This window comes from Novosphingobium sp. (assembly GCF_036803765.1).
In the GTDB taxonomy this organism is placed as follows: Bacteria; Pseudomonadota; Alphaproteobacteria; order Sphingomonadales; family Sphingomonadaceae; genus Novosphingobium.
The window spans coordinates 16,720-58,293 of record NZ_DAIRTS010000024.1 but is presented as its reverse complement, the minus strand read 5'-3'; the positions used below and the strand labels follow the sequence as shown (position 1 = coordinate 58,293).

Genomic DNA, 41,574 nt, shown 5'->3' with positions numbered 1-41,574 from the left:
GCCGATCCGGCTGTGCATGGCCCACTGGTGGCAGCCGTAGTGCACCACATCGTAGGAGACATAGCCGATCATGAAGCCGAGGAAGGCCCAGGTACCCGCCGGGCCGATTGCCGCCACGAGCGCCAGCCAGATCACGCTTGCGATCGGGAGGCTGACCGAGGGCGGCATCAGGTTGCGCATGCCGTCGTTCGGATCGTCGTGGTGGTTGCCGTGCGCCAGGTAGACCAGCCAGCGGGCCGGGGCCCATTGCACCGTCCAGTGAAACAGGTAGCGATGCATCGCATATTCGAACAACGACCAGCCGACGAAGCCCGCAATAGCAAGGGCGATGGCATGGAGCGGCGAGGCGGTGTTCCAGCCCATCCACGCGATGAACGGCAGCATGCATGCCCACAACACGAAGAATGTGCGGGGCGCAATGACGGTCAACCGTTCCAACTGTTCATTGCGGAACAACCGGATGCGAGTCGGTCGAGCGGGGGGGCTTGGTCGGCTTCGATGCATCGCAGCCATTCTGGACAGGAGTGCCGAAAGCCTGTCAAGCTAGATTACCACCAACTTGGTGCATCGCAGCGTTTGTGGTTGCAGTGCAACACGTTCAGATCGTTGCATAACGTAACAGGATGACCGGATTTGACTTTTCAGCAAGGCTCGCAAACCGCAAATGCGAGCAGCCGTGAACCGGATTGGCCCAAAATCGTGATAACCGGTGCATCCGGCGGGTTGGGCCGAGCGCTTGCGTGGGAACTATCTGCCCCCGGCGTGACGCTGGTCTTGTGGGGGCGAGACCGTGCAAAACTGGATGCCGTGGCGCTGGAATGTCGTGCTGCGGGCGCTGTGGCGCATGTCACCGTAGCTGACTTCGCCGATCTCGAATCAGCCTTGGCGTTGATGGCGCAGGCGGACGATTCGCATCGCTTCGATGCGGCATTCTTCGCCTCGGGCATCGGCGATACGCGCAGGGCCGGGGATCGCGTCGAATATCCGGCACTGGTCCAGCAGGTCGCACAGGTCAACTTCGTGGCGCCGAGCGCCCTTGCGGCGATGCTCGGAGACCGGATGGCCGCGCGCGGTCGCGGCACGCTGGTCCTCGTCGGATCGGCGGCAGGCTTTCACGCGCTGCCGTTCGCGGCCGCCTATGCCGCATCCAAGGCCGGCCTTGCCCGCTTTGCCGATGCGCTGCGGCTGGCCTTGCGTAGGTACGGCATGCGCGTGACGCTGGTCTCTCCGGGCTTCATCGATACCGCGACGGGGCGGCAGGTGCCCGGCGGCAAGCCGCTGTTGATGACGCCCGAACAGGCTGCGCGCCGCATCGTCCTCGCGGCGCAGCGGGGTGTGGGCCACGCGATATTCCCTTGGCCCTTCGCGGTGCTGCGCCTGTTCGACCGCGCCTTGCCGCGGTTCTTGCGCGATCGGCTATTGACGGCGCTGGCGCCGCCCGGCTGAGCGGCTTCATCCCCGCGCTCTTGGTGCCAGGGCCGTCATGCCAGCGTCCTCATGATCGCCGCGTGGAGTTCGGCAGGCGTCAGGTCCACCCGGCCCGGTCCATTTGCGCCTGGCCCGGCAATCGGGCGCCCCTGCGCATCGAGCCGCAGCATGACATAAGGCGTGTGCCGGTCGCCGCCCGGTCGCGTCACGCCCGGAATGCTCGGCCGATGGTCGCCGAAGAATACCAGCAGCGACGGGCGGCCGAGCGCGGCCAGATCACGGCGCAGGCGCTCCAGCATGGCATCGGATCGGCGCACGAGGCGCACATAGCTGGCCTTGAGATCGCCCTTGGTCACCGCGTTGTCCGGCTCCTCCGCCGGCGCCCAGGGGCCATGGTTCTCGATCGTGACGGCATAGAGCAGCGTGCGCGCCGAAGCGCCGCTGGCGGCATCGATTGCGGTGTCATGGGCCAGCGCCGCGATGGTCTGCGCCATCGCATCGTCGGTGACGTAGCGTCCCTCGTGCGGCGCGGGCGGCGTGAAACGATCTTCGCCCACCAATTCGGCAAAGCCCGCCGCCGGCATGATCCGGTCGCGCCCGTAGAATCGCATGTCGTGCGGATGGAGGAACAGGCTGCGCCAGCCGGCGCCGGCCAGGCGCGAGCCTAGCCCGTAGCTGCCTTCGCCCAGCGCGCTGAGGAACGGATCGAACAGGCGGAAGCCGAGCGCCTCCTCGCTGCGGCCGAATACGACGCCGTATTCAGTGCGCATGGTATAGGCGCCGAAGCCGCTGACTGCGAGATTGCCCCACTGCCAGGCATCGTCGCGGGCCTGTGCAAGCGCGGGCAGGGCCAGAGTATCGTCGCCGAACAGTTCGACCGGATCGGCGAAGCTTTCGCACTGGATCACGACGGCCAGCGTGGGCGCATCCGCGTCGGCGGCACCGTCGCGCGCGACGGTGGCGGGCGGACAGGGTGCCGGATCGGCACTCGCGCGCCAGCGCAGCCAATAGAGCAGCAGCACCGGCAGCAGCCCCAGCCGTCTCACGTCCCCCGCAAGATCGGGGCGCGGCGCCAGGCGGGCGATGCCCGCGATACGCAAGCTGAGCCACAGCATGGCAAGCCCGACCCCTGCCCAGATCGCGCCGGCGGCGTGGCGCGCCGGCGAGGGATCGAACAGTGCGCCCAGAACGCCGAGCAGCACTAGCCCCGCCAGCGCGCCAAGCGCACGCTGCCAGGGACTGACCGCGGAGAGATAGAATTGCGGATGGCGGAACACCGCCCCGATCAGGGCCAGGTCGGTGAAGACCAGCGGTTCGCCCAGCATGGCGTGCTTGGCATTCGAGACGACCGCGAACAGGGCCAGCAGCGCGATCGTCAGCGCCGCCGCCACCCAGGGATTGCCGGCCAGCGCGAGCAGCGCGCCGTGGAGCGTGACGACCATGAGCGCCTGGAGCCACAGGCCCATGGCCTGGCGCATGCTGCGAGCAGTACGCGGGCGGACGAGGCCATCCATCAGCCAGGCAGTGCCCACGACAACCAACACGATCAGCACGTTACCTGTTCACCTTGCGTCGAAACCCACGAGGCCGCAGCCTCGCCTTTGCGCCCATACCTGCGGGGTGCGCTCATGTCATCCGGCGAGCGCTGTCCATTGGGCGCGGGCCGCTTGCGGCTTACCCGGTACACCGCTTGCCGGGACGGTCAGGAGCGGTTAACGCGCGGCCTCGATAGATTGCCGCTGCCCGGTTCGAACGGTCACGCCGGCGCCAAGACGACGGAGCGACTGTTGCCATTCCCCGAGCCGGCTGCGCCGACCCAGGCGGGTGTTTTGCCCGCCGAACCCCCAGCACAGCGCAGCGTCCTCCTGCTCCAGGGCCTGATGGGGCCGCTGTTTCGCCGGCTGGGGCAGGGGCTCATTGAGGCGGGCCACCGTGTCCACAAGGTCAATTTCAACGGCGGCGATCGCGCATTCTGGCGCCTGCCCGGCGGCATCGATTATCGCGGCTCGCTCGAGGAATGGCCCGCGGCGCTCGATGCCATGCTGGTGGAGCATGGCATCACCGACGTCGTCCTGTTCGGCGATTGCCGCGACCACCACCTCGCCGCCAAGCCGGTGATCCGTGCGCGCGGCATCCCGGTGCACGTGTTCGAGGAAGGGTATATCCGGCCCGACTGGGTCACGCTCGAACAGGGCGGGGTCAATGGCCACTCGCTGCTGCCCCGCGATCCGCAATGGTACCTCGATACTGCGGCAACGTTGCCCCCGGTTCCTGAACACCGCCAGGTGCCATCCTCGTTCCGGCGTCGTGCGCTGGAAGGGCTGCTCTACAATGCCGCCGACGTGTTCACGCGCTGGCATTATCCGCACTGGAACAATCACCGTCCCTGGCACCCGCTGGTCGAGGGCATGGGCTGGGCGCGCAAGCTGCGCCGTCGCAAGCAGCGCGAGGCCGACGCCGCCCAGCTGATGGCGCGGCTATCGGCGGCACCGGGCAGCTATTTCCTCTTCCCGCTGCAGCTCGATTCCGATGCGCAGATCCGCCTGCACTCGCCCTTCGCCGGCATTCTCCCGGCGCTGCAACTCATCGTCGCCTCGTTCGCCGCGCATGCCCCGGCGGACACGCGGCTGGTGGTCAAGGAGCACCCGCTCGACAACGGCGTGCGCGACTGGCGCCAGGAGACCGCCGACATGGCGGCACGCTATGGCGTGGCCGACCGCGTCGACTATCTCGGCTGGGGCGACATCGTCCCCGTCGCTCGCGATTCGCGCGGCATGGTGACCGTCAACAGCACCAGCGGCACACTGGGCCTCGCGGTCGGCATCCCGGTCATCGCGCTGGGCCATGCGGTCTACGATATTGCGGGCATCACCTGCCAGGACGGCCTCGACGCGTTCTGGGCCAACCCGACCCCGCCCGACCCGGCGACCTTCGCCGCCTTCCGCCGCGTGCTGATAGACCGTTGCCTCATCCCCGGCGGCTTCTTTTCGGAAGAGGCGCTGGGCAAGGTGGTGCGCCATGCCATCGCCCGGTTTGAAGGACGAAACATCGCGCCGGAGTAAGAGACGACCGGGTGCCCAAGGGCGATTGGACAGACTTCGCCCGGTCAGCCGAACGCTGCCAGCGTCTGAAGAGCGGAGTCCGTCCAATCGCCCTCGGGCGCCCGGACGGTGATCTTCCCGGTTGCCGCGTCCTCGAGCCAAGCGGCGATAGTGGCCGCTCGCTGTGTCGACGTGGCGTCAGCGGCAAAGTAACGGACTCCCAGATGCTCGTGCATCCGGAAGATCGGCAGATCGCGCGCGAGGACCGGCTTGTTGTGCCCAAGGGCTTCGATCAACGGCAAGCCGAAGCCTTCGGCATGCGACGCGATAATCACGCTGCTGGCGAAGCTGTAGATGCTTTCGAGTTCGGCGTCATCGACGTCCGGGAGCCAGATGAGCTTGGTGCCGAACTGCGCATGCTCGCGCAGCGATGTAATGAACGCCTCGTTCTTCCAGCCCGCCCGGCCAACGAGGACCAAACGAGCGTCCGAACCCTCAGACCAGAGGATGTCAAAGGCCTCCACCACGTCGGCATGGCCTTTGCGTGGTTCGAGCGTGCCGACCATGAGTGTGAACGGGGCGGTCAGATCGACGCGCGACGTCACCGGAGCGGAGTCGGGCGCAGATACCATCGATTGCCGGATATCGTAGCCCATCGGCAGCAATGCCGTCCGATACCCGCCGTCGAGGCCGAGATGCGCTGACAGCACGCGGGTCAGGTCTTCCTTGGTCTGGGTGGAGATACACAGGAAACCTTCGGCCAGGCCTGCAATGATCTCGATCCAGGCCTTGTAGCGGATCACCAGGTTGGTAGAAAACCATTCGGGGCGTTCCGCTGGCAGCAGGTCGCATACCAGGAACCACAGTTTTCCGCCGTCACGGCGAAAGCGGGCGAGGTCCCCGCGGTGGAACCGGACCGCGTCGAGCGAGAAATCGAGACCGAAGAAGATGTCACCCGGGCGGCCCTGCATGTCGGGCTTGCCGGCAGGATCGCACTGCCTGGGCCAGTCGATAACGCGATAGCCGCGCTTGCGCGTCGCGCTGACGAATCGCACGTCCCATTCATCGCCTGCCGCACTGGCAAGCGCGAGCGCGAGTGCGCGCACCACCCGCTGGATGCCGGTGCCGGCATCGTGACGGCTCAGCACGGCCAGATCGACATAGAGCCGTCTTCGTGGGTCGGCCGTGTTCGGCACGGCCGCCGGTACCTTGGCGTGCGCATCGCGTCGCTTTCGCGCCACACGCCAGCGACGCAGGCCCCTCCACGAGAGGGCCTGGTCGATACGGTAGGGCAGCAATTGGACAAACGGCCTCAAGGTAGGGCCTTCAGCTTTGCTCGTGGTGCAGGCATCGACTCGCCAGCCGTTACTGACGCAGCGCCGTGGCGGTGGTCGCCACAGGCAGGAACGTGGAATAGATCACATTCACGAACTTCTGGATATCCGCCAGCGGAGCATTCGAGACGAACAGGACATCCTTGTTGCGGATCGGGAAGCTTTGCGCAACGAAGAAGGTAGCCGGGTCCTTGAGGTTGACGCGATAGATCACGGGTACCTTGCCATCGGGCGTCATGCGGGCTGTGGCGCGCATTTCGGGATCGAGGGTGGCAGGATCCTCGAGGCGGAACACGAACACCCCGCGGGCGTCGGCGCGCGAATCCTGCAGGCCCGAAATGCGCCCGAGGGCCTGAGCGAGCGTAAGTCCCGTGGCTTCGAACGGGATCTCATCATTGCGGCCGATCGCCCCGAGCGCGGTGAAGCTGAACGGCTGGTAAAGCACGGTCATGACGTCGTCGGGCTGAAGATGCACGTTCTGCGCAGGATCGCGAATCACCGTGTCGAGGGGCAGCGATGCCACCTTGAGGCCGCGCGTGATCTGCACGGTCATCTTGTTGACCGGTTGGCGCACGCCGCCCGCCGAGGCCAGCACGTCGAGCACGCGCTCGCCGCGGGCGGTCAACGGAACGCGCGCGCTGCTGGCGACGTCACCCACAACGGTCACGTTTGCCGCGGCATTGCGGACGAGGCGCACGATTGCCTGGGGCTGGTTGGCCTTGCCCACCAGACGGGACGAGATCGTTTTGGCAATGTCCTGCGGCGTCATGCCGTCGGCGCGGATGCGCCCGACGAAGGGCACAGTGATGAGCCCGTCGCTGTCGACCATCTGTTCGGGCAGCGCTGTGCCGCGCGCGGTGGAACTCGACGATGTCAGCTGGCTCGTGGTGCCGGCGGCGCCGAACAGGGCGGCGGGCGGTGCTTCCCATATGGTGATGTCCAGCACGTCGCCCTTGCCGATGACCGACCCGATGGCGCGCCCGTCGCCCAGCGTTTCGGCGAACGAGGCCTGGCGGCTGTTGGCCAGAATGGCCCGTGTCACCGAATCGGTAACATCGATCACCTTGATGTCCGCACCCGCCACCGCGGTTTGCGGAGCGTCCTTGACGATCGCGCCGGCGGATGGGCCGGAACTGGGGACGGAGGCGCAGGCGGACAATGCGAGGGCAAGCGTTACCGGCGCCAGGCCACGGGCGAAAGAAGCGTTTTTCATCATGGGGAACAGCCGGTTATCCGTGGGGGCCCTCGTACGAGGGCGAATAATGGTGGTGTGCATATGGCCCATGCCGCCCCCATGATCAAGAAAAGCTGCGGCCGGACGGCTTGGTGTGCACCTGCGGCATAATTGTGGACGAGCGCAGCGGAGGCGGTTAAAGCGCCAACCCAGTAGAAAACCGGTCGTGATCTGCTTCATTTGGCCACGTGAAACAATGTGGAACAATAAGGTAGGTGACGTACCGCGTGACGATCGGACAATGATCATCGCGACGAAATCAGCAGATAAGGGCTAGATGCGAACCTTGATCAGCAAGAACCTGGGGAAAGCGCGTCCGCTCTTTCTTATCACCGTCGTTATTCCGACCACCCTTGCGGTGCTGTACTACGGACTGATTGCGTCCGACATATACATTTCCGAATCCCGGTTTGTCGTGCGCAGCCCTGACAAGCAATCCACGACTGGCCTTGGTATCCTGCTCAAGAGCACGGGTTTCGGTAACGCCGGCGATGAGATTTACGCCGCCGAAGCCTTCGTCAAGTCTCGCGATGCATTGGCTGCACTGAACAAGAATGACGCCTTCCTGAAAGCCTATACCGCGCCGTCGATTTCCATGTTCGACCGGTTTAACGGTTTTGGCTTTGGTGGCGGTTCTTTCGAAGAGCTTTACAAGTACTATCAGCAGAAGGTCGACGTCGAACAGGATTCGACCTCGTCGATCGTGACGATGAAGGTTCGCGCCTACAGCCGCGAGGATTCGCGCCGCTTCAACGAGCGATTGCTGGAGATGGCCGAAGCAACCGTCAACAACCTTAACGAGCGCGGCCGGCAGGACCTGATCCGCTTCTCGCAGCGCGAAGTCGACGAGGCCAAGGCCAAGTCACAGAACGCTGCGCTTGCGCTTTCGGCCTATCGCAATCAGGCGGGTGTGGTCGATCCCGAGAAGCAGGCCGGCGTCCAGTTGCAGATGGTGTCGAAGCTCCAGGACGAATTGATCGCCACGCAGACCCAGTTGCGCGAACTGCGCTCGGTCGCCCCGCAGAATCCGCAGATCGACGTTCTGGCCACACGCGCGCAGGGTCTGAGCCAGGCGATCGCCGAGCAGCAGGGCCAGGTCGCGGGCGGCAGCAAGTCGCTGTCTTCGCGGGCGGCGCAGTATCAGCGCCTGTCCCTCGAAAGCCAGTTCGCCGATCGCCAGTTGGCGAGCGCGATGACCTCGCTTGAGGAGGCCAAGAACGAGGCGCGGCGCAAGCAGGCCTATGTCGAACGGATCGTTGCGCCGAATGCGCCGGACGAGGCACTCGAGCCACGGCGTCTGCGCGGCATCCTGTCGACGTTCATCCTGGGCCTTGCTGCCTGGGCGATCATCAGCATGCTGCTGGCAGGCATGCTCGAGCATCGCGATTGATCGGGCAGTCGATGGAGAGCACCAGTCTCGCGCAGGTCGGGCGCAGCGCTCGGATCCAGGGCCGCGTGATCTTCGCGCTGCTGATGCGCGAGGTGCTCACGCGCTATGGCCGGCACAACATCGGCTTTCTGTGGCTCTTCGTGGAGCCGATGCTGTTCACCACCGGCGTGACGATCCTGTGGTCGATGGCAAAGGCCGTGCACGGCTCATCGCTTCCGATTGTCGCTTTTGCACTGACCGGCTACTCAAGCGTTCTGCTGTGGCGCAACATGCCCTCACGTTGCATCGGGGCGATCGAGCCTAACCTCGCCTTGATGTATCACCGCAATGTTCGCGTAATCGACATCTTCTTGGCGCGACTCCTGCTGGAGGCCGGCGGGGCAACCATTTCGTTCGTCGTGCTCAGCCTGTTCTACATCTACATCGGTTGGCTCGAGCCACCGGTGGACGTCTTGACCGTCGTCGAAGGGTGGCTTTTGCTGGCTTGGTTCGGCGCAGCGTTAGCGATGTTCCTCGGTGCGCTCGCCGAGCGAAGCGAATTGGTCGACCGACTTTGGCATCCGGCTGCCTACATCCTGTTTCCGCTTTCCGGGGCTGCTTTCATGGTCGATGCGCTGCCGGCAGGCGCACAGAAGGCAGCATTGTACATCCCCATGGTGAACGGGGTGGAGCTCGTTCGCGATGGTTACTTTGGCGGACAGATTCGTACCCACTACGACCTGCCCTATCTGGTCTGCTGTTGCGTAGGTCTTACCGTGTTGGCCCTGTCTCAAGTGGCCACCGTCACGCGCGGGATCACGCCGGAATGATCGAGGCTCGCAACGTCTGCAAGGTCTACCCCACGCGTGCGGGAAACCGTCTCGTTCTCGATGACATCAATTTCACGCTGGGCCGGGGTGAAAAGCTGGGGATCCTTGGCCGCAACGGCGCCGGCAAATCGACCCTGATCCGTCTTGTCAGCGGGGCCGAGGCCACGACGTCGGGCACGATCACCCGCTCCATGTCGGTCTCCTGGCCGCTCGCGTTCGGCGGCGCGTTTCAGAATTCGCTGACGGGCCTGGACAACGTCCGCTTCATCAGCCGGATCTACAAGCAGGACTATCACCAGAACATCGACTTCGTGGCCAGCTTCACCGAGCTGGGTCTGTACCTGCGCGAACCCTTGCGGTCCTATTCACAGGGTATGCGCGCCCGGCTTGCCTTCGCCATTTCGATGATCATCGAGTTCGATTGCTACCTGATCGACGAGATCACCGCCGTTGGTGACGCCAAGTTCCACGAAAAATGCGCAGAAGAATTGTTTCACAAGCGGCGCGACCGCGCCATGCTCATCATCTCGCATGACGTGAATTACGTCAGGGATCATTGCACCCGTTTCGCAGTCCTCGATGAGGGCCGCCTGACGTTCTATCCCGATTTTGAGAATGCGCTCGACGTCCACAGCCACAACCTTCATCTGCGGGGTGCCTGATCCCGTCGTGGATCCTCGATCTAGGTCCACAGCGGATGCTGTTGCCGGTGAAAATGCATCGGTGCGTGGCTGCCGGTCGCTGTGCTCCCGGAAAAATCTGTTAGCAGTGATTTCAAGGCCCAAGCCTGGCCAAAGCGCGGCTTGGGATGAAACGTAGAAAAGACCGGTCGAGGCAGGCGGCTTGACACTCGAGCCATTATGGCCGGACAACCCCGCCCCTAACGCTGCGTGGGAGATCGCCGAATGGGAATTCGTACCTACGCCCAGAATTTCGAGGACGTCCTGTTGTGGCGGGCCCTGGGCGATGTGGCGAACGGATTTTTCATCGACGTGGGTGCGCAGCATCCGATCAAGGACTCGGTGACGAAATCTTTCTCGGAGGCAGGGTGGCATGGCATCCATGTCGAGCCGGTCCCGGAATATGCGGCATTGTTGCGGCAGGATCGCCCGCGCGACCAGGTGGTCCAGGCGGTCGTTGCCAGCACGCGCGGAACCACCCCGTTCTTCGCCATCCCCGGCACCGGTCTTTCGACCGGCCAGCGCCATATCGCCGAGGCGCATCGCTCCGCCAATTTCGAGCACGCCGAAATCATCGTGCCGACGATCCAGCTGGATGACCTGCTGGACGCTGCGCCGGGGGACGACATCCATTTCCTCAAGATCGACGTCGAGGGGATGGAGCGCCAGGTGCTCGAAAGCTGGCAGCACGCGTCCCGTCGGCCGTGGATCGTGGTGATCGAGGCAAACTATCCCGGCAGCCGCGATACGGTTCATGCCGACTGGGATGAACTGGTGCTCGAGAAGGGTTACCACTTCGTTTATTACGATGGGCTCAACCGTTTCTACGTGTCCGACGCGAGGCCGGAGCTCGATCGGCATTTCACGTTGCCACCCAATATCTTCGATGGCTTCCAGCTCGATTGGGTTTCCGATTTTGCCATTCTGCTCCAGCGCGAGCATGCGCAGGAGGCCGCGGACCTGCAAGCCTCGATCGCCGCACTGAAGCAAGCGGTGCAAGACGCACATGCCAACGCCGAGACCGTGGCAAGCGATGCGTATGCAAGGGGCGAGGCGGTTCGACAGTCCGCAGAAGCGGCCTGTGCCGATCGTCTCGCGGCACACCAGGTCGAGGCAGAAAGCCGGCTGGCGCAGGCCGCCGCCCGGGAAAGTGCGGCGCTGGCGGATGCCACAGCCCGGATCGGTGCCTTGACCGAAAAGGCCACGGTGCTGGGTGAGGTTCGCTCCCTTCTGGAGTCGCGCGTGGCTGAGCAAGACGTGGCCATTGCCGATGCGGCGAACCGGATCGGCGCGCTGACGGAGCGTGCGGGCTCCCTCGAACGCGCCCATGCCGATCTCGAAGCCGCCGCCGCGGCGCGCGAAGCGGTGCTGTTGGCAGAGGCGGCCCAGGCCGCTACCCTCGCCGTCGAACGCGCTGACGCCGCCGTTCGCGCAGTCGAGCGTCAACGCGACACGGCGTTGGACGAGTTGGATGCCGCGCGACGCGCCGAGCGGCTGCAGTTCGAGGGCATGCTGGCGCAACTCCACGAGACCTTGGTTCGCCACGGCGAGCAAGCCCTGCGACGGGAGACGGCCTTGCGTGCCGATGCCCTGGTCCGCGAACGAAAAGCCGAACGCGAGGCTGCGCGCCGGGCGCGGCTGGCGGTGCGCGCGGCGGCGAAGGCGCAGGCAGCGCGGGAGCGCATGCTTCTCGACGCGGCCGAGCGCGACAGGGCCGGCCGTGAGGCTCAGTTCCGCGAGGAACTTCGCGCGACGATCGAACGGTTCGAACAGCGCGAAGCGGCTCTTGCGGGCGAAGCCAAGGCTGCCAGGGAAGCCCGGCAGGCTGCCCTGAACGAAGCAGCCAATCTGGAGCGGGCAATCCGTGCCGAGCTGGCAGCGGAGAAGCAGGCTCATGAGAGTGCCCATGCAAAATGGCGTGAGGAAAATCTTTTTCTTGCCACGGAGTTGTCACGCGGGAACCAATATATGGCCCGGGTGTTCGGCAGTCGCAGCTGGAGATTTGCCGCTCCTTTGCGTCACCTGTTTGGTGAGAGGTTCACACTCGAAGACCAGCCCGAAGAGGTTGGCCTATCGATCCTGCCAGACTGCACGGCGCACGCCATTCCGGTTTCCGGGCGCGCGATTGAGGAAGACGTATCAATGAAGAGCGAGCCGGTAACCGTCATAGATGTTCTGGCCCTTCCGGCGCACGACTTCATCACCCACGCCTTTGTTCTTCTATCTGGATCGCCGCCGGACCCAATGGCGCTGCGGGTTCATGAATCCGCATTGCGCATGGGGTCTGGCCGCCTCGCCGTGCTTGGGCAAATCCATGCATCGCCGGCCGCAAGGGACCATCGCGCGCGTATCGAGCAGACGGGAACCGATGCCGACTTCATCGAGGCGACCTATCAGCGCTATCTCGGCCGCAGCGCCGATCCCGAAGGGCAGGATCATTACAAGAGGGTGATCGCGAAGAAAGGCCGGGCGCGGGCAGCTGCCGACATTCTGGCGTCTTCCGAAGCAGCCCTGGCCGGTACGCTGCCGGGTGAGGTGGAGCGGCTCGTCGGCAGAAAGCGCCTTGGCCGTTGGTGGTCCTTCTGGCGAAAGTTCCGTGACGAACAGCATCTTCAATTTGAAATAATGGCCAAAGCAGCGAGGCCAGGTATGAGTAATATGCACGTCTCGCCGGCGTTGGCTTTTACCCCCCCGGCAGGGCCCCTTCAGCACAACTCTTCCCCATCGCCACTCGCGGCGGTCAATGACCAAGCTTTGGGTCGCCATGGGCTAACGATATTGAACAGGCTGCGGGCGCAGATGCCAGCCGCAAGGAGCGCTTTTTAATGCGGGTGGTTATCGATCTTCAAGGTGCCCAGGGGTCAAACCGCAAGCGAGGCATTGGTCGGTATTGCCTATCCTTGACGCGCGGGATGTTGCGACTGAGGGGAGAGCATGAAGTCATCGTTGTGTTGAGTGCTCTATTTCCCGAAACGATCGATCCCATTCGCGCTGCCCTGTATGAAGAGGATCCCAATTGTGAAATCCTGGTCTTCGATGCTCCGGGACCGGTGGCGGACGCAGATCCTGGCTGCGATGCAAGGCGTGAAGCGGCTGAATTGATCCGCGAGCAATTCATTTCCAGCCTGAAGCCGGACTTCGTCCTCATCACCTCCTTGTTTGAGGGGCTGGGAGACGACGTCATATCGAGCATAGGAAAATTTGATAGCCGGCTGCCAACGGCCACCGTGCTCTATGACCTTATTCCGCTGATCAATAGAGAAATTTATCTCAAGAATCCGATGCTTGAGAAATGGTACGAGCGCAAGTTGGCACATCTGCGAAATGCCGATTTGCTTTTGGCCATTTCCGCCTCGTCGCGCCGCGAGGCGATCGAGTGGCTCGGAACCCCCGAAGGGAATGTGGTAAACATCAGCACGGCTGCGGAGGAGCATTTTTACCCCGCTGCAGTTACACAAGCGCAGCGCGATGCTTTGGCCCATGACTATGGTCTGGTACGGCCTTTCGTGATGTACACCGGGGGTATCGATCACCGCAAAAATATTGAGGCATTGATTGAGGCGTACGCGAAACTGCCGATAAATTTGCGTCGTGCCCATCAACTTGCTGTCGTCTGTTCGATCGAGCCCGCGGATCGTGCCCGCCTTACATCCTTGGCAAAGGAAGCCGGTCTTGCGCCCGACGAACTCGTGCTGACCGGATATATCCCTGAAGACGATCTTCTGGCTTGCTATCGTGCTTGCGAGCTCTTTGTTTTCCCGTCTTGGCACGAAGGGTTCGGACTGCCGGCCCTCGAAGCCATGAAGTGCGGTCGCGCCGTTATCGCAAGCAATCTTTCCAGCCTTCCTGAGGTCATCGGTACGCCGGAGGCGCTGTTCGATCCCTATAGCGTCGCGGACATCACCGATGCGATGCGACGGGTTCTCGAAGACGTTCCGTTCCGCGAAAAGCTTGAGGCCCATGGCTTGGTTCAAGCAGAAAAATTCAGTTGGGATGCAACGGCAAAAGCGGCGTGGCGCGGCCTTGAAAGCAGCCACCGTTTGCGCGAACGCTCCGAAGAGGTCTCGCCTTTACCAAGCACTCGCAAAAGGCTTGCCTATTTTTCTCCCCTCCCGGCAGAAAACAGCGGTATCAGCGATTATAGTGCCGAATTACTGCCCGAGTTGGCTCGGTATTACAATATCGACGTCATCGCACCTCAAGCGAGCGTTTCCGACCCCTATGTCCAGGCCAACCTGCCGCTTCGGGACATTGCTTGGTTTAAGTCAAATGCGCACCGTTTCGACCGCATCATGTACCATTTTGGTAATTCGCATTTCCATGCGCATATGTTTGATTTGCTGAAGCAGTACCCGGGTGTCGTCGTGCTTCACGACTTCTTCCTATCTGGTATCGTGGCGCATCGCGATGTTCACGGAGAGGCACCCGGTACATGGGCTGTGGCCTTGCTTGAGGAGCATGGCTGGCCTGCCGTTGTGCATCGGTTCAAGGCTACGGACACGGCTGATGTGGTTTGGGCGTACCCTTGCAGTCTAGGAGTTGTTCAGGACGCAATGGGCATGATTGTCCACGCTGAATACTCCAAGAAGCTGGCGGCGCAATTTTACGGTAAAGGCGTAGCCGATCGTTGGCACAACATCCCACACCTGCGCGAGCCTGCCCGCGGTCAGGACAAAACGCTTGCGCGAGAAACTCTTGGGCTTGCTGAAGACGATTTCATCGTTTGCAGTTTCGGCATTTTGGGCCGAATGAAGATGAACGACCGGCTGCTCGCAGCTTGGTTGAAAAGCCCACTTGCATCAGATCCAAGATGCCACCTCGTTTTTGTCGGCGAGAACAACAACGGCGAATATGGCGACGCAATTGTCCGAACGATCCGGGGGAGTCGCACAGCTGGTCGTGTCGAAATCACCGGTTGGGCCGACATGGCAACCTTCCGCCAGTGGCTTGCGGCCGCCGATGTCGGCGTGCAGCTTCGCACACTCTCGCGCGGCGAAACGTCCGGAACCGTTCTCGACTGCATGAATGCCGGCCTGGCTACGATCGTAAACGCCAATGGCTCGATGGCGGAACTGCCGTCTGATACCGTCTGGCAACTTCCTGACGACTTCAGCGATAGCGAATTGATCGAGGCTTTGACGACCCTGCGTAACGACGAAAGGCGTCGTCGCGAATTAGGTGCGCGAGCGCGCAAACGCATCGCGACCAACCACGAGCCGCGTGAATGTGCCCGGCAATACGCTTTGGCTATTGAGTCCATCTACGCCGATGCCTCAACCCATGTCGTCGGTCTGGATAAGATGCTCATCGAAACGGACAAGGGGTTGACCGAACCGGATTGGCTGAAGGTTGTCCGATCCGTCTCGCATAACGCTCCCGCGAAACCGCGCCGTCCGCGATTGTACGTCGACATTTCGGAGTTGGTGCAGAAGGACTGGGGATCAGGCATTCAGCGGGTCGTTCGCTCAATCCTGATGAACTGGTTGCGTGATCCGCCGGAAAACTTCATCGTTGAACCGGTCTACGCTATCTGGAACCAGCCGGGCTATCGCTCGGCACGGCAGTTCACCAGCAAGATGCTGGATATCTGGCCGCACTGGTCGGAAGACGAGCTTATCGAGCCCGTGACGGGTGACATCTTTGTCGGACTTGATCTGCAACCCGGCATCGTTCCCCAGCAGCAGGATCTTTTGCAACAGTGGCGTAGGGCCGGCGTCTCGGTGCGCTTTGTCGTTTACGATCTGCTGCCCGTTCTGGCGCCACAGTTTTTCGTGCCTGGCGCGCGACCGGGGCATCATCGCTGGCTCGAGACCATCGCGCAATTTGATGGCGGGATCTGCATATCGAAAGCCGTTGCTGATGAGTTTTACGATTGGTTGCGTCACTATCAACCGCAACGAGCATTGCCTCTTGATATCGACTGGTTTCATTTGGGCGGCGACAAAGAACAAGGCGACACGATCGTGTCGCTTTCGGACGATGCCGCCAAGACGATCACCGCCATCAAGTCTCAGCCCTCTTTCCTCACCGTCGCGACGATTGAGCCGCGCAAAGGATTTCGTCAGACATTGGCCGCAATGGAATTGCTTTGGGCCAGGAACGTCGCCGTCAATTTCGTGATCGTTGGCAAGCCGGGTTGGCTGATGGACGACTTCGTGGCTGAATTGCGCAGTCACCGCGAACTGGGCAAGCGACTGTTTTGGCTGGAAGGCATTGACGACGACCATCTTCATGCGGTCTATCAAGCGTCGTTTTGTCTTATTGCGGCGAGTGAAGGCGAAGGCTTTGGCCTACCCTTGATCGAGGCCGCTCATCATGGCCTTCCCGTCTTGGCGCGTGATATCCCCGTCTTCCGAGAAGTAGCCGGTGATGGCGCGCGCTATTTCGAGAACTCGCGCGACCCAAAGATCCTTGCTGAAGCGATCGAGCAGGCGATGCGCAACGGGTCAGCGAAAGCGGATGGTGCTTTAAATTGGCTGACATGGACGCAAAGCGCTGAGCAGCTTCTCGACTGCCTCCTGCAGAGAAAGCCAGCGTACCGGCAGTGGATGCCTGACGACGTGATGCGTCTTTGGGGCAGCGATCACCGTATGCATTCGAGCATCGGCGTTCACGATGGCACGTCCATCAGGTCGACCGGACAGGCCGGGTATCTGCTTTATGGGCCGTATACGGCCATGCCGGCCCAAAGCTATCGCATCACGGCTCACGGCGAGGCCAGTCGATTGGTCGGGTCGGAGCATATCGACGTGGCGAGCAGCAGCGGCACCAAACTGCACTGGAAGGCCCAACTTGGCGCCAACGGCGAAAAATGGCGCGTTGATGATATCCTGACCTTTGAAAAGCCGATCAAGGACATGGAAATTCGGGTGTGGGTCGATGCCGAGACAGACCTGGCTTTGGAAGGTATCGTCCTTGAGCCGATCAATCCGGGTGAGGGGAAGGCTGTTGCCGAACGCCACTCGAAAAAGGTTCATGCCGCTGCCTCGGCTTGACCTTGCCGGTCATCGCCGGGGGGTGGCAGGCAGATCATGGCCACTTTGGAAAGAGTGGCCATGCTGAAGCCGATGATCCCCCCCGCCTGGCTTTGCGCCATCGCCCTCGGTGCCGCATTGCTCGGCTTTGCCGGGTCGGCGGCGTGGGGCGCGCTGCAGCCGCAGGTGGTGGCAGGATCCGCTGCGGCCGGCGGTGACGTGGCGGCGACGCCGTTCGTGGATGCGCGCCAGTTCGGCGTGCGCTGCGACGGCCGTACGGACGATACCGCCGCCCTCAATGCCCTCTTGGCTCGGCAGGCGGGGCACAGGATAGTCTTGCCCGCCGGAACCTGCCGCTACTCCGGCGGCGGCGTGCTGCGCGATGGGACCGTTCTTGCCGGCAATGGCCGCAATGCGACGCTGGTGAGCGTGACGGCGGCAGCGCCCGCGCAAGTGCTGACCGTGTCGGGCTATGGCGCCGGCGTCCAGGACCTGGGCATGATCGCCGCGGTGCCGCAGACCGGCGGTTCGTGGATTGCGCTGTCGGGGACCGAAAGCTGGCTCAGTGAGTTCCAGATCGCCGGCGATTTCAACGGCATTCACCTGACCGGCGTCGGCGCGCGGGTGTCGCATGGCCGCATGATCCGCGGGGCGGCAGGCGCCACACGCATTCTCGTCGACGGCGGAGACACCTCGGAACTCATCGAAGGCGTGCTCATCGGCGCGGACGAGGGGGCGCCGCTTGCCGGCATCCGCATCCGCCATGCCGCAGCCTTGATCATTTCCGATACCAGCGTGATCGGCCAGGCAACGAACCTGCTGATCGATCCGGGGGCAGACCAGGTCGTCGCCTCGCTGGCGGTGTCGAACAGTTTCTTCGATAACGGCGAACGGGCCAATGTCGCAATCGAACCCGGCAAGGGCGGAAGCGTGGTACGCTCCCGCCTGACCGGGGTCTGGGCCGGGTCCAGCCACAAGAGCGATGGGGTAGCCATCGACACGAGCATGGGCGGTCAGGTCATGGGCCTGCATTTCATCGACATGCACGCCGTGCTTAACGCCGGCGACGGCATTCGCCTGGCGGGCAAGGTTTCCGACGTGGTGATCCAGGGCGGCGTATTCGCCGCCAATCGCAACGGCATCGCGGCCGAGAGTGGCCGTGACATCATCGTCTCTGCCGCCATGATCGGACCCTTCGGCGGCCTTGCGGCCAATCGTGCCAATGGGGTTGCCATCGCGCCGGGGGTCACGGGCTATGTCATCAGCGGAAGTATAGTGCGCGGCAATACGCGCGGGCAGATCGACGATCGCGGCGTGGCAAGCGCCAAGCGACTGACCGAAAACCTCGTCGAATGACACACCCCGCCTATCCCGCCCGGGAAATTTCACCATCGCGGTGCGCGCCTGGCGGAATGGCTTTTCAGTCCGTCGCGCGCCAATTGACGCTGGCCGCGCACATTGCCATGGTGCAGTGCAGCATGGTCAAGCGCCATCGTCCGCCGTTGCAGGCCATCGATCCGGCCAGCGCCAGAATGCGCGATATCCGTATCCCCAAATCCCTGAATTCGCAGTGAGGATAACTATGAAGACCGCTATTGTTACGGGAATTTCCGGCCAGGACGGCGCGTATCTGGCCGAATTGCTGCTCGGCAAGGGGTACAAGGTTTATGGGACCTATCGCCGGACCAGCTCCGTTAACTTCTGGCGGATCGAGGAGCTGGGCATTGCCAATCACGAGAACCTGTCGCTGGTCGAATACGACCTGACGGACCTCGCCTCCAGCATCCGCCTGCTGCAGACCACCGGCGCGAGCGAGGTCTACAATCTTGCGGCCCAGAGCTTCGTCGGCGTGTCGTTCGACCAGCCCGTGACCACGGCCGAGATCACCGGCATCGGGCCGCTCAACCTGCTCGAGGCGATCCGCATCGTCGACCCCAAGATCCGCTTCTATCAGGCAAGCACGTCGGAAATGTTCGGCAAGGTGCAGGCCGTGCCGCAGGTCGAGGATACGCCGTTCTATCCCCGCAGCCCTTATGGCGTCGCCAAGCTCTACGCGCACTGGATCACGGTCAACTATCGCGAGAGCTACGACATCTTCGGCTGCAGCGGCATCCTGTTCAATCACGAAAGCCCGCTGCGCGGCCGCGAGTTCGTGACCCGCAAGATCACCGACAGCGTCGCCAAGCTCAAGCTGGGCAAGCTCGACTGCCTCGAGTTGGGCAACCTCGATCCCAAGCGTGACTGGGGTTTTGCCAAGGAATACGTCGAGGGCATGTGGCGCATGCTGCAGGCCGACGAACCGGATACCTATGTGCTGGCGACCAATCGCACGGTGACCGTGCGCGACTTCGTGCAGATGGCGTTCAAGGCCGCCGACATCGAGGTGGAATTCTCGGGCAAGGAAGAGAACGAGGTGGCGATCGACACCGCGACCGGCAAGACGGTCATGCGCGTCAATCCCAAGTTCTATCGCCCGGCCGAGGTAGATCTGCTGATCGGCAATCCCGAAAAGGCAATGAGCAAGCTTGGCTGGAAGCCGGAAACCGATCTCGAGCAGCTGTGCAAGATGATGGTCGACGCCGACGTCATCCGAAATCGCGTCAACGCGTCGTTCTGACCTCGCCAATCGCGATACAGTGACCATATTGCAAGGCCATGGCGGGGCGGCACCGTCGCCCGGCCGACCTTGCGACAGTAAACGGCGGGACGTCACATGAGCAGAGTTTTGATTACGGGCGTGGACGGCTTTACCGGGCGCCACTTGTCGACGGTCCTGGCAGCGCAGGGTCACGAGGTCGTCGGGATTTCGCACAGCCCCATCACGCGCCCGGTCGAGGGCTTGTCGGATTGGCGGACCTGCGACCTGGCGGATGCCGCTGCGCTCAAGGCGGTCATAGCGGACCTGCGCCCGGAAAAGGTCGCGCACCTCGCCGCGATCGCGTTCGTCTCGCACGGTGTGGTCGAGGATATCTATCGCACCAATATCGTCGGCAGTCGCAACCTGCTGGAGGCCGTGGCCTCGGTCGGCGGCGTGGATGCCGTCCTGCTGGCCAGCAGCGCCAACATCTATGGCAACCGCGTGAGCGGCGCGATCGACGAGTCGGTGGCGCCGGATCCGGTCAACGATTACGCCGTCAGCAAGGTGGCGATGGAATTCGTCGCCTCGCTCTATCGCGAGCGCCTGCCGATCATCATTGCCCGTCCGTTCAATTATACCGGTGTCGGCCAGTCTGCCGATTTCGTCATTCCCAAGATCGTCGACCACGTCCTTCGCGGCGCATCGACCATCGAACTCGGCAATCTCGACGTCGCGCGTGACTTCTCGGATGTGCGCGACGTCGTGCAGGCCTATGCCACGCTGCTCACCGACCCTGCGGCGGTGGGCGAGGTGTTCAACATCTGCTCGGGCGAAGCGCACTCGTTGCGTGACGTCATCACCATGATCAAGGACATCTCGGGCCATGATTTCGAGGTCACGGTCAACCCGGCGTTTGTCCGCAAGAACGAAGTGAAGATGCTGTGGGGTGATCGCTCCAAGATCGAGGCCACGACCGGACAAAAGCCTGGCCATGGCCTGCGCGATACACTTGGATGGATGCTCGGGAAGGGCTGATCGACCTTGGCGGGCGAGCGTTCACGCGTCTTGCCCGCCACTTTCGGGCAGGGTGCCGTCACCCTACCTGTGTGCGTCTTGCATCCCGCCACCCCCGCGCCTAGATAACCGGAGCGATTCGGTCTGATTTGCCGTTTCGCGCTCTTTCACGAGGCGGGACGGTGCGATGCGGCTGTCGAGCATGGCAGACTATGCGGTGGTGATGATGTGCGCGGCGGCGCGGCATTGCGGCAGCCGTGCGGCCGATGCGCCGATGCTGTCGGCCCAGCGGCTTGCTGACGAAACCGGATTGCCCGCGCCGACCGTGCAGAAGCTGGTCAGCAAGATGTCCGCCGCCGGGCTGCTCAAGGCCGTGCGCGGCGCGCGGGGCGGGCTCAAGCTGGCGCGGCCGGCGGCGGCAATCAGCCTCGCTGACATCGTCGAGGCGGTCGAAGGGCCGATTGCCATGGCCGCGTGCAGCGGGCATGGGCGCGGCGATTGCACGCTCGAGGCGGCCTGCACCGTGCGGCCGCACTGGCCTGCGGTCGACGCCGCGCTGCGTGCCGCCCTTTCGGGCGTGTCGCTGGTCCAGCTGGCGCGCCCCCTCGTCCAAGCCCAAGGCGCGCCAGCAACGAGCCCGGACGCCACCCCCGTTTTCGCGCCGCCTGCCGGTGCCCCCGTTCCTGCCGAGTTGCCCGCATGACCGACCAGACGCTCAACGTTACACCGCTTTCCGACACCGCTGCGGCGGAGGCCCCGGTCAAGGACCAGGCGGCCCGCGACGCGGCGGCGCGCGTGGCCGAGTACGAGCATGGCTGGGTTGCCGACATCGAGCAGGAATACGGCCCCAAGGGCCTGTCCGAGGACACCGTCCGCTTCATCTCGGCCAAGAAGGACGAGCCGGAGTGGATGCTCGAGTGGCGGCTCAAGGCCTATCGCCACTGGCTGACCATGCCGATGCCCGACTGGGCCAAGCTCAACGTGCCGCCGATCGATTACCAGGAAGCCTACTACTGGGCCGCGCCCAAGCAGAAGGACGGCCCCAAGTCGCTCGACGAGGTCGATCCCGAGATCCTGCGCGTCTACGAGAAGCTGGGCATCCCGCTGGCCGAGCAGGAAGTGCTCGCCGGCGTCGAGGGTGCGCGCCGCGTGGCCGTGGACGCGGTGTTCGATTCGGTTTCGGTCGCGACGACGTTCCGCAAGGAGCTGGAGGCGGCGGGCGTGATCTTCCGCTCGATCAGCGAGGCGATCCGCGAATACCCCGACCTCGTGCGCCGCTGGCTAGGCAAGGTCGTGCCGATGCACGACAACTTCTTCGCCGCGCTCAACTGCGCGGTCTTCTCCGACGGCACCTTCGTCTACATCCCCGAGGGCGTGCGCTGCCCGATGGAGCTGTCGACCTATTTCCGCATCAACGCCGAGAACACCGGCCAGTTCGAGCGCACGCTGATCGTCGCCGACAAGGGCGCCTATGTCTCGTACCTGGAGGGTTGCACTGCGCCGCAGCGTGACGAGAACCAGCTCCACGCCGCCGTGGTCGAGCTGGTCGCGCTCGACGATGCCGAGATCAAATACTCGACCGTGCAGAACTGGTACCCCGGCGACGCGCAGGGCAAGGGCGGGATCTACAACTTCGTCACCAAGCGCGCGCTGTGCCAGGGCGCGCGATCCAAGGTGTCGTGGACGCAGGTCGAGACCGGCTCGGCGGTGACGTGGAAGTATCCCAGCTGCGTCCTCAACGGCGAGGATTCGGTGGGCGAGTTCTACTCCGTCGCGGTGACCAACAATTACCAGCAGGCCGATACCGGCACCAAGATGATCCACAACGGCAAGCGCAGCCGCTCGACCATCGTGTCGAAGGGGATCAGCGCGGGCAAGTCGAACAACACCTATCGCGGGCTGGTCCGCGTGGCACCGACCGCCGAGGGCGTGCGCAACTTCACCCAGTGCGACAGCCTGCTGCTGGGCGGCGAGTGCGGCGCGCACACCGTGCCCTATATCGAGGTGCGCAACCCGTCGGCGACGATCGAGCACGAGGCGACCACGAGCAAGATCAGCGACGACCAGCTGTTCTACGCGATGCAGCGCGGGCTCGACCAGGAAGCGGCGGTGGCGCTGATCGTCAACGGCTTCGCGCGCGAGGTGCTGCAGCAGCTGCCAATGGAGTTCGCGGTCGAAGCGCAGAAGCTGCTCGGCATCAGCCTCGAAGGCTCGGTGGGATGAGCGCGCTCCTCGGCCTCGCCATGGTGGTGACGGCGCCCGATCCGACGCCGGCGCTGGAAGCGGTGAAGACCTGCAACAAGCAGGACCTGCGCCGCATGATCACCGACGAGCCGCATCGCCGCACGCAGTTCGCCGCCGGCGTCTATGCCGAGCAGCGCGAGATCGCGCAGGAACGCGCGGCTTTGCTCGGCGCGCCGGCCTCGGGCTCGGCGAGCGGGCAGGCGACCGCCACGACCGCGCTGGCCCAGGTCGATGCGCGGCAGAAACAACTGGATGACGTGAAAGCCATCGAGACATCGTGGCGCGCCCTGTTCGATGAGGTGCGCGCCGATTTCCTTGCCAATTGCACGAGCGGAAGACGCAATGCTGACGATAAGTGACCTCTCCAACGAAATCGCCGGCAAGGCCATCCTCAAGGGCCTGTCGCTCGCCATCAATCCCGGCGAGATCCACGCGATCATGGGGCCGAACGGCGCGGGCAAGTCCACGCTGGCCTATACGCTGGGCGGGCGCCCCGGCTACGAGGTGACCGGCGGCAGCGCGACCTTCGAGGGCCACGACCTCCTCGCGATGGACCCGCACGAGCGCGCCGCTGCGGGCCTGTTCCTCGGCTTCCAGTATCCGGTCGAGATCCCGGGCGTGTCGAACCTGCAGTTCCTGCGCGAATCGCTCAACGCCCAGCGCCGCCAGCGCGGCGAGGAGCCGCTTTCGGGCGGCGCCTTCCTCAAGCTGGCGCGCGAGAAGGCGGACCTGCTGCGCATGGACATGGACATGCTCAAGCGTCCGGTGAACGTCGGCTTCTCGGGCGGCGAGAAGAAGCGCGCCGAGATGGTGCAGATGGGCATCCTCGATCCCAAGCTGGCGATCCTCGACGAAACCGATTCGGGCCTCGACATCGACGCGCTGCGCATTTGCGGCGAGGGCATCAACGCGATCATGCGCCGGCCCGACAAGGCCGTGCTGCTGATCACGCATTACCAGCGCCTGCTCGACTACGTGAAGCCGGACTTCGTCCACGTTCTTGCCGGCGGGCGCATTGTCCGCTCGGGCGGGGCGGAACTGGCGCTCGAGCTCGAACAACATGGCTACGAGGCGGTGGCGTGACGACCGCGATGCTCCCCACGCGCGCCGAGGAGGCGTTCCGCTACGCCGACTTGGCCGCGCTGGCGACGTTGTGGCCATTGCCCGCCGAGTCGATCGCGGTGGCGGCGGGTGAGAGCAGCACGCTCTCGGTGGTGATCGCAGGCGATGCGCCGGCGGCGCGCGACCTGACGATCACGCTGGGCGAGGGCGCCAGCTACGACCTGCGCCTGCTCAACGCCGGCAGTGCCTATGGCCGCATCGCGGTCAAGGTGCGGCTGGCCAGGGGCGCGCGCTTCCATCTCGGTGCGGCGCAGCTGGCAGGCGGCGACCAGACGCTCGAGATCGTGACCGAAGTGATCCATGCCGAGCCGGACGCGACCTCGTCGCAGGTCGTGCGCTCGGTGCTGGCGGGCAAGGCGACGGGTACGTACCTCGGCCGCGTGGTGGTCGATCGCGGCGCGATCGGCACCGATGGCGAGCAGTCGATCCGCGCCATGCTGCTCGATCGCACCGCCACGGCCAATGCCCGGCCCGAGCTGGAAATCTACGCCGACGACGTCAAGTGCGCGCATGGCTGCGCGGTGGGCGAACTCGACGCGCAGGGCCTGTTCTACCTGCAGTCGCGCGGGCTGCCGCCGGCCGAGGCCAAGAAGCTCATGCTGCAGGCGTTCATCGCCGAGGCCTTCGTCGACGCGGCCGAAGAAGAGGTGCTGACTGAGGCCGCGCTGCAGGCGCTGGGGGCGCTGCTGTGAGCACGCTGGCGCCATCCATGCCGCTGACCGCCGAGGCCGACTGGCCGGGCCTGCGCAACGCCGACGGCAGCCGCTGGCATTATCTCGACACCGGCGCCACCGCGCAGAAGCCGCAGGTCGTGGTCGACGCCGTCGCGCGCGCGACGGGGGCCGATTACGCCACGGTGCACCGCGGCGTCTACACGCGCTCGGCCGAGATGACGCTGGGCTTCGAGGCCGCGCGCCGCAAGGTCGCCGGGCTGATCGGTGCGGGCGAGGGCGAGATCGTCTTCACCCGCGGCGCGACCGAGGCGATCAACCTCGTCGCGCAGACCTGGGGCCTGGCCAACCTGAAGGCCGGTGACCGCGTGCTGCTCTCGATGCTGGAGCACCATTCCAACATCGTGCCGTGGCAACTGATCGCCGGGCAGACCGGCATTGCCATCGACGTCTGCCCGCTGACCGAAGACGGGCGCATCGACCTCGACGCGGCGGAACGGATGCTGACGCCCGCGCACAAGCTGGTGTCGTTCGGGCATGTCTCGAACGTGCTGGGCTCGGTGCTCGATGCGCCGCGCGCGGTCGCGCTGGCGCATGGCGTAGGCGCGAAGATCCTGCTCGACGGGTGCCAGGCGGTGCCGCGCCTTGCCATCGACGTGAAGGCGCTCGACGTCGATTTCTATGCCTTTTCCGGGCACAAGCTCTACGGTCCGACCGGCATCGGCGCACTCTATGCCAAGGCCGAGATCCTCGATGCCATGCCGCCGTGGCAGGGCGGGGGCGCGATGATCGACCGCGTGACCTTCGAGGGCACGACATACGCCCCGGCGCCGCAGCGCTTCGAGGCCGGCACCCCGGCGATCGTCGAGGCGATCGGGCTGGGCGTGGCGGTCGACTATGTCCAGGGGATCGGGCTCGATGCGATCCACGCACACGAGACCGTGCTGGTGCGTGCGACGCGCGAGGCGCTGCGCGGCTTCAATGCGGTGCGCCTGTTCGGGCCGGACGATGCTGCCGGCATTGTCAGCTTCGCGATCGAGGGGGTGCATCCGCACGACCTCGGCACCATATTGGACGAGGAAGGCGTGGCGATCCGCGCCGGGCACCACTGCGCCCAGCCCCTGATGCAGCATCTCGGCGTGCCCGCCACCGCGCGCGCCAGCTTCGGCATCTACAGCGATGAAAGCGATGTCGCAGCGCTGGTGCGCGGCATCGAGCGAACCTTGAGGATCTTCGGATGACGGCCGATACCCCCCGTTTCACGATCGAGGAAGTCGACGCGGTGAGCGCGCCGCGCCGCGCGCATGTCGACGACATTCCCGAACCGGCGCCCGAAGTACCGGCAGAGCGCAAGCGCGACTACCTGGCCGGGTTCCTGGCCGAAAAGCCCGAGGGCGTGAAGCCGGGCGAGCCGGGCGGCGCGATCTATGAGGGCGTGGTCGAGGCGCTGCGCGACATCTACGATCCCGAGATTCCGGTGAACATCTACGATCTGGGCCTGATCTACGGCGTCGACGTAACCGACGACGCGCATGTCGCGGTGACCATGACGCTGACCACGCCGCACTGCCCGGTTGCCGAATCGATGCCCGCCGAGGTCGAATTGCGCGTCGGCGCCGTGCCGGGCGTGCGCGATGCCGAAGTGAACCTCGTCTGGGATCCGCCGTGGGACCCGCAGAAGATGAGCGACGACGCCAAGCTCGAACTCGGGATGCTCTGAGCCATGACCACCAGCACGACCACCCGCACCCGCGCGCGCCCCGCCGCCGTGATCCTGACCCCGGCGGCCGAGGCGCGCATCGCGACGCTCATGGCCAGCGCGCCCGACAGCGCGATCGGCGTCAAGCTCTCGACCCCGCGCCGCGGCTGCTCGGGCATCGCCTATTCGGTCGATTATGTCGATGCGGCCAATCCGATGGACGAACGCATCGAGACCCCGGGCGGCACCTTCTTCATCGACGGTGGCTCGGTGCTCTATCTCGTGGGCAGCACGATGGACTGGGTGGAAGACGACTTCCAGGCCGGCTTCGTGTTCCAGAACCCCAACGCCAAGGGCAGCTGCGGCTGCGGCGAGAGCTTTACCGTCTGAGCGATACCCCCCTCCCGCTTGCGGGAGGGGCCGGGGGAGGGGGTGTTCCCTTTTTCCGGCCGAGAAACAGTCCCTCCCCTACCCCCTCCCGCAGGCGGGAGGGGGACGCCGGCTGTCTTGCCGTTTACCGTGCTCGCAAATTGCCCGTCATCCCGGGGCAAGCCCGGGATGACGATGGGTTTGCCCTAGGAGCCCCCGCTTGGGCCATGAAGCCCCAGCTTGCGTCATGGGCCGGGCCGGAAAACGGCCTCCGCCCTGACCCCTCCCGCAACCGGGAGGGGATTTCCCAAATCGCTCAGCGCTTCAGATCGGGGGCCAGGCCGTCCTCGCGGATCAGCGCGATGGCTTCGGCTAGCGGCACCACCTTCTGCGCCTGTTCGCCCAGCCGGCGGATGGCGACGGTGCCTTCCTCGGCCTCGCGCTTGCCCACCACCAGCAGGTACGGGACCTTCTGCAGCGAGTGCTCACGCACCTTGTAGTTGATCTTCTCGTTGCGCAGGTCGCTCTCGACGCGGATGCCGGCGGCGCGCAGTGCTTCGGTGGCCTCGAGCGCATAGCCGTCGGCGTCCGAGACGATGGTCGCGACCACCGCCTGGACCGGGGCCAGCCAGGTCGGCAGGCGGCCGGCGAAGTGCTCGATCAGGATGCCGATGAAGCGTTCGTACGAGCCGAAGATCGCGCGGTGCAGCATGACCGGGCGGTGGCGTTCACCATCTTCGGCGATGTAGCCCGCGTCGAGCCGCTCGGGCAGCACGCGGTCCGACTGGATCGTGCCGACCTGCCAGGTGCGGCCGATCGCGTCGGTCAGGTGCCATTCGAGCTTGGGCGCATAGAACGCCCCTTCGCCCGGCAGCTCTTCCCAGCCATATTCGGGCGTGGCGAGCCCGGCGGTGGCGACCGCGTCGCGCAGCTCGGCCTCGGACTTGTCCCACAGGTCCTCGCTGCCGAAGCGCTTTTCGGGGCGCAGCGCCAGCTTGATCGAGTAGGTGAAGCCGAAGTCCTTGTAGATGCGGTCGGCCAGTTCGCAGAACGCACGCACTTCCTCGACGATCTGGTCTTCGCGGCAGAAGATATGCGCATCGTCCTGGGTGAACTGGCGCACGCGCATCAGCCCGTGCAGCGCGCCGTGCGGCTCGTTGCGGTGGCAGCAGCCGTTCTCGTACAGCCGCAGCGGCAGCTCGCGATAGGACTTGAGGCCTTGGCGGAAGATCAGGACGTGCGCCGGGCAGTTCATCGGCTTGAGCGCCATCCAGTCGGCATCGCCGCTGATGACGGGGCCTTCGTCCTCGGTGTTGGGCACCTCGTCGGGGATCACGAACATGTTTTCGCGATACTTGCCCCAGTGGCCCGACTGCTCCCACTGCCGTGCGTCCATGACCTGCGGGGTCTTGACCTCGCGATAGCCTGCACCGTCGATGGCGCGGCGCATGTAGGCCTCGAGCTCGCGCCAGATGAGATAGCCCTTGGGGTGCCAGAACACCGAGCCGTGCGCTTCCTGCTGGAGGTGGAACAGGTCCATCTCGGCGCCGAGCTTGCGGTGGTCGCGCTTGGCCGCTTCCTCGAGACGCGTGAGGTGCGCGTCGAGCTGCTTCTTGCTGAGCCAGCCGGTGCCGTAGACACGGCTCAGCATCGCGTTCGACTGGTCGCCGCGCCAATAGGCACCCGACACGCGCGTCAGCTTGAACGCGTTGGGATCGAGCTTGCCGGTCGAGGCGAGGTGCGGGCCGCGGCACATGTCGAGCCAGTCGCCACCCGACCAGTAGACCGTCAGCTCCTCGCCCTCGGGCAGTTCGGCGGCCCATTCGGCCTTGAACGTCTCGCCCTGCTCGCGCCAGCGCGCGATCAGCGCCTCGCGGCTCCAGACTTCGCGCTTGAGCGGCTTGTCGGCGGCGATGATGCGGCGCATCTCGGCCTCGATCGCGGGGAGGTCCTCCTCGGTGAAGGGACGCTCTGCGGGCGCGAAGTCGTAGTAGAACCCGTCGTCCGTCGCCGGGCCGAAGGTGATCTGCGTGCCGGGGAACAGCGCCTGTACGGCCTCGGCCAGGATGTGCGCGAAGTCGTGGCGCACGAGTTCCAGCGCGTCGGCCTCGTCCTTCGCGGTGACCAGCGCCAGCGTGGCGTCGCCCTCGAAGGGACGGGTGATGTCGAACAGCTCCCCGTTCACGCGCGCGCCGATCGCGGCCTTGGCGAGGCCCGGGCCGATCGCGGCGGCAATGTCGCCCGGCGTGGTGCCCGGCGCCACTTCACGCAGCGAACCGTCGGGCAGGGTGATCTTGAGCAGGTCTGACATCGTGTCTCTCTCGCGGGAATTCGGGCTGCGCTTTGGCACAAAGGGCGCGGCCGCAAAAGGGGCGGCATCCGAAAGCATTGGCCGGTGCGGGAGAGAATGCCATCCCCCGAACCGGGGTGGTGGCATCGCGCAAGTCGCCCGATCAGGCGTGCAGGCGCGTCCACCCCCGGAACACCGGGGTGGCGGTAGTGGTCGTGCAAGGGCGCAAGCCTGAGTGCATGCGCGTCTCTTAGCGTGCCGCGGCGGCGCTGTCACGCCGTGTCAGCGCCGCCGCGACGACCCAGCCCGCCGCCATGCACACGAAGGGCATCGCCGGATAATGAAACCGCGACTGGCCGGAGAAGACCAGCGCAATCAGGCTGGGATAAGCGACGATGCCATAGGGCAGCAGCCACCAGTCGACCGGGCCGAGGCCGGCGCGGCGGCGCTTGCGGACCATCAGCGGCACTGCGGCGGCGGCCAGCGCCAGCAGCGCCCAGTACCACGCCTGGTTGGCCACGCGCAGCAACAGGAAGGCTCGCGGCGCCGCGGCATAGGCCGGCGATCCCGTCTCGTAAGCCCATAGGCCTTCGCCGTCCGGCCCCCACAACCGCACCAGCTTCATCGGCATGAGCCCCACAAACCGCGCCGGATGGGCCGCGATCCAGGCCATGCTCAGCCGCTTGGCCTCGGCGTCCTTGGCCAGCTCGCCGAGGTCGGTGCGGGCATCGAGGGCGCGGACCACCGGGTCTTCGGGCGTGAAGCCGCCGCGTGCGCTATCGTTGTTGCCGGTCAGCAGCGTGATCCCGCCGTTGGTCGAAACCGCGACAAAGGCGCCGAGTTCGCGCTGGTTGCGCAGCGACCACGGCATGACCACCAGCGCGGCAAGTGCGCCAAGCGCGAGACCCGTGCCGACAAGCGCGGGAAGGCGCCGCATCGCCCCGGTCTCGCGCCACAGCGCGATGGCGAGGATGAGCGGCACGACGACGAGGCTCTGCGCCTTGACCAGCGTGGCGAGGCCGAGGACGAGGCCGGCGAGCAGCGTGGCGGCCACCCCTTGCCGCGCCACCAGCAGCCAGCACAGCGCGAGCAGCAGCGTGGCGTAGAACACCTCGGTCAGCGCCAGCGGCACGTAGACTATGGCGTTGGGGTAAAGCGCCCAGAGCAGCAGGCCCATGCGGCCGGCCACTTCGCTCCCGAACAGCCGCCGGCCGAGGTCGAGCACCAGCCAGCCGGTCAGCGCCGACAGCGCAAGGTTGAGCAGTCCCGCGGCCCAGATCGCGGGGCCGGTCAGGTGGAATACCAGCGACAGGGCCATCGGCCAGCCCGGCGGCCAATAGGCGGTGGGCGCGCCATGATCGCCCAGATACCCGCGCCCGTCCGCCAGCATCGCCGCGCGCGAGAAGTACCAGGCCGCATCCGAACTGGGCTCGACCGCGGCCAGAATGGCGAGGCCACGCAGCGCGAGCGCGAGGCCGAGCACGGCCCAGGGGGCGCGGCGGCTGGTGGCGAACCATGCAAGGCTGCGGGCAAGGCTGTGCGGCATCGTTGCCGTGTAGCACGGGGTGGTTAACAAGGGGCGTTGGATTGCGGGGGTGGTGGAGGCTTTGAACGACCTCGTCGCCTCACCCCTCGCCCGGTGCGCCCTGCACGGCCAGCGCGGGGCTTTCGCCGTTCGGCCCGGGCGCAAGCAGGTCCTGTGCACCCATCGGGCCTTCGTCCACGTGGCCTTCGGGATCGGGATGGATCAGCACCTCGATGTCGGGAAATTCTGCCAGCAGCAGGGCCTCGATCTCGTCCATCACGCGGTGCGCCTGCTTGACGGTCATGTTGCCGTCGACCCAGACATGGAACTGGACGAAATCGCGGTTGCCGCTGGTGCGCGTGCGCAGGTCGTGCAGGCCTTTGAGCTGCGGATGCCGCGCGACGACCTCGAGGAAACGCTCGCGCTTCTCGATCGGCCACTCGTGGTCCATCAGCTGCTCGATCGCCTCCTGCGAGGCGCCCCATGCGCCCCAGCCCAGCCAAAGCGCGATGCCGAGGGCGAACACCGCATCGGTGCCGGCGAGATGGAACGTGCGCTCGATCAGCAGCGCGGCGATCACCGCGAGGTTGAGGAACAGGTCGGACTTGTAGTGGACGTTGTCGGTGCTGATGGCGAGGCTGTTGGTGCGCCGGATCACCGCGCGCTGGTAGGCCAGCAGCGCCAGCGTCGCGCCGATCGCGATGACCGATACGACGATGCCCGAATCGGCCTCGATCGCCTTGTCGCCCGACAGGAACTGCATCACCGCGCGCCAGGCGAGGCCCAGTGCCGAGAACGAGATCAGGATGACCTGGAACAGTGCGGCGAGCGCCTCGGCCTTGCCATGGCCGAAGCGATGGTTGTGATCGTCGGGGATCGCGGCGATCCAGACGCCGAGCAGCGTCGCCAGGCTGGCGACGAGGTCGAGCGCGGTGTCGGCCAGGCTGCCGAGCATCGCCAGCGAACCGGTCTGCACCACGGCCCAGGCCTTGAGCCCCAGGAGCAGCAGCGCGACCGTGCTGCTGGCGATCGCCGCCCGGCGGTTGAGATCGCCGTGCGCGGGCTGGGCGAGGCGCGGCGGGTCGATGGTTCCGGTGGGCAGCGTGGTCTCGGTCATGCGCCCTCCTAGGCGGCGTGGATAAATTCCACAACGCCACGGTTGCCCTGTAAAAGGCCCTGGTGAGGCGCGAGGACGCAGGAGGAGTGGGTCTCCTTCAAGGACGAGCAACGCTGCCAGGGCCTTTTACAGGGCAACCCCTTTCGGGGCTGGACCAAAAACCGCCATTTCCGCGTCGGCTCGTCGCACAATATTCCCGATATTGCGCTTCCTCGCCTCCTTGAACTGGCGGTTTTTGCCTCCAGCCGTGGCGCTGTGGAATTTGTCCACGCCGCCTAGGGGTAAAGCAGCGTGCTGGTCCAGCCGCCCGCGCCGTCGGCCACGAAGCGCCGGCGCTCGTGAAGACGGAAGTCGCGATCCTGCCAGAACTCGATGGCATCGGGAACGACGCGATAGCCCGACCAATGTTCCGGGCGCGGCACGTCGCCTTCGGGATATTGCGCGCGCAGCGCGGCGACGCGCTCGAGATAGACCTCGCGCGAGGGGAGCGGGCGCGACTGCTCCGAGGCGGCGGAGCCCAGCCGCGATTCGGGGTGGCGGCTGGCGAAATAGGCATCCGCCTCGGCGGGGGTGACCGCGACAACCGGGCCTTCGATGCGCACCTGGCGGCGCAGGCTCTTCCAGTGAAACAGCAGCGCCACGTGCGGATTGACGGCCAGTTCGCCGCCCTTGCGGCTGTGCAGGTTGGTGTAGAACACGAAACCGCCGCGGCGCTTGGCCTCGGGCGTGCCCAGGTCCGGCCCATGGCCCTTGAGCAGCACCATGCGCACAGAGGGCGCGCCTTGCGGCGTGGCGGTGGCCAGCGCCATGGCGTTGGGATCGTTCGGCTCGCTCGCCTGCGCCTGCGCAAACCAGCTGTCGAAGATGGCGTATGGGTCGCCGTGCGGGATGGCGTCCTGGATCTGGTCGGTCACGGGTTCGAGTGTCCTGTCCTGTCGATCAAAGCGCCTGTCGTGGCGCGGTCGCTCCGGGAGCGCGATGATGTCGATCAATGCGCCCTAGCGGCAAGTCCGCCACGGTGAAAGCGAGCCTTGCGGGCAGGGCCCCGCGCCCCTAGCTAGAGTGCCATGGCAGCAGATCCTTATTCCATCCTGGGTGTGGCGCGCAGCGCGAGCGAGAAAGAGGTCAAGTCGGCCTATCGCAAGCTCGCCAAGGACCTGCACCCCGACACCAACAAGGACAATCCCAAGGCGACCGAGCGGTTCGCCGAGGTCACGCGCGCCTACGACCTGCTCTCCGACAAGGACAAGCGCGCCAAGTTCGACCGCGGCGAGATCGACGCCGACGGCAACCCGGCGATGCCCTTCGGGGGCGGCGGGTTCGGCGGCGCAGGCTTTGGCCGCGGCGGGCAGGGCGGCTTTCGCCACGACGGCGGGTTCGAGACGGGCGGCGCCGACGGCCCGGACCTGTCCGACCTGTTCGAGGGCCTGTTCGGCGGGCGCGGCGGCATGGGTGGTGGCATGGGCGGCGGCTTCGGCGGCGGACGCCGGGCCGCGCCGCCCAAGGGCGCTAACGTCAGCTACCGCCTGCAGGTGCCCTTCGTCGAAGCCGCGACGCGCGCGCCGCAACGTGTCACGCTTTCGGGCGGCAGCACGATCGAATTGAAACTGCCTGCCGGTGTCGAGCACGGCCAGCAGATGCGCCTCGGCGGCAAGGGCGAGCCTGGGCCGGGCGGTGCCGGCGATGCGCTGGTGACGATCGAGATCGGATCGCACCCGTTCTTCGTGCGCGACGGCGACCACATCCGCCTCGATCTTCCGGTCACGCTCGACGAGGCGGTGAACGGTGCCAAGGTCAAGGTGCCCACCGTCGACGGCGCGGTCATGCTGACCGTGGCGCCGGGCAGCAGCAGCGGACGCACGCTGCGGCTCAAGGGCAAGGGGTTCAGCCGCAAGGACGGCGAGCGCGGCGACCAGTTGGTGACGCTGCAGATCGACCTGCCGGGTGCCGACGAGGACCTCAGGGCACGGCTTGCCGGCTGGCAGGACACACGCAACCCGCGCGCGCGCTTCGGCGTCTGAACATGACCATCGCGGGGGGCGGGCAGGGGAGCCAAGTGGCGCCCGGTGCATTACCCCCTGATATGGACGGACAATACGACAGCGAGACCGCTCACGACATGCCCGGGGTGCCCGAGGGTGCTATCCCGCTCGTGCCCGATCTCTCGCCCGAGGCGCGCCGCCGCGCCGCGCTGCGCCAGCGGATGCGCGCCGAGTGGGACGATGCGCGCGCCGAGCTCAAGCCGGGGTCGCGATTCTTCGAACTGCTCAAGCGTATCTGGACCGGGGTGATCAACGACGGCTTCATCCATGCCGGCAACTTTGCCTACATGGTGCTGATCGCGCTGTTCCCGTTCTTCATCACCGGAGCCGCACTGTTTTCACTGATCGGCGAGAACAGCCAGCGCACCGCCGCGATCAATACGGTGCTGCGCGCCATGCCGCCGGTGGTGGCCAAGACCATCGACCCGGTCGCGCGCGCCGCGGTCGAGGCGCGGACCGGCCACCTGCTGTGGATCGGCGGACTCGTCGGCCTGTGGACGGTGGGCAGCCTGGTCGAGACGATCCGCGACATCCTGCGCCGGGCCTACGGCACCGGCTGGGAGCATGCGTTCTGGCGCTATCGCCTGATGTCGACCGGGCTGATCCTCGCCTCGGTCGTGCTGATTCTCGTCTCCATCGTGGCGCAAGTGGCGATCGGGGCCGCGCAGGAAGTGATCTTTGCGGGCCTGCCGCAATTCGCCCGCTGGGCCGACGGCCTCGCCGCCAGCCGCTTCGTGCCCACGCTCGTCTTGTTCGGCGCCTTGTGGCTGCTGTTCCTGTCGCTGACCCCCTCGCGCTATCGCTCCAAGGCCTATCCCAAGTGGCCGGGCGCGTTGCTGGTGTGCGTGTGGTGGGTGCTGGTGACGACGCTGTTGCCCAAACTCCTCGCTCACGTTTTCTCCTACGATCTCACCTACGGTAGTATGGCAGGGGTGATGATCGCCCTTTTCTTTTTCTGGCTGGTCGGCATAGGGATGGTCGTAGGTGCCGAACTCAACGCCGCGCTGGCCGAGACACCGGAAGAGCGCGACGTGCTGGGCCAGGCAGACGATCGCGCACGGTCCCTCCGTCAGGCCGGCGCATCGTCACAGGAATGACTGGCCGCCGGTGATCCCCCCACGCGGGGACCGGCCGGCGCAAAGTACAGGCACGAGGGTTCATGACCGGATTGATGAAGGGTAAGCGGGGTCTCATCATGGGCCTTGCCAACGACAAGTCCCTGGCATGGGGCATTGCCCGCCAGCTGCACGAACACGGCGCGGAACTGGCGTTTTCGTACCAGGGCGATGCCCTGGCCAAGCGCGTGCGCCCCTTGGCCGAAAGCCTGGGCAGCGATTTCCTCATTGATTGCGACGTGTCCGACATGGACGCCCTCGACGCCGCCTTCGACCAGCTCAAGGCGCGCTGGGACACGATCGACTTCGTCGTCCACGCGATCGGCTATTCGGACAAGAACCAGCTGCGCGGCCGCTATTACGACACCACGCTCGACAACTTCCTGATGACGATGAACATCTCGGCCTACAGCCTGGTCGCGGTGACCAAGCGCGCGGTCGAAATGATGCCCAACGGCGGCTCGATCCTGACGCTGACCTATTACGGCGCCGAAAAGGTCGTCCCGCACTACAACGTCATGGGCGTCGCCAAGGCCGCGCTCGAGGCGAGCGTGCGCTACCTCGCCAACGACTGCGGGCCGCAAGGCGTGCGCGTCAATGCGATATCGGCCGGCCCGATCAAGACGCTGGCCGCCAGCGGCATCGGCGACTTCCGCTACATCCTCAAGTGGAACGAGCTGAACGCCCCGCTGCGTCGCAACTCGACGATCGAGGACGTCGGCGGCTCGGGCCTCTATTTCCTGTCCGATCTCTCGGCGGGCGTCACCGGCGAGGTCCATCATGTCGACGCCGGGTATCACCTCGTCGGCATGAAGCAGGAAGACGCGCCCGACATCGCGTTGAGCTGATCGGCGCCTGTCGGCAAACGCCGATCTTTTTAGGCGAAATCCGCAGCAAGGGGGCGTAAGGCCGGCGACCATGTCCCAGCCTGATGCCCCCGCGCCCGACTCTCCGCAACACACGGCGCCGCGCGGCGCCCTTCCGCGTTCGGTCGCGGCGGCGAAGAACCTCCAGCCCCGCCTCGCCGCGCTGGGTGGCGCGTTGGCGCTGGGCCTTGCGGCGATCGTCTTCGCCCGCGCCGGCGAAGCGGCGCAGGCGCTGTTCACCCGGCTGGTGACGGCGCAGCCGCTGGCGCCGCTGGTGTTGACGCCTGCCCTGTTCGTCGCCGTCACCTGGCTGACGCGCACCCGCTGCGCGGCGGCGCGCGGGTCGGGCATCCCGCAAGTCATGGCCGCGGCCGAAGCGCCCGCGCACCCGGCGATGGTGCCGCTGCTGTCGCTGCGCACCGCGCTTGCCAAGTTCGGCGGCACGCTGGCGATGCTGCTGAGCGGCGCCTCGGTCGGGCGCGAAGGGCCGACGGTGCAGATCAGCGCGGCGATCATGGTTGCGGTCCATCGCTGGTTGCGCGTGCCGGTGGGCTCCGGCGTCATCATCGCCGGCGGGGCCGCGGGCGTTGCCGCCGCGTTCAACACACCGCTGGCGGGCGTCGCCTTCGCGATCGAGGAACTTGCCGCCGCGTTCGAGCAGCGGCTCGCGCTGCTGGTCATGCTCGCGGTAATGACCGCCGGTCTCGTCAGCCTCGGCCTGTCGGGCGACTATGTCTATTTCGGCGCGATGAGCCAGCGCGTCCCGATCGTTCCGGCGCTTGTCGCGGCGCTGGGCACCGGCGTCGCCGGCGGGCTTGCGGGCGGTCTTTTCGCGCGCATCCTCAGTACCTTCGGCACGATCGGGCATGGCTGGATCGGGCGTCTCAGGGCACGGCCCGTCGCGCTCGCGGCGGGGCTGGGCCTGCTGGTCGCGGTGATCGGCATCGCCACGCACGGACTGACCTGGGGGACGGGCTACGGCACCACCCGCAGCCTGCTGTCGGGCGGAGAGGCCTCGCTGTGGTTCGGGCCGGCCAAGTTCGTCGCCGCGCTCGCCACCGCGCTCAGCGGGGCGCCAGGCGGGATCTTCGCGCCGTCGCTGTCGGTCGGCGCGGGGCTGGGCCAGCTGGCCGGCACTCTGTTCCCGCCGGGCTATTCGGGGGCCGTGGCCATGCTCGGCATGATCGCCTATTTCGCCGGCGTGACGCGGGCACCGCTCACCGCGGTCATCATCGTCATGGAGATGACCGCCGATCGCGGCATGATCCTGCCACTGTTCGCCGCTGCGCTGGTGGCCGACTACGTCAGTGCGCAGATCTGCCCGGAAAAGCTCTATCACGCCCTGTCGCACCCGTTCCGGGCGACGCCTGCCGCGCACTGAAGTTGCACGCCGTGATCGGGCCGGGGAGGTCCTTTCCTCGCGGACGCGTAGCCCCTATGGCCGTCGCATGTCCGCCTCCGTGCCCTTGCCGTCTCCTGATCTCGCCCCCGATCGAGCTGGGCATTACGCCCGTGGCGAATGGCGCGAGATGCTGCGTCTTGCCGCGCCGCTAGTCGGGGCCAACCTGCTGCAAATGGCGGTCTTCGCGGTCGACGTGCTGTTCGTCGCGCGCCTCGGGCCCGAAGCGCTGGCCGCCTCAGCGCTTGGCGTCTCGGTCTTCGGCCTGCTCATCTGGAGCCTCAGCGGCCTGGTCGGCGCGGCATCCCCGCTGATCGCGGCAGAGCTGGGCCGACGCCGCCATGCCGTGCGCGAGGTGCGCCGCACGGTGCGCATGGCGGGCTGGGTCGGGGTGATCGCCGCGCTCGTCGCCGTGGGCCTGTGCCAGTTGGGCGGGCCGGTGCTGCGCGCGACGGGGCAGGCCGAGGCCGTCGTCGTGCGCGCCGTACCCTTCCTGACCGTGCTGTCGCTCGCCTGCGTGCCGATGGTGCTGGCCTCGCTGCTGCGCACGGTCGTCTCCACGCTCGGCCGGCCGGGCATCGGCACCGCGATCACCGGCATGGCGGTGGGCGTGAATGCGCTGGGCAACTGGATCTTCGTGTTCGGCCACGCCGGCATGCCCGCGCTGGGCCTGATCGGATCGGCCTGGTCGAGCGTCGTCACCAGCAGCGCCATGCTGCTGGCCTATGCGCTGGTGCTGCGCTTCGATCGCAATCTCCATCGCTACCGCCTGCTTGGCCGCTGGTGGCGTACCGAATGGCGCCGCTTCTTCGAGGTGTGGAAGATCGGCCTGCCGATCTGCGCGACGATCATCGCCGAGGCGGGGCTGTTCAACGGCGCGGCGCTGCTGATGGGCCGCATCGGCGAGCTGCAGCTGGCTGCGCATACCGTGGCGCTGCAACTGGCCAGCATCTCGTTCCAGGTGCCGTTCGGGCTGGGGCAGGCCGCGACGATCCGCGTCGGCCTTGCCTATGGCGCCGGCGACCGGCAGGCCATCGCGCGGGCGGGATGGACGGCTCTGGCGATGAGCGTCGGCTTCATGGCGCTCACCGCCGCGATCATGGTTATCGCGCCGCGCTTCTTCGTCGGGCTCTATGTCGATACCGCCAACCCCGGCAATGCGCCGCTGGTCGGCTACGCCGTCCAGTTCCTGATGGTGGCGGCGGCATTCCAGCTGTTCGACGGGGCGCAGTCGACATGCGGTGCGATCCTGCGCGGGCTGCAGGACACGCGCATCCCGATGGCCATCGCGCTGTTCGGCTACTGGATCCCGGGCCTCGGTACCGCGATCTGCCTCGGCCTGTTCACGCCTCTGGGCGGCACGGGCGTCTGGCTCGGCCTGATGGCGGGGCTGGTCGTGGTCTCGGCGATGCTGCTGTGGCGCTGGCACAATCGCGATCACCTGGGCCTTTTGCCGTCGCGGGACACCTTGGCCGGCTGATCCTGGCCCGATGCCCGACCGCCCTGCCGCGCCAGGCTTGCCATCGGGTTCCCGGCCGCGCAAAAATTTTCACCGGTGATCGCTTGACGCTCCTTCGCCCCCCACCCATATGCGGGGCGCTGGCACTCTCGGTATGAGAGTGCCAAGCAGAAATTCTTGTGCCAATTCTGATTGGAAGAGGGAGCAACCCATGACTTTCCGTCCGCTGCACGATCGCGTGCTTGTGCGCCGCGTCGAAGCCGAGGAAAAGACTGCCGGCGGGATCATCATCCCCGACAGCGCCAAGGAAAAGCCGGCTGAGGGCGAAATCGTCGCCGTCGGCACCGGCGCCCGCGCCGAGAACGGCACCATCACGCCGCTCGACGTCAAGGTCGGCGATCGCGTGCTGTTCGGCAAGTGGTCGGGCACCGAAGTGAAGGTGTCGGGCGAAGACCTGCTCATCATGAAGGAATCGGACATCCTCGGCGTGATCGGCTGATCACCCGGATTTCCTGCCTTACATCCCCTATTCGAAGGACAATATCATGGCTGCCAAGGACGTACGCTTTTCGCGTGACGCACGCGAACGCATCCTCAAGGGCGTGGACATCCTCGCCGACGCGGTGAAGGTCACGCTCGGCCCCAAGGGTCGCAACGTCGTGATCGACAAGAGCTTCGGCGCTCCCCGCATCACCAAGGACGGTGTGTCGGTCGCCAAGGAAATCGAACTCAAGGACAAGTTCGAGAACATGGGCGCGCAGATGCTGCGCGAAGTGGCCTCGAAGGCCAACGACAAGGCCGGTGACGGCACCACCACCGCGACCGTGCTGGCCCAGGCCATCGTGCGCGAAGGCATGAAGTCGGTTGCAGCCGGCATCAACCCGATGGACCTCAAGCGCGGCATCGATATTGCCGTGACCAAGGTCGTCGAGAACCTCAAGTCGCGTTCGACCCCGGTTTCGGGTTCGTCGGAAATCGCCCAGGTCGGCATCATCTCGGCCAACGGTGACGTGGAAGTCGGCGAAAAGATCGCCGAAGCCATGGACAAGGTCGGCAAGGAAGGCGTGATCACCGTGGAAGAGGCCAAGGGCCTCGAATTCGAACTCGATGTCGTCGAAGGCATGCAGTTCGACCGCGGCTACCTGTCGCCCTACTTCATCACCAACCCCGACAAGATGACCGTGGAACTCGAGAATCCCTACATTCTCATCCACGAGAAGAAGCTGTCGTCGCTCCAGTCGCTGCTGCCGATCCTCGAGGCCGTAGTGCAGTCGGGCCGTCCGCTGCTGATCATCGCCGAAGACATCGAAGGCGAAGCGCTGGCCACCCTCGTGGTCAACAAGCTGCGCGGTGGCCTCAAGATCGCAGCCGTCAAGGCACCGGGCTTCGGTGACCGTCGCAAGGCCATGCTGGGCGACATCGCCACGCTGACTGCCGGCGAGATGATCTCGGAAGACCTCGGCATCAAGCTCGAGAGCGTTACGCTCGGCATGCTTGGCCAGGCCAAGAAGGTCACGATCGACAAGGACAACACCACCATCGTCGATGGTGCCGGTGCGGCCGACGACATCAAGTCGCGCGTCGAGCAGATCCGTGCCCAGATCGAGGTGACCACCTCGGACTACGACCGTGAAAAGCTGCAGGAACGCCTGGCCAAGCTGGCTGGCGGCGTTGCGGTCATCAAGGTCGGCGGTGCGACCGAAGTCGAAGTCAAGGAGCGCAAGGACCGCGTTGACGACGCCCTCCACGCCACCCGCGCTGCGGTGGAAGAAGGCATCGTGACCGGCGGTGGTACCGCGCTGCTCTACGCCACCCGCGCCCTCGAAGGCCTCACGGGTGCCAACGAAGACCAGACCCGCGGCATCGACATCGTCCGCAAGGCGATCACCGCTCCGGTCAAGCAGATCGCCGAGAACGCCGGCAGCGACGGCGCCGTCGTGGCGGGCAAGCTGCTCGACCAGTCGGACGAAGGCATCGGCTTCAACGCCGCCACCGACGTCTATGAAAACCTGAAGGCCGCCGGCGTGATCGACCCGACCAAGGTCGTGCGCACCGCTCTCCAGGACGCGGCCTCGGTCGCCGGCCTGCTGATCACCACCGAAGCGGCGATCAGCGAAAAGCCCGACGACAAGCCCGCTCCCGCCGGCATGCCCGGTGGCATGGGCGGCATGGGCGGCATGGACTTCTAAGTCCGGCCACTCTCGTCGACAAAAAAAGGGCCGTCCGGGAAACCGGGCGGCCTTTTTCGTTGGGTTTGGCTACGTACTAGGAGGGCCCCTCCACCACCCGCTGCGCGGGCGGTCCCCCTCCCCGCCTTCGGCAGGGAGGATCAGATCCTCCCCATGGAATGGGGAGGGGGACCACCGCGAAGCGGTGGTGGAGGGGCAGGCGGCCTCAGACCCGCTCGAGCAACACCAGCGTCTCGCGCCCCTCGTCCTCGTAAGTGCCGTAGCGTGCGAACCCCAGTCGGTCCGCCAGCCTGAGCGAGGCGGCATTGCCCTCGTCGATCATGCAGGAAATGCGCTGGCGGCCGTGCACGGCATCGAACCACTTGAGCGAAGCGCGCATCGCCTCGCGCGCAAGGCCCTGGCCCCAGTAGCGTTCCGCGATGATCCAGCCCGCCTCGGGCACGTCGTCGAGCCCCTGCGCGAAGCCGCGCCATGAATGGAACACGCCGGCGATGCCGATCACGTCGTCCTCGCCATGCAACCGGCACACGAACAGCCCATAGCCATAGAGCGACCACGAGCCGGCGCCACGCAACAGGCGCGAGAATTCCTCGGACTTGCCCGTTGCCGGATTGCCGAGATGCTGCCGGACGGCCTCGGAGGCCATGAGCGCGACGAAGCCGGCATGATCGCGCCGGTGAGGCTGCCAGAGCGTCATGCGCTCGGTGGTGATGACGGGGTCCATGGCGGGCATGGTGGCGCAAGGCGTCGGCGATGGCCAGTGGGCACTTGCCGGATCGCCAAGCGGCGGATCATGGTGGGAAGCAAACTGGAGCGGGCGAAGGGATTCGAACCCTCGACCCCAACCTTGGCAAGGTTGTGCTCTACCCCTGAGCTACGCCCGCTCGGCGTTTGCGTGGGCTGGCGATAGCGCCGGCCGCAGCCTTTTGAAAACTGGAGCGGGCGAAGGGATTCGAACCCTCGACCCCAACCTTGGCAAGGTTGT

General features: G+C 65.7%; 35 protein-coding genes and 1 tRNA gene. 26 read left to right on the top strand and 10 right to left on the bottom strand.

What is annotated here, in order from left to right; genetic code table 11:
* Positions 1-384, bottom strand: a 384-nt coding sequence (locus V7Q48_RS14850) for a sterol desaturase family protein (RefSeq protein WP_333839049.1), incomplete at its 3' end; no start/stop codon positions are given.
* A 315-nt stretch (positions 385-699) separates the two neighbouring features.
* Between V7Q48_RS14850 and V7Q48_RS14845 the strand changes: the two genes are divergently transcribed.
* On the top strand, positions 700-1,446 hold the full coding sequence (locus V7Q48_RS14845) for an SDR family NAD(P)-dependent oxidoreductase (protein ID WP_333839048.1): 747 nt from the start codon (positions 700-702) through the stop codon (positions 1,444-1,446).
* A 35-nt stretch (positions 1,447-1,481) separates the two neighbouring features.
* On the opposite strand, the gene V7Q48_RS14840 is transcribed toward V7Q48_RS14845, so the two are convergent.
* Entirely contained in the window at positions 1,482-2,981 is a 1,500-nt protein-coding gene (locus V7Q48_RS14840; RefSeq protein WP_333839046.1) for an LTA synthase family protein, read from the bottom strand.
* A gap of 276 nt (positions 2,982-3,257) precedes the next feature.
* Here V7Q48_RS14840 and V7Q48_RS14835 point away from each other — a divergent pair, with 276 nt between their 5' ends.
* Entirely contained in the window at positions 3,258-4,490 is a 1,233-nt protein-coding gene (locus V7Q48_RS14835; RefSeq protein ID WP_442947146.1) for a capsule biosynthesis protein, read from the top strand.
* Between the two features lie 44 nt (positions 4,491-4,534).
* Here the strand turns inward: V7Q48_RS14835 and V7Q48_RS14830 are convergent, their stop codons facing one another.
* Together V7Q48_RS14830 and V7Q48_RS14825 are read right to left on the bottom strand one after the other, a co-directional pair.
* Positions 4,535-5,665 (bottom strand): glycosyltransferase, encoded by a 1,131-nt coding sequence (locus tag V7Q48_RS14830; protein ID WP_333839045.1) that lies wholly within the window; start codon positions 5,663-5,665, stop codon positions 4,535-4,537.
* 169 nt (positions 5,666-5,834) lie between these two features.
* Positions 5,835-7,217, bottom strand: a complete 1,383-nt coding sequence (locus V7Q48_RS14825) for a polysaccharide biosynthesis/export family protein (RefSeq protein ID WP_333839044.1) — start codon at positions 7,215-7,217, stop codon at positions 5,835-5,837.
* Between the two features lie 235 nt (positions 7,218-7,452).
* Here V7Q48_RS14825 and V7Q48_RS14820 point away from each other — a divergent pair, with 235 nt between their 5' ends.
* From V7Q48_RS14820 to V7Q48_RS14740, 17 genes are all read left to right on the top strand, one after another.
* Entirely contained in the window at positions 7,453-8,427 is a 975-nt protein-coding gene (locus tag V7Q48_RS14820) for a hypothetical protein (protein WP_333839043.1), read from the top strand.
* Between the two features lie 11 nt (positions 8,428-8,438).
* Entirely contained in the window at positions 8,439-9,236 is a 798-nt protein-coding gene (locus tag V7Q48_RS14815) for an ABC transporter permease (protein ID WP_333839042.1), read from the top strand.
* The gene (locus tag V7Q48_RS14810; RefSeq protein WP_333839041.1) at positions 9,233-9,898 is read left to right on the top strand and encodes an ABC transporter ATP-binding protein; all 666 of its coding nucleotides are present in this window, start codon (positions 9,233-9,235) and stop codon (positions 9,896-9,898) included. Before V7Q48_RS14815 ends, V7Q48_RS14810 begins: the two co-directional genes overlap by 4 nt.
* Positions 9,899-10,141: 243 nt before the next feature.
* Positions 10,142-12,742: an FkbM family methyltransferase gene (locus V7Q48_RS14805; RefSeq protein ID WP_333839040.1), complete on the top strand. Its 2,601-nt coding sequence runs from the start codon at positions 10,142-10,144 to the stop codon at positions 12,740-12,742.
* Positions 12,742-16,911 carry a glycosyltransferase gene (locus V7Q48_RS14800; RefSeq protein ID WP_333839039.1) on the top strand — a complete coding sequence of 1,390 codons (4,170 nt, stop codon included), beginning with the start codon at positions 12,742-12,744 and terminating at the stop codon, positions 16,909-16,911. Before V7Q48_RS14805 ends, V7Q48_RS14800 begins: the two co-directional genes overlap by 1 nt.
* 72 nt (positions 16,912-16,983) lie before the next feature.
* Positions 16,984-18,246: a glycosyl hydrolase family 28-related protein gene (locus V7Q48_RS14795; RefSeq protein WP_333839038.1), complete on the top strand. Its 1,263-nt coding sequence runs from the start codon at positions 16,984-16,986 to the stop codon at positions 18,244-18,246.
* Positions 18,243-18,464: a hypothetical protein gene (locus V7Q48_RS14790; RefSeq protein ID WP_333839037.1), complete on the top strand. Its 222-nt coding sequence runs from the start codon at positions 18,243-18,245 to the stop codon at positions 18,462-18,464. The genes V7Q48_RS14795 and V7Q48_RS14790 overlap by 4 nt, the downstream gene beginning before the upstream one ends.
* Positions 18,465-18,472: 8 nt before the next feature.
* Positions 18,473-19,507, top strand: a complete 1,035-nt coding sequence (gmd, locus tag V7Q48_RS14785) for a GDP-mannose 4,6-dehydratase (RefSeq protein WP_333839036.1) — start codon at positions 18,473-18,475, stop codon at positions 19,505-19,507.
* A gap of 96 nt (positions 19,508-19,603) precedes the next feature.
* The gene (locus V7Q48_RS14780; RefSeq protein WP_333839035.1) at positions 19,604-20,503 is read left to right on the top strand and encodes a GDP-mannose 4,6-dehydratase; all 900 of its coding nucleotides are present in this window, start codon (positions 19,604-19,606) and stop codon (positions 20,501-20,503) included.
* Between the two features lie 166 nt (positions 20,504-20,669).
* The gene (locus V7Q48_RS14775; protein ID WP_333839034.1) at positions 20,670-21,185 is read left to right on the top strand and encodes an RrF2 family transcriptional regulator; all 516 of its coding nucleotides are present in this window, start codon (positions 20,670-20,672) and stop codon (positions 21,183-21,185) included.
* Positions 21,182-22,705, top strand: coding sequence for a Fe-S cluster assembly protein SufB (sufB, locus tag V7Q48_RS14770; RefSeq protein WP_333839033.1), 1,524 nt, complete (start codon positions 21,182-21,184; stop codon positions 22,703-22,705). The genes V7Q48_RS14775 and sufB overlap by 4 nt, the downstream gene beginning before the upstream one ends.
* Positions 22,702-23,085, top strand: coding sequence for a hypothetical protein (locus V7Q48_RS14765; RefSeq protein ID WP_333839032.1), 384 nt, complete (start codon positions 22,702-22,704; stop codon positions 23,083-23,085). The genes sufB and V7Q48_RS14765 overlap by 4 nt, the downstream gene beginning before the upstream one ends.
* Positions 23,069-23,809: a Fe-S cluster assembly ATPase SufC gene (sufC, locus tag V7Q48_RS14760; protein WP_333839031.1), complete on the top strand. Its 741-nt coding sequence runs from the start codon at positions 23,069-23,071 to the stop codon at positions 23,807-23,809. The genes V7Q48_RS14765 and sufC overlap by 17 nt, the downstream gene beginning before the upstream one ends.
* Positions 23,810-23,817: 8 nt before the next feature.
* Positions 23,818-24,540, top strand: a complete 723-nt coding sequence (locus V7Q48_RS14755; RefSeq protein ID WP_442947148.1) for a SufD family Fe-S cluster assembly protein — start codon at positions 23,818-23,820, stop codon at positions 24,538-24,540.
* Between the two features lie 17 nt (positions 24,541-24,557).
* Positions 24,558-25,760 (top strand): cysteine desulfurase, encoded by a 1,203-nt coding sequence (locus V7Q48_RS14750; protein ID WP_333839029.1) that lies wholly within the window; start codon positions 24,558-24,560, stop codon positions 25,758-25,760.
* Positions 25,757-26,239: an SUF system Fe-S cluster assembly protein gene (locus V7Q48_RS14745; protein ID WP_333839028.1), complete on the top strand. Its 483-nt coding sequence runs from the start codon at positions 25,757-25,759 to the stop codon at positions 26,237-26,239. The genes V7Q48_RS14750 and V7Q48_RS14745 overlap by 4 nt, the downstream gene beginning before the upstream one ends.
* A gap of 3 nt (positions 26,240-26,242) precedes the next feature.
* Positions 26,243-26,608, top strand: a complete 366-nt coding sequence (locus V7Q48_RS14740) for a HesB/IscA family protein (protein ID WP_333839027.1) — start codon at positions 26,243-26,245, stop codon at positions 26,606-26,608.
* Positions 26,609-26,903: 295 nt separating this feature from the next.
* On the opposite strand, the gene thrS is transcribed toward V7Q48_RS14740, so the two are convergent.
* From thrS to pdxH, 4 genes are all read right to left on the bottom strand, one after another.
* Complete coding sequence (gene thrS / locus V7Q48_RS14735) at positions 26,904-28,898, bottom strand: threonine--tRNA ligase (RefSeq protein WP_333839026.1); 1,995 nt, start codon at positions 28,896-28,898, stop codon at positions 26,904-26,906.
* Between the two features lie 229 nt (positions 28,899-29,127).
* Positions 29,128-30,423, bottom strand: a complete 1,296-nt coding sequence (locus V7Q48_RS14730; protein WP_333839025.1) for a glycosyltransferase family 39 protein — start codon at positions 30,421-30,423, stop codon at positions 29,128-29,130.
* 79 nt (positions 30,424-30,502) lie between these two features.
* Positions 30,503-31,519, bottom strand: coding sequence for a cation diffusion facilitator family transporter (locus V7Q48_RS14725; RefSeq protein WP_333839024.1), 1,017 nt, complete (start codon positions 31,517-31,519; stop codon positions 30,503-30,505).
* Between the two features lie 275 nt (positions 31,520-31,794).
* The gene (pdxH, locus tag V7Q48_RS14720; protein WP_333839023.1) at positions 31,795-32,433 is read right to left on the bottom strand and encodes a pyridoxamine 5'-phosphate oxidase; all 639 of its coding nucleotides are present in this window, start codon (positions 32,431-32,433) and stop codon (positions 31,795-31,797) included.
* Positions 32,434-32,586: 153 nt separating this feature from the next.
* Here pdxH and V7Q48_RS14715 point away from each other — a divergent pair, with 153 nt between their 5' ends.
* The 7 genes from V7Q48_RS14715 (at position 32,587) to groL (ending at position 40,589) form a co-directional block, all read left to right on the top strand.
* Positions 32,587-33,540, top strand: coding sequence for a DnaJ C-terminal domain-containing protein (locus V7Q48_RS14715; RefSeq protein ID WP_333839022.1), 954 nt, complete (start codon positions 32,587-32,589; stop codon positions 33,538-33,540).
* A gap of 62 nt (positions 33,541-33,602) precedes the next feature.
* Positions 33,603-34,658 carry a YihY/virulence factor BrkB family protein gene (locus tag V7Q48_RS14710; protein WP_333839021.1) on the top strand — a complete coding sequence of 352 codons (1,056 nt, stop codon included), beginning with the start codon at positions 33,603-33,605 and terminating at the stop codon, positions 34,656-34,658.
* 62 nt (positions 34,659-34,720) lie between these two features.
* Complete coding sequence (fabI, locus tag V7Q48_RS14705; RefSeq protein WP_333839020.1) at positions 34,721-35,524, top strand: enoyl-ACP reductase FabI; 804 nt, start codon at positions 34,721-34,723, stop codon at positions 35,522-35,524.
* 70 nt (positions 35,525-35,594) lie between these two features.
* Positions 35,595-36,923 (top strand): chloride channel protein, encoded by a 1,329-nt coding sequence (locus V7Q48_RS14700; RefSeq protein ID WP_333839019.1) that lies wholly within the window; start codon positions 35,595-35,597, stop codon positions 36,921-36,923.
* A gap of 148 nt (positions 36,924-37,071) precedes the next feature.
* Positions 37,072-38,421: an MATE family efflux transporter gene (locus V7Q48_RS14695; RefSeq protein WP_333839054.1), complete on the top strand. Its 1,350-nt coding sequence runs from the start codon at positions 37,072-37,074 to the stop codon at positions 38,419-38,421.
* Between the two features lie 190 nt (positions 38,422-38,611).
* Positions 38,612-38,899 (top strand): co-chaperone GroES, encoded by a 288-nt coding sequence (gene groES / locus V7Q48_RS14690; protein WP_110763794.1) that lies wholly within the window; start codon positions 38,612-38,614, stop codon positions 38,897-38,899.
* A gap of 46 nt (positions 38,900-38,945) precedes the next feature.
* Entirely contained in the window at positions 38,946-40,589 is a 1,644-nt protein-coding gene (gene groL, locus V7Q48_RS14685) for a chaperonin GroEL (protein ID WP_333839018.1), read from the top strand.
* Between the two features lie 205 nt (positions 40,590-40,794).
* Here the strand turns inward: groL and V7Q48_RS14680 are convergent, their stop codons facing one another.
* Together V7Q48_RS14680 and V7Q48_RS14675 are read right to left on the bottom strand one after the other, a co-directional pair.
* A complete protein-coding gene (locus V7Q48_RS14680) occupies positions 40,795-41,313 on the bottom strand; it encodes a GNAT family N-acetyltransferase (RefSeq protein ID WP_333839017.1) in 519 nt (172 codons plus the stop codon).
* Positions 41,314-41,398: 85 nt separating this feature from the next.
* Positions 41,399-41,473: transfer RNA gene (locus tag V7Q48_RS14675), tRNA-Gly, on the bottom strand.
* Positions 41,474-41,574 lie beyond the last annotated feature (101 nt).

Bases quoted from the DNA above. Each gene is read 5' to 3' on its own strand.
- fabI (WP_333839020.1), top strand. From the start codon at position 34,721: ATGACCGGATTGATGAAGGGTAAGCGGGGTCTCATCATGGGCCTTGCC.
- V7Q48_RS14800 (WP_333839039.1), top strand. From the start codon at position 12,742: ATGCGGGTGGTTATCGATCTTCAAGGTGCCCAGGGGTCAAACCGCAAG.
- V7Q48_RS14710 (WP_333839021.1), top strand. From the start codon at position 33,603: ATGGACGGACAATACGACAGCGAGACCGCTCACGACATGCCCGGGGTG.
- V7Q48_RS14810 (WP_333839041.1), top strand. From the start codon at position 9,233: ATGATCGAGGCTCGCAACGTCTGCAAGGTCTACCCCACGCGTGCGGGA.
- groES (WP_110763794.1), top strand. From the start codon at position 38,612: ATGACTTTCCGTCCGCTGCACGATCGCGTGCTTGTGCGCCGCGTCGAA.
- groL (WP_333839018.1), top strand. From the start codon at position 38,946: ATGGCTGCCAAGGACGTACGCTTTTCGCGTGACGCACGCGAACGCATC.
- V7Q48_RS14755 (WP_442947148.1), top strand. From the start codon at position 23,818: ATGCTCCCCACGCGCGCCGAGGAGGCGTTCCGCTACGCCGACTTGGCC.
- sufC (WP_333839031.1), top strand. From the start codon at position 23,069: ATGCTGACGATAAGTGACCTCTCCAACGAAATCGCCGGCAAGGCCATC.
- gmd (WP_333839036.1), top strand. From the start codon at position 18,473: ATGAAGACCGCTATTGTTACGGGAATTTCCGGCCAGGACGGCGCGTAT.
- V7Q48_RS14725 (WP_333839024.1), bottom strand. From the start codon at position 31,519: ATGACCGAGACCACGCTGCCCACCGGAACCATCGACCCGCCGCGCCTC.
- V7Q48_RS14715 (WP_333839022.1), top strand. From the start codon at position 32,587: ATGGCAGCAGATCCTTATTCCATCCTGGGTGTGGCGCGCAGCGCGAGC.
- V7Q48_RS14700 (WP_333839019.1), top strand. From the start codon at position 35,595: ATGTCCCAGCCTGATGCCCCCGCGCCCGACTCTCCGCAACACACGGCG.
- V7Q48_RS14825 (WP_333839044.1), bottom strand. From the start codon at position 7,217: ATGAAGCAGATCACGACCGGTTTTCTACTGGGTTGGCGCTTTAACCGC.
- V7Q48_RS14680 (WP_333839017.1), bottom strand. From the start codon at position 41,313: ATGGACCCCGTCATCACCACCGAGCGCATGACGCTCTGGCAGCCTCAC.
- V7Q48_RS14790 (WP_333839037.1), top strand. From the start codon at position 18,243: ATGACACACCCCGCCTATCCCGCCCGGGAAATTTCACCATCGCGGTGC.
- V7Q48_RS14795 (WP_333839038.1), top strand. From the start codon at position 16,984: ATGATCCCCCCCGCCTGGCTTTGCGCCATCGCCCTCGGTGCCGCATTG.
- V7Q48_RS14750 (WP_333839029.1), top strand. From the start codon at position 24,558: ATGCCGCTGACCGCCGAGGCCGACTGGCCGGGCCTGCGCAACGCCGAC.
- sufB (WP_333839033.1), top strand. From the start codon at position 21,182: ATGACCGACCAGACGCTCAACGTTACACCGCTTTCCGACACCGCTGCG.
- V7Q48_RS14775 (WP_333839034.1), top strand. From the start codon at position 20,670: ATGCGGCTGTCGAGCATGGCAGACTATGCGGTGGTGATGATGTGCGCG.
- V7Q48_RS14730 (WP_333839025.1), bottom strand. From the start codon at position 30,423: ATGCCGCACAGCCTTGCCCGCAGCCTTGCATGGTTCGCCACCAGCCGC.
- V7Q48_RS14745 (WP_333839028.1), top strand. From the start codon at position 25,757: ATGACGGCCGATACCCCCCGTTTCACGATCGAGGAAGTCGACGCGGTG.
- V7Q48_RS14815 (WP_333839042.1), top strand. From the start codon at position 8,439: ATGGAGAGCACCAGTCTCGCGCAGGTCGGGCGCAGCGCTCGGATCCAG.
- thrS (WP_333839026.1), bottom strand. From the start codon at position 28,898: ATGTCAGACCTGCTCAAGATCACCCTGCCCGACGGTTCGCTGCGTGAA.
- V7Q48_RS14740 (WP_333839027.1), top strand. From the start codon at position 26,243: ATGACCACCAGCACGACCACCCGCACCCGCGCGCGCCCCGCCGCCGTG.
- V7Q48_RS14765 (WP_333839032.1), top strand. From the start codon at position 22,702: ATGAGCGCGCTCCTCGGCCTCGCCATGGTGGTGACGGCGCCCGATCCG.
- V7Q48_RS14695 (WP_333839054.1), top strand. From the start codon at position 37,072: ATGCTGCGTCTTGCCGCGCCGCTAGTCGGGGCCAACCTGCTGCAAATG.
- V7Q48_RS14805 (WP_333839040.1), top strand. From the start codon at position 10,142: ATGGGAATTCGTACCTACGCCCAGAATTTCGAGGACGTCCTGTTGTGG.
- V7Q48_RS14780 (WP_333839035.1), top strand. From the start codon at position 19,604: ATGAGCAGAGTTTTGATTACGGGCGTGGACGGCTTTACCGGGCGCCAC.